55 protein-coding genes and 2 pseudogenes are annotated in these 51,859 nt (G+C 33.6%); 45 read left to right on the top strand and 12 right to left on the bottom strand.

What is annotated here, in order from left to right:
* From CJF42_RS05835 to CJF42_RS29245, 9 genes and pseudogenes are all read left to right on the top strand, one after another.
* The coding region (locus CJF42_RS05835; RefSeq protein ID WP_170940491.1) for a transposase at nt 1–344 on the top strand (344 nt) is incomplete at its 5' end.
* Between the two features lie 604 nt (nt 345–948).
* A pseudogene (locus CJF42_RS05830) lies at nt 949–1,166 on the top strand (P-II family nitrogen regulator).
* Nucleotides 1,167–1,241: 75 nt separating this feature from the next.
* Nucleotides 1,242–1,607: a hypothetical protein gene (locus CJF42_RS05825; protein WP_095365777.1), complete on the top strand. Its 366-nt coding sequence runs from the start codon at nt 1,242–1,244 to the stop codon at nt 1,605–1,607.
* 61 nt (nt 1,608–1,668) lie between these two features.
* Nucleotides 1,669–1,797, top strand: coding sequence for a hypothetical protein (locus CJF42_RS29250; protein WP_095365781.1), 129 nt, complete (start codon nt 1,669–1,671; stop codon nt 1,795–1,797).
* Nucleotides 1,778–1,885, top strand: coding sequence for an AAA-type ATPase lid domain-containing protein (locus tag CJF42_RS29480; protein WP_502694774.1), 108 nt, complete (start codon nt 1,778–1,780; stop codon nt 1,883–1,885). Before CJF42_RS29250 ends, CJF42_RS29480 begins: the two co-directional genes overlap by 20 nt.
* Complete coding sequence (locus CJF42_RS05815) at nt 1,882–2,088, top strand: TyrR/PhhR family helix-turn-helix DNA-binding protein (protein WP_502694773.1); 207 nt, start codon at nt 1,882–1,884, stop codon at nt 2,086–2,088. Before CJF42_RS29480 ends, CJF42_RS05815 begins: the two co-directional genes overlap by 4 nt.
* Before the next feature lie 64 nt (nt 2,089–2,152).
* A complete protein-coding gene (locus CJF42_RS05810; RefSeq protein ID WP_095365775.1) occupies nt 2,153–2,632 on the top strand; it encodes a hypothetical protein in 480 nt (159 codons plus the stop codon).
* A complete protein-coding gene (locus tag CJF42_RS05805) occupies nt 2,616–3,056 on the top strand; it encodes an ISAs1 family transposase (RefSeq protein ID WP_141235488.1) in 441 nt (146 codons plus the stop codon). The genes CJF42_RS05810 and CJF42_RS05805 overlap by 17 nt, the downstream gene beginning before the upstream one ends.
* Nucleotides 3,020–3,274 (top strand): transposase, encoded by a 255-nt coding sequence (locus tag CJF42_RS29245; RefSeq protein ID WP_141235489.1) that lies wholly within the window; start codon nt 3,020–3,022, stop codon nt 3,272–3,274. Before CJF42_RS05805 ends, CJF42_RS29245 begins: the two co-directional genes overlap by 37 nt.
* A 734-nt stretch (nt 3,275–4,008) precedes the next feature.
* Here the strand turns inward: CJF42_RS29245 and CJF42_RS29475 are convergent.
* Nucleotides 4,009–4,375: pseudogene (locus CJF42_RS29475) on the bottom strand (transposase); the annotation flags it as partial.
* Between the two features lie 223 nt (nt 4,376–4,598).
* Between CJF42_RS29475 and CJF42_RS28480 the strand changes: the two are divergent.
* From CJF42_RS28480 to CJF42_RS05770, 6 genes are all read left to right on the top strand, one after another.
* Entirely contained in the window at nt 4,599–4,868 is a 270-nt protein-coding gene (locus CJF42_RS28480) for a hypothetical protein (RefSeq protein WP_252097540.1), read from the top strand.
* 259 nt (nt 4,869–5,127) lie between these two features.
* Nucleotides 5,128–5,574, top strand: a complete 447-nt coding sequence (locus CJF42_RS05790; RefSeq protein WP_095365773.1) for a GNAT family N-acetyltransferase — start codon at nt 5,128–5,130, stop codon at nt 5,572–5,574.
* A 46-nt stretch (nt 5,575–5,620) separates the two neighbouring features.
* A complete protein-coding gene (locus tag CJF42_RS05785; RefSeq protein ID WP_095365772.1) occupies nt 5,621–7,102 on the top strand; it encodes a carboxypeptidase M32 in 1,482 nt (493 codons plus the stop codon).
* Between the two features lie 340 nt (nt 7,103–7,442).
* Complete coding sequence (locus CJF42_RS05780) at nt 7,443–7,811, top strand: hypothetical protein (protein WP_095365771.1); 369 nt, start codon at nt 7,443–7,445, stop codon at nt 7,809–7,811.
* A gap of 46 nt (nt 7,812–7,857) precedes the next feature.
* The gene (locus CJF42_RS05775; protein WP_095365770.1) at nt 7,858–8,403 is read left to right on the top strand and encodes a hypothetical protein; all 546 of its coding nucleotides are present in this window, start codon (nt 7,858–7,860) and stop codon (nt 8,401–8,403) included.
* Between the two features lie 201 nt (nt 8,404–8,604).
* Nucleotides 8,605–9,117, top strand: coding sequence for a hypothetical protein (locus CJF42_RS05770; RefSeq protein ID WP_095365769.1), 513 nt, complete (start codon nt 8,605–8,607; stop codon nt 9,115–9,117).
* Nucleotides 9,118–9,245: 128 nt separating this feature from the next.
* On the opposite strand, the gene CJF42_RS05765 is transcribed toward CJF42_RS05770, so the two are convergent.
* On the bottom strand, nt 9,246–10,328 hold the full coding sequence (locus CJF42_RS05765) for an alpha/beta hydrolase (RefSeq protein WP_095365768.1): 1,083 nt from the start codon (nt 10,326–10,328) through the stop codon (nt 9,246–9,248).
* Nucleotides 10,329–10,460: 132 nt separating this feature from the next.
* Here CJF42_RS05765 and CJF42_RS05760 point away from each other — a divergent pair, with 132 nt between their 5' ends.
* A complete protein-coding gene (locus tag CJF42_RS05760; protein WP_095365767.1) occupies nt 10,461–12,482 on the top strand; it encodes a winged helix-turn-helix domain-containing protein in 2,022 nt (673 codons plus the stop codon).
* 53 nt (nt 12,483–12,535) lie between these two features.
* Here the strand turns inward: CJF42_RS05760 and CJF42_RS28475 are convergent, their stop codons facing one another.
* On the bottom strand, nt 12,536–14,095 hold the full coding sequence (locus CJF42_RS28475) for an FtsX-like permease family protein (RefSeq protein ID WP_095365766.1): 1,560 nt from the start codon (nt 14,093–14,095) through the stop codon (nt 12,536–12,538).
* Between the two features lie 193 nt (nt 14,096–14,288).
* Here CJF42_RS28475 and CJF42_RS05750 point away from each other — a divergent pair, with 193 nt between their 5' ends.
* Nucleotides 14,289–15,704, top strand: coding sequence for a sigma-54-dependent transcriptional regulator (locus CJF42_RS05750; protein ID WP_170940489.1), 1,416 nt, complete (start codon nt 14,289–14,291; stop codon nt 15,702–15,704).
* Nucleotides 15,694–17,046 (top strand): sensor histidine kinase, encoded by a 1,353-nt coding sequence (locus tag CJF42_RS05745; protein ID WP_095365765.1) that lies wholly within the window; start codon nt 15,694–15,696, stop codon nt 17,044–17,046. The genes CJF42_RS05750 and CJF42_RS05745 overlap by 11 nt, the downstream gene beginning before the upstream one ends.
* A 63-nt stretch (nt 17,047–17,109) precedes the next feature.
* Here CJF42_RS05745 and CJF42_RS05740 read toward each other — a convergent pair whose 3' ends face one another.
* On the bottom strand, nt 17,110–17,391 hold the full coding sequence (locus CJF42_RS05740) for a hypothetical protein (protein WP_095365764.1): 282 nt from the start codon (nt 17,389–17,391) through the stop codon (nt 17,110–17,112).
* Nucleotides 17,392–17,545: 154 nt separating this feature from the next.
* Between CJF42_RS05740 and CJF42_RS05735 the strand changes: the two genes are divergently transcribed.
* Nucleotides 17,546–18,016, top strand: a complete 471-nt coding sequence (locus CJF42_RS05735) for a hypothetical protein (RefSeq protein WP_095365763.1) — start codon at nt 17,546–17,548, stop codon at nt 18,014–18,016.
* Nucleotides 18,017–18,104: 88 nt separating this feature from the next.
* Here CJF42_RS05735 and CJF42_RS05730 read toward each other — a convergent pair whose 3' ends face one another.
* Nucleotides 18,105–18,635, bottom strand: a complete 531-nt coding sequence (locus CJF42_RS05730; RefSeq protein ID WP_095365762.1) for a helix-turn-helix domain-containing protein — start codon at nt 18,633–18,635, stop codon at nt 18,105–18,107.
* 317 nt (nt 18,636–18,952) lie between these two features.
* Here CJF42_RS05730 and CJF42_RS05725 point away from each other — a divergent pair, with 317 nt between their 5' ends.
* Nucleotides 18,953–19,336: a helix-turn-helix transcriptional regulator gene (locus CJF42_RS05725; RefSeq protein WP_252097539.1), complete on the top strand. Its 384-nt coding sequence runs from the start codon at nt 18,953–18,955 to the stop codon at nt 19,334–19,336.
* Between the two features lie 49 nt (nt 19,337–19,385).
* Here CJF42_RS05725 and CJF42_RS05720 read toward each other — a convergent pair whose 3' ends face one another.
* Complete coding sequence (locus tag CJF42_RS05720; RefSeq protein ID WP_170940488.1) at nt 19,386–20,492, bottom strand: type 1 glutamine amidotransferase domain-containing protein; 1,107 nt, start codon at nt 20,490–20,492, stop codon at nt 19,386–19,388.
* A gap of 448 nt (nt 20,493–20,940) precedes the next feature.
* Between CJF42_RS05720 and CJF42_RS05715 the strand changes: the two genes are divergently transcribed.
* A complete protein-coding gene (locus CJF42_RS05715; protein ID WP_170940487.1) occupies nt 20,941–21,468 on the top strand; it encodes an alpha/beta hydrolase family protein in 528 nt (175 codons plus the stop codon).
* A gap of 13 nt (nt 21,469–21,481) precedes the next feature.
* Here CJF42_RS05715 and hutU read toward each other — a convergent pair whose 3' ends face one another.
* Together hutU and hutH are read right to left on the bottom strand one after the other, a co-directional pair.
* On the bottom strand, nt 21,482–23,482 hold the full coding sequence (hutU, locus tag CJF42_RS05710; protein WP_252097538.1) for a urocanate hydratase: 2,001 nt from the start codon (nt 23,480–23,482) through the stop codon (nt 21,482–21,484).
* Between the two features lie 27 nt (nt 23,483–23,509).
* Nucleotides 23,510–25,003 (bottom strand): histidine ammonia-lyase, encoded by a 1,494-nt coding sequence (gene hutH, locus CJF42_RS05705; protein WP_095365758.1) that lies wholly within the window; start codon nt 25,001–25,003, stop codon nt 23,510–23,512.
* A gap of 143 nt (nt 25,004–25,146) precedes the next feature.
* Between hutH and CJF42_RS05700 the strand changes: the two genes are divergently transcribed.
* Nucleotides 25,147–26,055, top strand: coding sequence for a LysR family transcriptional regulator (locus tag CJF42_RS05700; RefSeq protein ID WP_095365779.1), 909 nt, complete (start codon nt 25,147–25,149; stop codon nt 26,053–26,055).
* Between the two features lie 206 nt (nt 26,056–26,261).
* Nucleotides 26,262–27,248 (top strand): WD40 repeat domain-containing protein, encoded by a 987-nt coding sequence (locus CJF42_RS05695; RefSeq protein ID WP_095365757.1) that lies wholly within the window; start codon nt 26,262–26,264, stop codon nt 27,246–27,248.
* Nucleotides 27,249–27,326: 78 nt separating this feature from the next.
* On the opposite strand, the gene CJF42_RS05690 is transcribed toward CJF42_RS05695, so the two are convergent.
* Nucleotides 27,327–27,536 (bottom strand): cold-shock protein, encoded by a 210-nt coding sequence (locus tag CJF42_RS05690; RefSeq protein ID WP_095365756.1) that lies wholly within the window; start codon nt 27,534–27,536, stop codon nt 27,327–27,329.
* Between the two features lie 303 nt (nt 27,537–27,839).
* Here CJF42_RS05690 and CJF42_RS05685 point away from each other — a divergent pair, with 303 nt between their 5' ends.
* The 3 genes from CJF42_RS05685 (at nt 27,840) to CJF42_RS05675 (ending at nt 30,136) form a co-directional block, all read left to right on the top strand.
* Nucleotides 27,840–28,154: a cupin domain-containing protein gene (locus CJF42_RS05685; RefSeq protein ID WP_095365755.1), complete on the top strand. Its 315-nt coding sequence runs from the start codon at nt 27,840–27,842 to the stop codon at nt 28,152–28,154.
* A 526-nt stretch (nt 28,155–28,680) separates the two neighbouring features.
* On the top strand, nt 28,681–29,199 hold the full coding sequence (locus CJF42_RS05680; protein WP_095365754.1) for an RNA polymerase sigma factor: 519 nt from the start codon (nt 28,681–28,683) through the stop codon (nt 29,197–29,199).
* Nucleotides 29,189–30,136: a FecR family protein gene (locus CJF42_RS05675; protein WP_095365753.1), complete on the top strand. Its 948-nt coding sequence runs from the start codon at nt 29,189–29,191 to the stop codon at nt 30,134–30,136. The genes CJF42_RS05680 and CJF42_RS05675 overlap by 11 nt, the downstream gene beginning before the upstream one ends.
* A gap of 25 nt (nt 30,137–30,161) precedes the next feature.
* On the opposite strand, the gene CJF42_RS27230 is transcribed toward CJF42_RS05675, so the two are convergent.
* Nucleotides 30,162–30,311, bottom strand: a complete 150-nt coding sequence (locus tag CJF42_RS27230; protein ID WP_170940486.1) for a hypothetical protein — start codon at nt 30,309–30,311, stop codon at nt 30,162–30,164.
* Between the two features lie 281 nt (nt 30,312–30,592).
* Here CJF42_RS27230 and CJF42_RS05665 point away from each other — a divergent pair, with 281 nt between their 5' ends.
* The 6 genes from CJF42_RS05665 to CJF42_RS05640 all read left to right on the top strand — a co-directional run bounded on the left by CJF42_RS05665 (nt 30,593) and on the right by CJF42_RS05640 (nt 36,604).
* Complete coding sequence (locus tag CJF42_RS05665; protein WP_095365752.1) at nt 30,593–33,268, top strand: TonB-dependent receptor; 2,676 nt, start codon at nt 30,593–30,595, stop codon at nt 33,266–33,268.
* A gap of 106 nt (nt 33,269–33,374) precedes the next feature.
* The gene (locus CJF42_RS05660) at nt 33,375–33,644 is read left to right on the top strand and encodes a hypothetical protein (protein WP_141235487.1); all 270 of its coding nucleotides are present in this window, start codon (nt 33,375–33,377) and stop codon (nt 33,642–33,644) included.
* On the top strand, nt 33,641–35,203 hold the full coding sequence (locus tag CJF42_RS05655) for a PepSY-associated TM helix domain-containing protein (protein WP_095365750.1): 1,563 nt from the start codon (nt 33,641–33,643) through the stop codon (nt 35,201–35,203). Before CJF42_RS05660 ends, CJF42_RS05655 begins: the two co-directional genes overlap by 4 nt.
* Nucleotides 35,197–35,469 (top strand): DUF3325 domain-containing protein, encoded by a 273-nt coding sequence (locus CJF42_RS05650; RefSeq protein WP_095365749.1) that lies wholly within the window; start codon nt 35,197–35,199, stop codon nt 35,467–35,469. Before CJF42_RS05655 ends, CJF42_RS05650 begins: the two co-directional genes overlap by 7 nt.
* 102 nt (nt 35,470–35,571) lie before the next feature.
* Nucleotides 35,572–36,048 (top strand): hypothetical protein, encoded by a 477-nt coding sequence (locus CJF42_RS05645; protein WP_141235486.1) that lies wholly within the window; start codon nt 35,572–35,574, stop codon nt 36,046–36,048.
* A gap of 34 nt (nt 36,049–36,082) precedes the next feature.
* Nucleotides 36,083–36,604, top strand: a complete 522-nt coding sequence (locus CJF42_RS05640; RefSeq protein WP_170940485.1) for a GNAT family N-acetyltransferase — start codon at nt 36,083–36,085, stop codon at nt 36,602–36,604.
* Between the two features lie 311 nt (nt 36,605–36,915).
* Here CJF42_RS05640 and CJF42_RS05635 read toward each other — a convergent pair whose 3' ends face one another.
* Both CJF42_RS05635 and CJF42_RS05630 read right to left on the bottom strand, forming a co-directional pair.
* Nucleotides 36,916–37,353, bottom strand: a complete 438-nt coding sequence (locus CJF42_RS05635) for a CBS domain-containing protein (protein WP_095365746.1) — start codon at nt 37,351–37,353, stop codon at nt 36,916–36,918.
* 268 nt (nt 37,354–37,621) lie between these two features.
* Nucleotides 37,622–39,193, bottom strand: a complete 1,572-nt coding sequence (locus tag CJF42_RS05630) for a BCCT family transporter (RefSeq protein ID WP_095365745.1) — start codon at nt 39,191–39,193, stop codon at nt 37,622–37,624.
* Between the two features lie 800 nt (nt 39,194–39,993).
* On the opposite strand from CJF42_RS05630, the gene CJF42_RS05625 reads away from it, so the two are divergent.
* The 13 genes from CJF42_RS05625 to CJF42_RS05570 all read left to right on the top strand — a co-directional run.
* Nucleotides 39,994–41,556, top strand: a complete 1,563-nt coding sequence (locus CJF42_RS05625) for a sodium/sugar symporter (protein ID WP_095365744.1) — start codon at nt 39,994–39,996, stop codon at nt 41,554–41,556.
* 126 nt (nt 41,557–41,682) lie between these two features.
* A complete protein-coding gene (locus tag CJF42_RS05620) occupies nt 41,683–42,567 on the top strand; it encodes an aldose 1-epimerase (RefSeq protein WP_095365743.1) in 885 nt (294 codons plus the stop codon).
* Nucleotides 42,568–42,680: 113 nt separating this feature from the next.
* On the top strand, nt 42,681–43,721 hold the full coding sequence (locus CJF42_RS05615; RefSeq protein ID WP_095365742.1) for a UDP-glucose--hexose-1-phosphate uridylyltransferase: 1,041 nt from the start codon (nt 42,681–42,683) through the stop codon (nt 43,719–43,721).
* A 1-nt stretch (nt 43,722) separates the two neighbouring features.
* The gene (gene galK, locus CJF42_RS05610; RefSeq protein ID WP_095365741.1) at nt 43,723–44,868 is read left to right on the top strand and encodes a galactokinase; all 1,146 of its coding nucleotides are present in this window, start codon (nt 43,723–43,725) and stop codon (nt 44,866–44,868) included.
* Nucleotides 44,869–45,045: 177 nt separating this feature from the next.
* A complete protein-coding gene (locus tag CJF42_RS05605) occupies nt 45,046–45,840 on the top strand; it encodes a hypothetical protein (RefSeq protein ID WP_095365740.1) in 795 nt (264 codons plus the stop codon).
* A 475-nt stretch (nt 45,841–46,315) separates the two neighbouring features.
* Nucleotides 46,316–47,914: an ATP-binding protein gene (locus tag CJF42_RS05600; protein WP_170940484.1), complete on the top strand. Its 1,599-nt coding sequence runs from the start codon at nt 46,316–46,318 to the stop codon at nt 47,912–47,914.
* Nucleotides 47,905–48,324, top strand: a complete 420-nt coding sequence (locus CJF42_RS05595) for a hypothetical protein (protein WP_095365738.1) — start codon at nt 47,905–47,907, stop codon at nt 48,322–48,324. The genes CJF42_RS05600 and CJF42_RS05595 overlap by 10 nt, the downstream gene beginning before the upstream one ends.
* Entirely contained in the window at nt 48,308–49,741 is a 1,434-nt protein-coding gene (locus tag CJF42_RS05590) for a tetratricopeptide repeat protein (protein ID WP_095365737.1), read from the top strand. Before CJF42_RS05595 ends, CJF42_RS05590 begins: the two co-directional genes overlap by 17 nt.
* A 58-nt stretch (nt 49,742–49,799) precedes the next feature.
* Nucleotides 49,800–50,207 carry a GNAT family N-acetyltransferase gene (locus tag CJF42_RS05585; protein ID WP_095365736.1) on the top strand — a complete coding sequence of 136 codons (408 nt, stop codon included), beginning with the start codon at nt 49,800–49,802 and terminating at the stop codon, nt 50,205–50,207.
* A 10-nt stretch (nt 50,208–50,217) separates the two neighbouring features.
* Nucleotides 50,218–50,367, top strand: coding sequence for a VOC family protein (locus CJF42_RS28470; RefSeq protein WP_252097537.1), 150 nt, complete (start codon nt 50,218–50,220; stop codon nt 50,365–50,367).
* Between the two features lie 57 nt (nt 50,368–50,424).
* Nucleotides 50,425–50,580: a VOC family protein gene (locus CJF42_RS28465; RefSeq protein ID WP_252097536.1), complete on the top strand. Its 156-nt coding sequence runs from the start codon at nt 50,425–50,427 to the stop codon at nt 50,578–50,580.
* Between the two features lie 137 nt (nt 50,581–50,717).
* Nucleotides 50,718–51,440, top strand: a complete 723-nt coding sequence (locus tag CJF42_RS05575; RefSeq protein WP_095365735.1) for an SIMPL domain-containing protein — start codon at nt 50,718–50,720, stop codon at nt 51,438–51,440.
* Nucleotides 51,441–51,477: 37 nt separating this feature from the next.
* Nucleotides 51,478–51,859, top strand: a 382-nt coding sequence (locus CJF42_RS05570; RefSeq protein WP_141235484.1) for a LysE family translocator, incomplete at its 3' end; no start/stop codon positions are given.

The raw sequence follows: 51,859 nt of genomic DNA, 5'->3' as shown, positions 1-51,859 counted from the left end.
CCGTAATGAAGCAACATTTAGCCTTAATTTCTCAAAAAACTGAATACGGGCGACATGCAGTGATCATTTTAGATGGTGCAGCATGGCATCAAACCTATCTCGCCGATAAATTGACTAATTTAACCACCATAAAGTTACCACCATATTCACCTGAATTAAATCCAATAGAACAAGTATGGAGTTGGTTGCGTCAACATCATTTAGCGAACAGATGTTTCCAAGGAGATGATGATATTCACAACGCTTGCTCAGATGCATGGAACGCATTTATCAGTGACGTTAAAAGGGTTATGAAACTCTGTAGTAGAGATTGGATTAAGGTGGCAAAACTTAATGCGGAATGATATAAGGCACACTTTAAACTAATCATTGATGCTGAACATCCTTGTTTATCATCCTTCGGGCAAGGTTGACTTGCCTTAATTAATTCCCGATGAATTGATCATGGCGTATTTGCGCCTAACAGTCAGCACCGAGCGCAAGTAACAACCAAGCTCGCTAGCGCTTAAATCCTGCATCAGTTAAACAAACCGGGACCAAACATAAAGGCATGACATGGGCACAATGATTAAAGCGGGTATTTGGTATTGAGATTCAAACATGTCACCTGTGTGGTGGTGAGGTTAAGATTATTGCGAGTATTGAAGATCCTGTGGTAATAAAAAAAATACTCGATCATCTTGACAAGCAAGTAGGCAAAATTGACCAAAAGCTGCCACCAAGTCGCGCATCACCACAATTTACCTTGTTCTAAGAAGCACAAATCACTCACCAAAGCGGGTTAACTGTCATTTCATAGACAAAACATCGTCAATAAATAGCCATACAAGTGGCATAAACAAACTAAAACCTAAAATGCATACTTTAGATTTTAGCTAAAGGACGTTTATTCTACTTATACTCTTTGTTATGAAGTAAATTTAGCTAAAATATTACCAATTAAAAAGGATTGACTTTGAAAAAATAGAAGCTGTTATAAAACTGTTTAAATTAGAATATGTAAAAGATGCTTTAACAGAAGCTGGAATTACTGGAATGATAGTACCATTGCAATTATTACTGAAGCTGCAAAAACAGGAAAAATTGGTGATGGAAACATTTTTGTAAGTAATATTGAAAAAGTTGTAAGAATCAGAGCCGGTGAAGAAGACGAAGAAGCAATGTGATCTTCCGGCAGCATAGCTCAACTTTGAATTTATAATTTGATTTAATGATCGCGACTCAATAATCAAGACGATATCATGCAAAAATCAGATCAACTATCCACCACCATTACGGCCTTTGAATTGTGGCGCACTAATAAAAAAGGCCGTAGTACACCAATTCCCACTTGTTTACGCGAACAAGCTGTTTCACTATTAAATAGCTATTCAACTGGCAAAATAATGTCGGCATTAAAGATTAGTGGCAGCCAGTTTAACCAATGGCGCAATGCACTTGAACTGACAGAGCAACCCCGCCAATTTATTGAACTTCCTTTAACCAATGCTGTGTCACATCAACCATTCAATATCGAACTTTATTTTGCCAGTGGTGAGAAAGTACGCCTGTCTGGAGTTGTCGATAGTAATTTGTTCACAGCATTAATTAAGGCGGTTAAAGCATGATTCATTTAACTGCTGACAGTAAAATTTTAATTGCACTCAACCCGCTGATTTTCGTCAGAGCATTGATGGGCTGGCGGCATCGTGTCGATTACGGCTATCGAGTGATCCCCGCTCCGGCACATTATTTATCTTTATTAACCGCAAAAAAATAATGAACCGTGCTTTATCTTATGATGGCAGATGCAATTAACTGTTTAAAGCAAGTAGTATGGCCGGGCAACGTAAGAGAGTTACAGACACTATTTTTAGAACTTTTGCAATACAAGATAAATATGTGATTACTAGAAAAGATTTGTGCTCTATAGCAAATAGTTTTTCTAAACCTAGTTCAACAATACCTTTCGATGAAATTAATTCTCTTCAAGAAGCTCTTGATAGTTTTGAAAAAAATATATTGAAAGATCTGTATATCGAGTTTTCTTCAACTAGGAAATTGGCTAATAGACTTGGTGTATGTAATGCTACCATTTCCATAAAATGAAACAGGTATGATATAAATTAATGTAAATAGAGAAAGTTTGCAGAATATAAGGGGAAATATTTTTATGAAAAAACTTTTTATTATTTTTGTATTCATACAAGTGATATGCCTTCTTGATATACATTTGTTACCGACCAAAGAATCATCTTATCAAATTGTGGAAATGAAAAATAAGTATTTATACTTTGACGAAGATAATGGTTGTATTTTTCATACGGTAAATTCTTATGGTCAGGTATATGAATTTAAAACATCAGGGATGTGTGCTATGTACAGTCAAGGAATGAGTGATGGTGATGAGATTGAGATAAGTAAAAGTTCATTATTTGGTATTATTTTAGGATTAAAAAATTATAACTCTGGAGCTGTGTATTTAGGTGGTAGTGCTACAGATGCTATATTTTTTAGGTATTTAATAATAATTACTATGTTTGTGCAATATTTAGTTTGGTACTTTAATCTAACTGAGAAACAACTGAAAACAAGAGATTTTGTTGGGTTATATATTATAATGGAAATAATATTTTATCTATTATTGCATTAACCTAGCCCTCATCAAACTGTTGGATATCGAAGGTACAACCATTACCACAAATGCTATGGGGTGTCAGTTTGCCATAGGAAATCAAATAATTGCGGCTAAGACTGATTATGTTTTAGTGCTAAGGGGAAATCAGGGAAAATTTCATGATGATATTAAATTGTTTTTGGATACGCAATTAAAGAGCTGTTTTACTAGTTTAGCTCATATGATGTTCAAATCTGTTGATGGTGAACATGGTCGTATTGAGCAACGAACAGTTTGGCTTACGACGAATATAGACTGGTTAATTGAAAGCCATTCGAGATGGATATCGGTTAAAGCAATTACAGTTGTTGATTCTACTCGACAGGAAAAGGTAAACATGAAACCAAAGAAAAACGATATTACATCAGCAGTCATGAAGATAAAACAGCTGAATTCATAGCCGATGCAATACGGAGTAATTGGCATGTAGAAAATAAACTCCATTGGCAACGTGATGTTAACTTTAACGAAGATCAAAACCGTCTTCGCAGTGGATATGGCGCTGAGAACTTCGCGATGATGAATAAAATAGCACTCAATTTGTTAGAGAATGAAAATAGTGTCAAAGTTGGCGTCAAGAATAAACGATTGAAAGCAGGCTGGGATAATATTATTTGATGAAAGTGCTAACCTTAGGGTTTAAATCAGCATGATTTAAACCCGTTTACCTTGAAAGGGCTTGTGAAGCTTGAGGTTATTTAGTATTTAAAAAATGTACTTTAAACTAACTCCCCAGATTATTAATTCATTCCAGTTGGACTGTACTGAATTAAGGGGGTTGACATCTCTTATTTGAGAATGAACCACTGCGCGGGTTAATACTTCTTCATTCGTTAGATTTTTAACAAACACTTCATTTGCATATTTTCATTGATTATCCACGTAACAGGCGCATCAAAAAAGGCGTGTTCATCGAATTTTGTTTCAGGGATATTCAAATCAAAAGCATAATAATCACCACTGTAACTCATATCAAACAAGATATTAATATTTCAATCATTCTTTGCTTACATCCATTTTTCTGTGCAATTGAATTTCTACTTTGTTTAGGTTTTTAGATACCAGCCAGTGGAACTAATCTAGCTGCAACTCATAGCTTGGGAGCTGGTGTCGAAAAAGCCTACATTGAGCAAACTGCGGGGAGTTGGCTCTGAATTATAGGGATTGTTCCATCGGTTTATACCGCTGTTGTGTTATTGTCTCGCTGTTCAGTAAAATTGCTTGCTGTAATGTGTTTTTTAATATGTTCTTCCTCATTAAACCTCCTATTTCATTACCTCTTATTGCTCATTTTTGGTGTTTTGACCAGCATTAATCCTTACCAATATTTGTTAATAATCTCATTATTATGTTTACCGTATCAGATATTGCCAATCTAATAATGGCGGTGTCTTGAGTAAATATTGATGCACTAATATTTCTATCACCATCATAGGTGAGCCACAATTGGGGCAAACAAAGCTTGATGATGGCTCACATGCTTTTACTTTGTCACATGTATTTTAGCCTATCATCACTTCGGGTTGAGGTACGTGTAATAATTGACGAACTTTATTTAGTTTATTTTTTCGACCATTATTGGCAAGCAAGCCATAATGGCGAATACGATAAAAGCCAGTTGGTAATACATGAAGTGAAAATCGCCACTCGATGTGTGTAGTGAGATAAATATGACAATACAGCTTCAGGCCCCGCAAATGGTTGCTTGGCATACACAATCTACTCAATTTTTTTCTGGGTGATAGGTTTACTACAACCGTCAGTTTTAATAAATACCAAATGCTTGCCATCTTTAGCAAAACTATTTGTTAGTTGAAACTCTCGCTGTGTTTTGGTATTTTTTATCCAGATATTATTGGTATAGTCATTTATCTACTAGGGGATATTGATCTTTTAGGATTAAATTTTGTTCGAGATAAAAGCATTTTAGTCGCGGCGAGTAGTGTGTAGCATCATTCTAAGTAAATACGACTCAACAAAGAATAAAATGCTTTTAGCCGAATCCTTCGGACAGCGTTTGTTGGGCATTTTTACTGCGTTATCGCCTTTTTATGTGGAACAATCACATGACAAAGCCTCTGCCTTGTATAAATGCCCAACAATTCGCTGCAAAAGTAATCTCGAAAGATCAACAGCCCCTATAGGTTTTGAAGATATTTTAGCCATTCATTTAATTTGTGAGAACATATACCCAAACCACTTCAAGATATAGGATTCAGTTGGAGTTATAAACGCTTTAGGCAAGAAGAGAATAATATTCCCTTTTCAAGTTCAATAACGCACATAAAGCGTTTCTAAACCAACCCAGTGAGGACTACTGAGCAATACAGGAGCATATTGACGGTCTATCTTCTTTTAAGGGATCAAGCATTAATACAAAGATGCGGCTAGATCATGAGTTGCTCAGCAGTCCCGAAAACCACATCTTGAAGTGGCTTGGGTATAGTTGAAAAAATTGAAAAGGATTTAATATGAAAATAATAAGAATAAACGAACATTATTTACCACAATTAGTCACTGTATTTGAAGAGTACCGTGCTTTTTGTGACTTTGAGGCTAGTCCTAAAGAAACCCATGAGTTTTTAGCTAAATTGATGCGAAATGAAGCGTCCGTCATGTTTATTGCTGTGGATCCTGATTCGGATAATGTAATGGGATTCGTAAATTTATACCCGAGTTATTCTAGTTTAGCGTTAAAGCGTCTTTGGATCTTAAATGATTTAGGAGTATCAAGTCATTTTAGAGGTAGGAATGTATCAAAAGCACTCATTCAAAGAGTACTTAGCTTTGCAAAAGAAACGCAAGCAATTCGCGTTGAGTTAAAAACAGGCAAAGATAACCAAAGAGCGATGCAATTATATTGCGCAATGGAGTTTGAGATAGATAACGATAATGTTTATTATCGAGTGCCATGTTAGCATCTCGTTATCATTAATATATTTTTCAGATAATTAAGGGCTATTTATGCAGGATTATCAAAAGCTCGTATCACATTTTGAAAAGATTTCTCGTTTTAAGCATTTGGCATCTATATGTGGTTGGGATCAGGCTGCTGTGATGCCAAGTGGTGGTAATCAAGCACGATCAGAATCTATGGCTGAGCTGTCAGTTCATATTCATCAGTTATTAACGCTGCCCCAATTGGGTGACTGGTTTTCAAATGTAAATCATAGCGAATTATCAACAACTGAAGCTGCAAGTTTTACTGAAATGAAACGTCATTGGCAGCATGCAACTGTTTTACCTGAAAAACTAGTTGAAGCTAAATCATTGGCTGGTTCACGGTGTGAGCATGCATGGCGAACGCAAAGAGAAAATAATAATTGGCAAGGGTTTGAAAGTAACTTTGCACAAGTCGTCGCTTTATCTCAAGAAGAAGCTCAAATAAGGGCACAAGAAGCAAGTTTAACCCCTTATGATGCCATGCTAGATTTATATGAGCCTGGCACAACAACACGATCTTTAGATGTGTTATTTAGTGACGTAAAAACTTGGTTACCAAGTTTAATCAAGCAAGTTACGGAAAAACAGGGAAAAGAGTCATTTATTTTACCGCAGGGTCAATACCCTCAAGCACATCAAAAACAGCTGGGTTTAGATGTAATGAAGATGCTTGGTTTTGATTTTAATCATGGCCGATTAGATGTCAGTGCTCATCCTTTTTGTGGCGGAGTGCCTTCTGATGTCAGAATTACAACCCGATATGATGAGAATGATTTTATACAATCATTAATGGGTATCGTTCATGAAACAGGCCATGCACGTTATGAGCAAGGTTTACCTAAAGCGCTAAACTCATTACCTGTAGGTAGCGCGCGCTCTATGGGCATACATGAGTCTCAAAGTTTATTTTTTGAAATGCAACTAGGGCGTAGCGAAGCTTTTATAAATAAGCTGGCGCCTATGACCGCTTCTGCATTTAAATACACCGATTCACCTGTATTTGGAAGAGATAATTTTTTAAAGCTTTATACCCGTGTAACTCCTGGATTAATTCGTGTTGATGCAGATGAAGTGACCTATCCGGCGCATGTCATTTTACGTTATGAAATTGAGCGTGATTTAATGAATTGCAAAATAAGTCATAAAGACATCCCCGAATTATGGGATTTTAAAATGCAAAAGTACTTGGGTTTATCTACAAAAAATAATTATAAAAATGGCTGCATGCAAGATATACATTGGACTGATGGTTCTTTCGGTTATTTTCCATCATATACATTAGGTGCGATGTACGCTGCACAGTTTATGTCGGCAATGAAAAAAGAAAAAGATGTAGATAACTTAGTTGGTCAGCAAAACTTTGAACCTATTTTTGACTGGTTAAGTAAAAATATATGGTCAAAAGCATCTTTACTTTCAACAGATGAATTAGTAAAAAAAGCCACAGGTGAAATCTTAAATGCACAATATTTCAAAACGCATTTAGAAAACAGGTACTTGTAAAAGTGATAGTACTTTATTGTAAGTGCTATCACTTTTTTAACTTTGAAGCTTTACCATTTAAAGTTGTTTTAAAAACCCCTAATCCGTAATAATCACCATCATCTGTATTGATTTTATTGTTTAGGTTCAATAGATATCGTAACCAAGCATAGCAGAAAGTAATGCCGTTAATTAATTTCAGATAACGATAATGAAAATCTAATTTTAAAAGTGTAGCAAAATCCTTGAAATTATATTAAAATTTCGTTACTCAATACAGTTACAAACAATTTAATATAGCTTTAAACCCTTACACTAAGCAGTATTGGTATTAAAATCATAATAATTAAGAGAGTTGGTTTTGAGTATTGAAGAACAAGATATAAAAACTGTGTTAACAAACCTAGAGTGTAGAACTAACTTCTCAATGAAAAAAATCACTGAGTATATGCTACCAAAAGTGAAAGAGGCTTTTTATCTGCATATTGAAGGTAATACCCCGCATATAATTATACGGCCAGTATTTGAAGTCTTTACAGTTGATTTAATTGGTATTGAAGGTGTAACTAAAAGAAGTGATTTTTTTCATAATGCTGAAATGACACGCTTCCCAAAAAGAGTGCATAAGGGCATAAACGAAATATATTATGGCATATCATTTAAGTTTGATGATAAAAAAGCAGTGAAATTATTCATTAAAAAGCTAATTAATATTATAAATCCTGAGTAAGCTGGCTTAATAATTCCAAGATAATTTACTCAGTTAAGGGGGAAATATGTCGATTATTAGCAATCAATTATTCACAACTACGGGCTTTAAACTATTTGAAGAGATATTTAAAGAGTCAAATTTAATCGATAAATTCACTAGGAATAGCATTTCGGAGAGAGTACAGTCAGTTTATAGTGAACTTAGCATTGATGTGAAAAGTAAAGAATTAGACTTTTATAATAAAATAATACAAGAAATCATTGATATTCCAATTGAAGTTGAGATTGAACAAGATGAAATGAAATTGGCGATTTTGTTCTCAAGATTAAGCTTAGGTATAGGTTTTTTAAAGGTTAAAGAGATTGAAGTAAAAATAGATATGTTGACTTTAACTGGTCAACATATTAAAAGTTCAACGGCTTTAACACAATCAGATAAATATACTTTATTACAACGTATCAAGGACCTGAAAGCACAATTAGAAGAGCAAAAAACAGGGTTAATGAAAGAGAACACGCCTGAAGAATTAGAGCCATTTAAAGAAGTTGATTTCAAACAAATAAACCCATTATACAATAAAATACAAGAGTCCAATATATACTTATTGTGACATCTTTGCTGGCTCGACTGAATAAAGCAGATAGTATATATTTCTACATTTTATTTTAACAAGGTGAAGTATAGAGGTTTAACCGGCCACAATTGTACACTTAAAATCATATAGAGATCTTTTAATCGCATATTAACCTAGCTATTATTAATAATAATAGTTATCATTATTTTTTATATTTAGTGATCAGGCTAGGTTATTATGAAAAAATTATTATGTATTTCAGCAGTTATAGCATTATCAGCATGTTCTATGACAAAAAACGAAGTTGCACAAAATCCAGATGCTCTATTTGCAACTTATAAAGACAATGCACAACAACTTGTTTCATTGATTTCAAATCAAGGTAATAATGCAAAAGTTGAGAAGTACTCAGCTACTTTAGTTAAAGTATCTCAACCTATCTTAAAAGCATTTATCGCCAAATTCCCTCAGTGTGATGAATACTTAACAGCAGTAAGCAAAGCGGCTGATATTATTCCAACATTACCTTTAAGTGAAATTGAATCGGGATATCATGCTGACGGAAAATTACCACAATTTACAGATGCAAATTGTTACCATGCAAAAGATTTATTAGTTCATCCAGCTACAGTACAAGCGATGGCCGTTATAGGTATTAAAACTGATAAACAACGTGAAAAAGCAAAACATGAAGTTGAAGAAGTATTAGCACATTTTGCACAAGTAGAAACTGCTTTTAAAGGCCTTTAGTACCTCCCGCTAAAATTAAGTCAATATAACAAGAGTCGTATTAGCGACTCTTGTTATTTCTAAAGGAAATAACCATGAATTCACTGACATTCCTATAATTGTAAACCTCATAAGATCTGAGTGGTCTCTCAATTATCGGATTTAATGGTATAACAATGATTAAAGTCAGGTTGAAGAGTACAAATTTTTTCTTCAATTTTTTTTGCAGATGCGAGGTCATCAATTTCTTTTAAATAATGAGTCATCTGCCAGAAAGCATCAGCGTTGTTTCTATTTAAATTTAAACCATAGTTAATTACATGATTAATATTGAGAGCATCTTCTGGCTTAGTAGACATTGCAAAATATACACTTAACCTTTGTAGTAACTCTAAGTCAATTTGAGCATCAAATCCAAAACGAGTACCAAAATCATCATAGTGACGTTTCAGATTTTCAAAGTTACCTATTTTAGTTTCATATGAAGGTTGCCAACCAGTGAATGTATTTCTTAAAGAATGCATGAGTGACTTGTGGCGAGTTGAACTGTGAGTTTCATCAGTAAAATGAGTAGTTAATGACGTTTTGCTTTTGTACTGTTTAAGTATTGTTTGTATTTCTTTAAAGGGTTTGAGCATATGCTCACCCTCATTGGCTAAAGTGAGAGTAAGGTACGATTTTTTCTTTGTTTCTTCCATGGTTAGCTTTTCAAGTCTGATATTTATTTGATTATCATCTAAGGAAGGGCTAAAGGCGTAATAATGTGAAAACACAAGTCCATCTCTTATCCACTCATTCATAACAAATCTACCTGCATTTGAATGGCCTGAAAGTATTTTAAACTGTGCAACGCGATAGTGAAAATTAATATGAGGAATAAGCTCATTACTTAGAAATTGTGATAGTTTTGTTTGTTGTTTAACATCTCCCTTTATAGGGTGTAGTTCTTGTCCTTGACTCTGAACTCCCACGATAATAATTTCAGGTATTTCATTACTCAAAAGTTCTATACTTGCTACTGCAGATAACATATCCCATTGTCCATGTAGTAAATATAAGATAGGGTACTTTCTTTGTGATGTGTTATAGCTATCAGGTAGGTGCACATAATAATCTCTTTTTTGATTTAACGTCTTAGAAAAAATGGTATGTTTTTGTCCATAAGAAAGTTTTTCAAAACAATCTGATGCAAAAGAAATGATAAATAAGGGTATGAGTAAGCAAAGTTTCATTGATATTCCTTGTAATATTTTTAGAACAACTTACATTATGGAACTCAACCAATTATGCAATAATAAGGGGCTTATGTTTTTATTATGTTTTCCTTAGTAACTGTTTTATATGTAAATAATAAGAATTAATAAATGGAATATTTTAGATTAGGTGACTCACTCGTTGATGTAAAACGTTGTAAAATCACAAGAAATGAGAAAGTCATCAGTGTAGAGCCTAAAGTCATGGATATGTTGCGACTCCTGTGTGAACATTTAGGGGAAGTTGTGAGTCAACAGCGACTTCATGAGACACTTTGGCCTGGAACGACATTTAATAATTCATCAATTTTACGTTGCATTTCTTTGTTAAGAAAAGCATTAGGCGAAAAAGCATCAAATTCTTCGATTATAATCACTCATCCTAAACGAGGGTATAGTATTGATATTCCAATTGAAGCTATTAATGATAAGTCGAAAAAAGAAAACAATAGATATAAAAAAATATCAGTGATTGCACCTCTATTAATTACTTTATGTTTGCTTGGTTTGTATTTTATTCAGATAATGGATGTGTCTAACAAACCTCAAAGTTATTCACTGACACCGCTTACTTCAAATAGCAATAATGAATATTTACCAAGCTATTCGTCTAATGGATCATACATTGCGTTTGTAAGAGAAAGTGATTCTGGGCAACAACATATTATAGTTAAAAATCTTATCACTGAAAGTGAGATTTTGATTAATGGCATATTTTCAAATATAAAATCGCTCTCTTGGGCCTATCAAGATAATGGCTTAACACTGGTTTATAAAAGAGGAAAAATGAACCATATCGCATTATATGCCTTTAATCCTATTTCTAAGAAAATGACACAAGAATCTCAATTATTATTTACTTCCGTTGATGATATTATAAGCCGTGTAGAATGGATTTCTGATAATGAATTTGTAATTGCCGTAAAGTCAAAAGGTAAAGATTTCTCAATAATAAAACGAAACCTATCGAAAAATAGCACTGAAATACTTTACCAATATACAGCACCATTATTAGAGATTATTGATATTGCTTTGTCTGAAGATAAGCAAAATTTAGCCATTGCTGTCAGTGAAAAAGCAAACCTGTATAGAATAGATTTGTATGATCTTATTTCATCAAATCGAAGAAAATTGATACATATAGACAATGGTATACATAGTCTGTCTTGGCAACCTAGTAATGAATCGTTACTGATCTCTAGTAGAGAAAAGTTATTTAATATTTCTTTAGATGGAAAAATAGCACAAATACCTTTTTCAAATTATAAAATTGTTACAAATGCTTTTTACGCAAAAAATTCAAATAAAATACTCATGGAATTAGCTAATTATGATATTGATATTTTGGAGTTTAAACCTGAGGAACAGCAAAAGCTTACAAAAGTGATAGATACCGAAGCGTTAGATGTACTGCCGTTATATTCGCCTTCAGCAAAGCGGTTTGTATACCAAACAAGCAGACGAGGGTTTCCACAATTAATTATTAATGAAGCAGGTCGCGAACAGGTATTATTTATTAATCCTGAACATGAAGAATTATTTGGTTTTACATGGTCACCTGATGGGAATAAAGTCGCTTTAGCAACTACGAGTCAATTATATATATTTGATGCTAATACAGCGTTAGAATTAACAAAAGAAGCATTAGAATATAAAATCTATATTAGAGATTGGTTTAATAAAGATCATGCTTTACTTGTTAACCTAATAAAAGATGGAATGCCAAAACCTGCAAAGTTGTATCTAGAATCAAGAAAAATAGAGACTTTAGCGGATATGATTGCAAGTTGTTCAGCTTTAGATTTAAACGATAATATTTATTTTAATAACAATAATCAGATATTTAAAATCGACAATAATAAACTGATTTCAAAACTTTGGTATGCGGAAAATGGTCATGTTGAAAATATACTCATTACTGATAAAAATGCACTAATTGAAGTGAATCTCGGTGATAATAATAAACTTTGGGTAGTGGACTTAAAATCTTCGCTAAGTAAGCAGGTTTATCAAGATTTAGACTCCAAATTGATGATTTCTGATATTACACAGAATGAAGAAGTAATTATGTTTCATTCCCCTCTAAGCGCTAAAAAAGAAATTGCATTGTTAACTATGGAATATAAGTACTAAGAGAAAAGCTCGGTTCATTTTTAAATTACCGAGCTTTATGCTTTTACTTAATATTATTCATACCTCAAAGATTTCACTGGATTTTTTCTTGCCACAGTTGCTGTATTGCCCCCCACTGTACTCCAAGCAATAATTAAAGAAAATAAGCCAACAATAAGACAAATTGGAACTAACCAAAATGTATCAATGCGGTATGGAAAGCGTTCTAGCCAAGTTATCATTATATAAGTTGCAATAGGCCAAGCGATTAAGTTTGCAAGCAAAACGGGCTTAGAAAATTGCCAAATAAGCAGGGTAACTATGTCTTTTATGCTAGCACCCATTACTTTACGAATGCCAATTTCTCGGGTTCTACGCTGAACTGTGAATGCCGATAATCCATATAAACCTAAGCACGCAATAACAATCGCTAACAATGAGAAAACTAAAAATAACTGTGCTGTTGTTTTCTCGTCATTATATTGCGCTGCCATCATTTCACTTAAAAACTCTAAGTTAATGGGTTGCATTGGTACGCTGTTCTTCCATACGCCTTCAATACTGCTCACTAAGCTAGATATATTATTCGTAGTAAAAGAAATATTAGCGACGTTGAAACGTTCTGGATTTTGCGTATATACCGAGGCTCTAATACCAAATTTAATCGATCTAAAGTAAATATCGGGGATAACACCAATAATGGTTAAATGCTGTTTTCCGCGTATATGAGTTGCCAATGTTTTTCCAATAGCGTCTTGTGCACTGCCAAAACCAAATTTTTTCAAAGCTGATTTATTAAGTATCGCACTGGCTTGACCCACTTCACCGTCAGCGACTGTTTTGATGTTATCAGTGCCAAAGTTTTCATCAAAAAGTCTCCCCGCAAGTGGTTTTATTTTATAAGCTTCAAAGAAACCATAGCCCATATTGTACTGATTCATGCTTAATGCTTTGTTACTTATACTACCTTCATGAGGCTCTAATAGCTTAAAACCACGATTATTTTCATTATCTTGGGAGGGCGCTTCAGAAGAAAAGGTGACACTGTTTACTTCAGGTAAACGCAATAACTCTTTTTCTCGCTTTAAAGTGCGCGTTAAGAGTTTTATTTGATGCTTAATGTCGATAATATTGCTTTTATGTTTTAAACGATTTTGTTCTAAATTGAGTTCTATGCTACGCATATTATTCAGTTGCTCAGCCACTCTAGCTTCATTTCCTAATACATTGAGTTGCAAAGAGGTATTTGACAGTTCAACAATTAAGTCGCCAGCTTTTAAACTGCTACCATCTTCAACTAATATTTTTTCAACTCGGCCGCCTTCTATGGCATCAAGAAATACGGTTTTTGCAGGCGTTACCCGTGCTCGTACAGGAATAAAGTCTTCAAAGATACCCGATGTAACAGGTGAAATCACAATTTTATTACTATCAACCGATAAAGCTTTTCCACTTGATTTAGACATTACATTATATGCAATAACGATCACACATAGTGTTATAAATAAACTGACAAGCCATTTTTTTATTGGGTTGAATGAAGCGGTAACTTTGCGATCCATTCCAGAGAGATTGCGAGTTGATAGCACTTCAGGTGTGTCGGGCGTTATATTAATATGTGATTCGTGTTTCATATTTATTTCTCAGTAATAAATACAATCATTAAGTCGATATTGTATTTTTATAATTCAAAGACACATAGCTATTACAAAAACAGTGCCAATTTATAATCTATTGTTTTTAAATAGATATTAGATATTTATTATAATTTAACTTAAAAAAACTGTACGTTAATGAACATTAAAATAGACCTAATAATGTGTTTAAATGGATAAAAATGTGAAAGTGCCAGGCCGAATTTTGATAGTAGATGATGATGAAGATATCTTGTCTGCGGGAAAATTATTATTAAAAAGGAAGTTTACGCAAGTAAGTATTTGTAATGTGCCTGAACATATTCCGACCTTTTTATCAGGGCAAGTATTTGATGCGATATTATTAGATATGAACTTTGAACCTGGTGAAAGTTCGGGAGAACAAGGCTTCTATTGGTTAAAAAAAATATTAGAAATAAACCCACAAAGTGTGATCATTATGATCACAGCCCATGGCGGTGTTGATGTTGCAGTTGATGCGATGAAACTAGGCGCAACAGATTTTATAGCCAAACCTTGGGATAACGAAAAAGTAATTGCAACCATCTCTAGCGCAGTGCTTTTAGGCAAATCACGTTCTGAAGCACAAACCTTACGTGAAACAAACAAGGTATTAGTAGAAGCTGCAAATTCAGTGGGAAAACAGACCATTATTGGACATTCACCTTCAATGCAGCAAATTCATTCTTTGATACAACGATCTGCGCCCACAGACGCAAATGTGCTGATACTAGGGGAAAATGGCACAGGAAAGGAACTGGTTGCCCGTGAAATTCACAATCAAAGCTTACGAAGTCGTCATGTATTTATGTCTGTTGATTTAGGTGCCATTTCTGAAACTGTATTTGAAAGTGAATTATTTGGTCATAAAAAAGGATCATTTACCGGGGCACAACAAGATAGAGTAGGTCGATTAAAAGCCGCTGATGGCGGTACGCTATTCTTGGATGAAATTGGAAACTTACCACTTCATCTGCAAGCAAAATTATTAACCGTACTTGAGCAGAGAAAAGTCACTCCTCTTGGTGCAAACGAAGCAATACCGTTTAATGTGCGAATTGTTAGCGCCACAAATATTGACAAACAGATGCTTAAAAAGGAAACACAATTTAGACAAAACTTATTATTTCGTTTAAATACCGTTGAAATAGATTTGCCCCCATTGAGGCAAAGGACCAGTGATATTGCATCTATCGCGCATTATTACATTGAATTGTATTGTAAAAAATACAATAAACAACCAAAGTTAATGACTGCAGAAGCATTAAAAGCCATAGAGTCTTACGCTTGGCCTGGGAATATCCGGGAGCTACGTCATACGATTGAGCGCGCGATTATTCTAAGTCAATCTGAACAATTAGAAAATACAGATTTTCAGCTAGAAATGAGTCTTGCAGCTATTGGTAGTCAAAATTTAGAAAACAGTGATCCGCTGCATTTACCTGATGATTTAAATTTAGAGAAAATAGAAAGAAATGCAATTGCACAGGCACTTAAAAGGCATGGTTTTAATATCAGTCATACAGCTAAAGAACTTGGATTAACACGCGCAGCTTTATATCGAAGGATGGAAAAATATGGGCTTTAAAAAGTTTTCATATCTGATTATAGCGCGCACGATATGTGTTATTGTATCTGTAGTGATTTTAACTCAAATTATTATGAGTCCAGGGTATCATGCAGTAAGTGTATTAATGAGTTTAGTGCTGGGCTTCCAGTTTTATGAAATGATTCGTTTTGTATCAAAAACCAATGAAGAATTAACACGGTTTTTTGATGCCGCGCGTTATGCTGATTTTTCACAACGATTTGATGCAAAACAAATGGGTTCGGGATTTGACGGGTTATCTAACACATTTCAAGATATTTTAAATCGTTTACAACAACTAAGATCTTCTCAAGAGCAAGAACTTAAACATATCAAAGCAGTCATAGAACATGTACCTGTACCTTTATTAAGCATTCATATTGATGGCAAAGTGACTGTTTGGAATAACAGCGCCAGACGATTATTTGGCACTCATGATATTAACCATATCAGAGACTTTGCTCAATTTGCTCACAGCTTTCCAGCAAAAATAAAAACATTTACATTAGGTAAGCGTCAGTTGCTTAATTTAGAAATTGATGGTGTAGAGCATAGATTAAGTATTGCAGTCACACAGATCATTACTTCGGGACAAAAAGAAATATTGTTAAGCATGCAAGATATTCAAACAGAGCTAGATACAGCGCAATTAAATGCTTGGCAAGATTTAGTCAGTGTATTAACTCATGAAATTATGAATAGTGTTACACCTGTTGCGTCATTAGCTAAAACCGCTGTTGATATTGTAGATGATATGCAACATAAAATACAAAACCAACCTCAACTCAGTGAAGACTTAGCAGATGTGCATAGTGCTGTTGAAACGGTTGCGAGAAGAAGTAACGGTTTAATGAAATTTGTAACGAGTTACAGACAATTAACGAGATTACCTCCGCCAAATAAAAGTCAGATTAAGATATCTCAATTGTTTAAACAAGTCGAAACGGTTGCAACGCAAAGCTGGCAAAATAGAAATATAAAACTCGTTAGTAAAGTTTTGCCAAATGAGTTAGATGTTTTTATTGATCGAGAAATGATAGAGCAAGTTTTGATTAATTTATTAAAAAATGCAGAGCAAGCATTTCAAAATAACATTGACGCATACGTAGAGTTAACAGCGAGTTTAAACTTACGTGGTCGAGTGGTTATTGAGGTGTCTGATAATGGTTGTGGCATTCCTGAAAAACTCACTTCTCAGATATTTGTGCCATATTTCACAACAAAGAAAGATGGTTCAGGAATTGGTTTGGCTCTAACAAGACAGGTAATGATTGCCCATGGCGGCAATATTGTACTTAAAAAGTCAGACAAACAAGGTGCCACATTTAGCTTAACTTTTTAAGCAAAAAAAGAGCATACACTAAAAAGGTATACTCTGATTCAATAAAGTGGAATGAAATACACTTTAACACCCGCCGCCGCCGCCACCAGAACCTGAAGAGCTGTTACTAGATGATGTATTAGATGCTACCCCAGAAGCGACAATTATTGGGGTAATATCACCATTTTTAGATGCTTGGCTTGTTGTACTTATATTCGTTTTTCCTGTCTTTTTTAAAGTACCCAGAAAACATAAAAAACACAGTGCCATGATCCCTATTGGATATGACCATATTTGAGTTGTAAAACCGCCATATAAAGCAAACATAACGATAATTAGCAGTAATATTCTGAATCCGTTTTTCATATTAAACCTTCTTTAAAGACCTGAATATATTAAATGAGTATTTGTATTCTAGCGTCACCCACAATAAGATAGGCGAAGTATCTAGTTAATACATTATCTATTTATATTTAATTGTCAAATTAGCGATATTTTAATTTTTAAAGGTTAAATCACCATGTTTAGTCGTAAAGTCCCATTAGTTATTGCTGGAATATTGTGTGCGATAGGTGCTTTGCTTCACCTTGTTACCATAATAGGTGGGCCAGATTTTTATCGTTTTATGGGGGCGGGCGAGGGAATGGCCCAAATGGCTGAAGATGGCTTGGCTTATCCCACGATTGTTATTTTAGTTATCACATTAATTCTATTTATTTGGTCAGCGTACGCTTTTTCAGGTGCAGGTGTAATAAAGCGTTTACCATTATTAAAAATTGGTTTGGTTTTGATTTCTTCAATTCTAATGATAAGAGCAATATTTGGTATTATTTTGATGTTTATAAATATTAATCATCCATACCTTAATGAGCTTCAAGCAAGACCTATTTTTATGATGGTAACATCATTGATTTGTTTGATATTTAGCTTACTTTTTATTACTGGCACATATAAACAATGGTTATCAATATCTGAAAATGATATTAAGTAATGACTAACATCCTATGAAGCAAAACTGACACTACCTCAATATGTTAAATGTAGAAAGGCGTTTTTTATATGACGGGCAGTTTATTTAATCAAAGTTTTAAATATAGGTGGTTACTATGTAATACTGTATAAAGTAACCACTGTTTTAAATCGCGTTTACATATGCGCTTCTTCCTAAAGTAGTCTACAGTCACATTTATACTTAGCCATATAAAACCAATAACAAAACTCATCGTGGCAAAATCAAGATATCTAAAATTTCCATGGATCTCATACTGATTATTAAAATTTGCACCTTTTAGGGTAGGGATCACAATATCTATCACCCAGGCACCCAATAAAATGATGGCAAATGATAAAAATAATATCCAGCCAAACTTGCTAATAAAGCTAAAAGTTACATTCTGAATAGGTGCTTGATTATTGAGTGATAATGGGTCTACTTTAAATACAGATGCTAAGGCTTTCATTGTTTCAAGCGAGCTATTTCCTGTTTTTTCAACTCTTTGAATTGTTCTTATACTCAGCCCTGAAATAGATGCTAGTTCGTCTTGGCTCCAATAATGTTTTTCTCTGAGGCTTTTTATTTTTTTATAATTTAGTTTCATTATGTTACTCATAAGGTTTACCTTGTTTTATATTAATTCGAAAACAGATAATAAACATAGTGGGTTAAAATGATGCAGACATTAAGGTGACACCAACATGACATCAATGAGTCAACGCTCTGACATTATACCCATTCCAATAAATATATGGTCAATTTAAATGGTCTAAATATAAAATACAATTGTTATAAATAGCAATTTTGTTCAATATTCTATAATCCATTTTGAGTATATTCAAAGTATAAAAATGAATAGGAACTCAATCATGACAATCATACCAGCAATTTTCCTGCTTATTTAATCAGTTATTACTTGAAAAAAATCCGCTAGTGTTGGAAAGCCAACTTATAGAGTATTTACAACAATATTTCTTAATTAAAAAACAACAAAAGATCGACTCAGTGAATGTACGCAAAGTGAAAGAACTTATATCCGATGAAATAAACATAAACCATTCATTAGATGAATTAATGCAAGAGTCAGGATTAAGTCGATTTCATTTGATCCGAAGCTTTAAGCAAACTTATGGTTTATCACCACATGCCTATCAGTTAGATGAGCGTATAAAGCAAGCTAAAAACTTATTAAAATCAGGTTACTCAATCTTAGATACTTCTCATTTGTTAGGCTTTGCAGATCAAAGTCACTTGCAGCGTAACTTTAAAAAAAGATTAGCCGTTACGCCAAAGCAATACCAAGCATTTTTTCTTTAAAGAGAAGTATCAGAGTGACTGATACTTTCTTCATTAAAATAGTCTACAGTTAGAAAGTTTTTAACATTTCTTGTGCTTCTTGGTGCTCAGGATGGCTTTTTATTAAAGCCTGCAATGTACTTTTTGCTTTGTGAATCTGACCTAAACTAGTAAATCCTTTAGCCATAATTAAGCTCAACTTTGGGTGGTCAAAATAGAGTGCGCCTAGCTCCATTAAAGAGAGTGACTTTAACTTTTCTGTATCATTTTTTGCTGACTTTAAGCTGTAAAACCCATACATTGCAAGCAACTGAGGCTGAAAACCCGCAGATGACTTTTTGTATTTATCAGTTGCATTGTTTTTACCATCAAGTACTTGAGCAATCAGCCCATAAGTTCTTTCATCATCCCAAGGAATACGTTTAACTAAAGTAATCCCTAGAGACTTAACTAATGCTTCTGCTACTTTAGCTGTTGAAGCTGGATTCTGACCGGTAAATAAACGCTCATCACTGGCTAAGTGGGCTAACATCATTGGACTGCTTTGGTACTTTGCACCACGTTCCTTTAGCTTGGTTTCTAATAAAAAATCAAATTCTTTAGACCACTTTTTACCAAACACAGCTTCCTCCTGATTGGTAAATCCATTGACTTTTTTATTAGTAACTAAATAATTGCCATTAGATAATTTAACATTCACTAAAGCTGCAGGGCCATGACATACAGCGCCAATAGAGCCATTATTTTGATAAACATCAGCAATCAAAGTTTGTAAAAATTCATCTTTCGGTAAATCAAACATAGCACCTTTACCACCCACAACAAATATGGCTGAATAATCGGAAGAATTAATATTGGATAATTTCAATGAATTGTCTAATTTATTAACAGCTTGCTGATCGGTTAAAAAAACTTGATTATAAGGCTTTGTAGCATCATATTTATCAGCTTCAACTTTACCTCCTTTTGGCGATGCAATATCAATTGCTAAACCATTTTTTTTGAAAATTGAATATGATTGTGAAAACTCATCAAATTCAAATCCTGGTTTTGTTTCTCCTGCATTTTGGCCATAACTACTGACTACGATAAGTACTTTAGGAGCTGCATGGGTTATAAAACTACAAAAGCACATAATGAGGGGCAGTATGAGCGTAAAAACATATTTTAAATTCATATTAAATTCCTTATTTATTTTAGATGTTTGGTGACTACAACCATAAAATAAACGTTTCATTGTGAAAATAATGTGAAAAGATCATTCACTTCTGGATAATTAACTGGTAGTAACGACTTGACTCAGATCAACAATCTAGTTCAAATTTGCTATGTAGAATGAATTTAAATAGGATTGATGCTGCGTTATTGATTTTGATAAGGGAACAACTAGTCTCTTCAATCTATGTCTTACCTAAATCCTGTTTAATTCTCACTGAAATCCCGAATTTTGAGGTATCATGGGTATAAAACTAATTTGGCTAAATCACTACTAACAACTTTAATTCAAAACAAACGGACTCTGTATTAATTGATTTTTCACACTATCAATATGGCAAAATACCTATTGGATGGGGAGTTCACATTATGCGTTATGCCGACTATCCATGTATGGAGAACTTAATAAGATGATTGGAAAGAATCTGAGTTTAAAAACGATCTGGAAATATTTAGTCTGTGTTATATTACTAATCACTCAAGCGTATGCTACCGCTGAAGAGTTAGATATTCGATACGAAACAATTGAATTTAATCAACTTTTAGGGCGGTTATGGTTACCCGATACAGACAAACTAAGCCCCGCTGTTTTACTTATCGGTGGCTCAGGCGGAGGATATCAAAACCAAGATGCTAAGTGGCTTTCATTATCAGGTTTTGTTGTTCTTGATATTCGCTATTTTGGCTCTAAAGAGTTACCAAAAAATTTAGTGAATATACCAATTGAGTATTTTAATACCGCAGTAAGTTGGTTAGACAGTCATAGATTAGTTAAGAAAGGCGCTATTGGCATATTTGGTCATTCTAAAGGAACCGAAGCTGCTATTTTAACGTCCTATTATAATCCATTAGTAAAAGCTGTCGACTTGCTGAAATCGCGAATTTCTATGTGGAATGGACATAAAAAAAGCTATTCCACTGATAGTGAAATAGCTTGAATGTTTTATATCGCTACAGTGATAAATTATTTAAAATATCATCATCAACAAGGTTCGCTAGTGTTACTTTAAGCTTAGGTGTTCTTGCCATTTCACGTTTTATCGCAAAATTAGCTTCTTCATTTCGTGCCCAGCTACGACGCGCAATACCATTGTTAACATCAAACAACAGCATAGATTTTAGTCTGCGTTCGGCATCAACCGTGCCATCAAGTAGCATACCGAATCCACCGTTGGTTACTTCACCCCAGCCAACACCGCCGCCATTGTGGATTGATACCCAAGTTGCACCGCGAAAGCTATCACCAATCACATTGTGAATTGCCATATCTGCGGTAAAACGACTACCATCATAAATATTAGATGTTTCGCGGTATGGCGAATCTGTACCACTCACATCGTGGTGATCACGACCTAAAACTACTGGACCAATTTCACCACTATTAATCGCATCATTAAAGGCAGTAGCTATTTCCATTCTGCCTTGCGCGTCAGCATAAAGAATTCGTGCTTGTGAGCCAACAACTAACTTGTTTTGCTTAGCGTCTTTAATCCAGGTAATGTTGTCTTGCATTTGTTGCTGAATTTCTTCAGGTGATTCTTGCATTATTTTTTCAAGAACGTTTGCTGCAATAGCATCGGTTTTATCTAAATCTTCAGGCTTACCTGAGGCACATACCCAGCGGAATGGGCCAAAACCATAATCAAAACACATAGGACCAAGAATATCCTGAACATAAGATGGATATTTAAAGTCTATGCCATTTTCAGCCATCACATCGCCGCCGGCGCGTGAAGCTTCTAGTAAGAAAGCGTTGCCGTAATCGAAGAAATAAGTACCTTTAGCAGTATGTTTATTGACGGCATCGGCATGGCGCTTAAGTGTTTCTTGTACTTTTACTTTAAATAATTCAGGCTCTTCACGAATTAATCGATTAGATTCTTGATAGCTAATGTCTACTGGGTAGTAACCACCTGACCATGGGTTATGCAATGATGTTTGATCAGAACCTAGGTGTATGAAAATTTCTTTTTCATAGAATTTCTCCCATACATCTACTATGTTTCCTATGTATGCAATCGATACAACTTCTTTATTTGCTTGTGCTTTTTTCACACGTGCAACAAGTTCATCCATGTTATCAATTAACTCATCAACCCAACCTTGTTGATGACGTTTAGTTGCAGCATTTGGATTTACTTCAGCACAAACAGTAATACAATTAGCAATATTTCCCGCTTTAGGTTGGGCACCACTCATGCCTCCTAAGCCAGCTGTTAGGAATATTTTTCCTTTAGAAGATTCGCCTTTGTTTAATACTTTGCGGAACGCATTCATCACGGTAATAGTTGTACCATGAACAATACCTTGTGGGCCGATATACATGAAAGAACCCGCAGTCATTTGTCCGTATTGTGTTACACCTAATGCATTGAATTTTTCCCAGTCATCAGGTTTTGAGTAATTTGGTATCATCATACCATTGGTTACAACAACACGCGGTGCGTCTTTTGAAGATGGGAATAATCCCATTGGGTGACCAGAATAAATGTGGAGTGTTTGGTCACTTTCCATTTCACTCAAATATTTCATCGCTAATATATATTGCGCCCAGTTTTGGAATACTGCACCATTACCACCATAGGTAATTAACTCTTCGGGGTGTTGCGCAACGGCAGGATCTAGGTTGTTATCAACCATCAACATAATTGCCGCAGCTTGCTCGCACTTTGCAGGGTAATCAGAAACAGAACGTGCTTTTAAATCATAGCTCGGTTTGAAACGGTACATATAAATACGACCGAAATCTTTTAGCTCTTGAGCAAACTCACCTGCTAATTCTTGATGCCACTCTTTAGGGAAGTAACGCAGCGCATTTCTTAGCGCCAGCTGTTTTTCATCAGCTGATAAGATATCTTTGCGCTTTGGGGCACGATTCGCATCTGCAGGATAAGCCTTTGCTTGTGGTAATTCGCTAGGGATCCCTTGTTTAATTTTTTCTTGAAAATTCATTGCTGTCTCCATAGTAAAAGGCTCCCTTTATTTAACTGTAAACGCTTGTGATTTCACCAATGCGATCATGGCATCGATATCAGGCTTTAAAAGCCTATCTTCTTCAAGCTTAGCTACTTTTGCTCTGATCACTTGGAAGTTTTCTTCTATAATGTCTGAGCACTTATTAGGGCGTCTAAATTCGATAGCTTGTGCAGCATACATTAACTCGATAGCAAGTATCTTTTCAAGATTACCTAAGATCTGATTTAGTTTTCTACCAGAAATACTCCCCATAGATACGTGATCTTCCTGACCCATAGATGTAGGTACACTATCAGCTGATGGCGGAAAACAAAGAGATTTGTTTTCTGTTACAAGTGCTGCTGTTGCATATTGCGGGATCATCATGCCTGAGTTTAAGCCTCCTGCAGAAGTTAATAACCTCGGTAAACCGTGTAAACCTTCTAATAAGAGGTAACAACGACGATCTGAAATATTACCTAACTCTGCAGCTGCTATTGATGTATAATCAAGCACCATAGCAAGAGGTTGTCCATGGAAACTACCGCCAGAAATTGCTTCCTCGCTACTGATAACAATTGGGTTATCTGTTACTGAATTCATTTCAATTTCAGCTAATTCTTCTAGGTGATAATACGCATTACGTGATGCGCCATGCACTTGTGGAATACATCTTAATGAATAAGGGTCTTGAACACGATCACATTCTTCATGATCTGCCATATTTTGTGAATCTTTAAAGAAACTTCTCATACGAGTGGCAACTTCAAGATTACCTTTAAATGCACGTGTTTGGTGTAGCTCATCTCTAAATGGCTGTTCGCTGCCTTGCATACCTTCAATACTCATAGCACCCGTCATATCTGCAAGGTTTAATAAGTAACGCATTTTAGTTAACGCTGTGATGCCATGAGATAATATAAATTGCGTGCCGTTAATTAATGCTAAACCTTCTTTAGCATGAAGTTCCATAATTTCTAAACCATGTTCGCTAAGTAATTTAGCGGCAGGTACTATTTTACCATCTTGCCAAAACTCACCTTCACCTAGAAGCGGTAAAAATAAATGAGAAAGTGGCGCTAAATCACCCGACGCACCTACAGAGCCTTGCTCAGGTACTACAGGGATAAGATCAAGTTCGATAAACGCTAACATTCTTTCAACAGTTTCTAAGCGAATACCAGAAAAACCTTGACTTAAAGCATGTACCTTAGTGATCAGCATCAGTTTTGAAATCGCTTTAGCAATTGGTTCTCCAACACCAACAGCATGAGTAATAAGCAAGTTTTTTTGTAATAAATTAGTATCTTCAGGTGAAATTTGTGTATCGCATAACGGGCCAAAACCTGTATTGATACCGTAAACTGCTTTATCTGAAGCTGCCATTTTTTCGACTCTTTGGCGGCTTGTGTTGATTTTATCTAACGCTTCTTGGCAAAGCTCTGCTTCGATACTGCCATCAGCAATACCATTTACAATATCAAGGTTCAGACGATCAACACCATATTTAAAAGTCATCTTACTCTCCTAAGTCGTATTTATTTTTCTGTGCGCAAAGTGCTTTAATGGATTTATTTTAACTTGAACATTATGTTTTGCAAATGCATAATAATCGTAATTCATTCCGATTTTATCAAACTAATAAAAAAGAGAACAAAGACGTGCAAGTTCATGATGTTGATTTACGTTTACTTAGGATATTCGTAGCCATAGTTGAGTGTGGCGGATTATCGGCCGCAGAGTCTCGTTTAAATATTGGGCGCTCAACCATAAGTTCTCATTTATCTGATTTAGAAGTTCGCTTAGGTATTAAACTTTGTAAACGCGGCAGGAGTGGTTTTGAATTAACAGAGCCTGGAAGAGTTACTTATCAAGCTTCTTTAGAGCTACTCCAACAATGTGAAGCATTTACGACTACTGTAGCGAGTTCTAAAAATGAGCTATCAGGACGAGTAACCATAGCAACGATTGATACTATGGTTAGTGATCCCAGATGTGGCGTTGCGCGTACTATTCGTGCCTTAAAAGCAAAAAGTGACAATATTCAGTTTGATATTAACGTATGTGAAGCCAGAGAAGTGGAAACATCAGTTGTTAATGGTCGTTCTTTAGTGGGAATAGGCGTAAGTAGGCACCACCTTCGTGGGTTAGATTATTACCCTTTACGTAATGAAAATAACTATTTGTACTGTGGTGTTGAACATCCTTTGTTTGATTGCCAACCTTTAGAAATTAATAAGCTGTTACAAGGTGCAGAAGTTATTAGCAGTAATTATATGCGTGACAAAGAAACCAGAAATGACGGTTTAAACTATCAAAATAGTGCTATTGCTTATCATGATGAGGGCATCGCGCATTTAATACTATCTGGCGAATTTATAGGTTATTTACCTGATCACTATGCGAATTATTGGGTCGATAAAGGGCTATTCAAGGCCATTTTACCTGAGAAATACGCTTATCAAATACCCGTTGTTTTAATTTCTTCGAAAAACAATTTGGCATCTCCACTGGCGAATGCGTTAATTGAAGAAATTAAGCGCTGCCATACGTTCGAAGCCTCTAGTTAAGAGGTTATCACTTATTGTATAGAGCTTTTACTTAGCTCCTTCTAAAGCAATGGTTACTGTGCACGTATCTATCAAAGTCGTAATGTGGAGTTTAAAATCATAATATAATAATTATTCGCACTGTAAGCAGAAGTCTAATTTGTTTTGATCTAAATTGTTTTGATGTTTAATATCAAACTCTGTTCTGACTTTAAACCTTTAATATTATGAATCAATTATTACGCTTAAATATTTTAATATCATTAATTTTTATTTTGGGCTGTAATGATGAATTAAAGGAGATAAAGGCTTCATCATTCCATAAATTTATAGAGGTTGCTGTCGTTGATGCTGATTTATCAGATGACGCTAAGATATCTGCATTATTAGATATTAATCAAAAAATAACTATTTGGGAAAATACTAGCCATCAAAAAATTGTTGATTATCAAAGTTCAAATTTTAAAGAGTTACAGTACCATATTGTTTTATCGGGTGATAAAAAAGTAATCGCTAGTGCAGGTAAAAAATATATAACTATTTTTTCAATTGAAACTGGAAAAGTAATTACCTCATGGCCAGTAAAAGGATTTAGTGAAGATATTCAAATTACGCAAGTTTTACTTAATTATTCAGGAGATAATATATACATAGGTTTAAATGAGGGTAGTATTGTAAATGTAGATTTAAAATATAACAAAAGGTCGTTACATAAAATTCATAACTCTTCTGTTACTAAGTTAACACTACATAAAAATGGACAAAGTATTTTTTCAGTAGGAAATGATGGCAATGTCGTGCAATGGCACTCCTATACTGGAGAAATAATCTGGTTAACTGTATTTAGTCAAAGGATCACTAGTTTTACGCATGATAGTTTAAATGAAAAAGTGTTTGTATCCGATGCACTTAAATCACAAAAAATAATAAATTTAGGTTCAACTCAATCGGATATCTCACTTGAATATATAGAAAGGTTTAGGTTTTTTAGACAGGCTATTTTTTTATCAAGCGGCAGTAAACTGTTAACAGCATCATCAAAATTTCAACTATCTCTTTGGGATACTCAATCTGGTGAAGAAATCGGATTTGGAAACATTAAATCTTACAATTTTGGCAGTATGATTTTGGATTTTGCAGTATCTTGGAACAAGGACATATATTCTATTTCTTCAGATGGGGTATTAGAAATTTGGAGCAAAAACGACTTGTAATAAACAATAAAGGTAAGAATGTATTCTTACCTTTTGACCATTTAAAGCGAAACTAAATAGTGGTATTAACGCTAATAATTATAGCGCTACGATGTTTTCAGCTTGTGGACCTTTTTGACCTTGAGTAACAACAAACTCTACTTTTTGGCCTTCAGCTAAGGTTTTAAAACCCTCACCTTGGATTGCACTAAAGTGAGCAAAAACGTCTGGACCTGAAGCTTGTTCGATAAAACCAAAACCTTTCGCCTCGTTAAACCATTTTACTGTACCAGTAGTTGTATTAGACATAATATTATCCTATTTCTTAAAAGTATTTGAGCCCTAAGGCAATGTTGCTGGAAGTCTTACTAGTACTTATAAAAAAACAGAACGAGGAACACGAAATGTTTCTTCGAAATGATATAACATAAATGTACTGCGCGCTTTCAAACTGGCTAAATTATATACAATTTAATTTTAAAGTAAAATGTTTTGTGTGTTTTTTGTACAGAACTTTAATGTGTAACATTAGTGACTAATTTATTTGTTATTTAACTGTATGAATTTAATAGTATTTTATATTATTATGTGATTAATCTATAAAAGGTAAGTATGAATAATATCTTTAAAGAAATTCCTGATGATCTAAGCTCGGAAGTTTTCGAGAATTTAGCATCAGGTATGAATGTAAAAATAGAAAGAATCTTATCAAAAGGGCACAGTTCACCAGTAACAGGTTGGTATGATCAAACACAAAATGAATGGGTGATTGTATTAAAGGGTGAAGCAATTTTAACGTTTAATAATAAACCAGATGTACAACTTAAACAGGGAGATTACTTAAATATAAAAGCCCATCAAAAACATAAAGTGAGTTGGACGACTCCTGAAGAAGAAACTGTTTGGTTAGCTATTCATTACGATTAATACCATTTCCGTTAATAAAGCGCTTTGAAACCCGCCTAAAAGGAGCTTTTGAGAATTTACACTTCGTTGTTATGTCAGTTCTAAAGGGAATAATGAATTCACTGACATGCCTAGAATTGTAAAACCTCATAAGCTTTAAGTGGTCACTTAATTATCGAAATTGGTATAATAGCAGCTATACCCATGATGCCTCAAAATGCGAGATTTCACAGAGAATTAAACAGGATTTAGGTAAGGCATTATTTATTAGTATTGGTATAATATCGCAGCATAATCCCTGTTTAAACTCGCCGAGACGGAGCCTCTGAGCAAACCCACTTCACTGTTGTGTTGGTTTGAAAATACCTACTTCCTGCACCAACACGCCTTGAATTGGATTCGCTCAAATAGCTTTGAAACATGCATTTTGAAGTAACATGGGTATCTAATATCAATTGTAAAAGTGACATGAATCATTAATAGATACTTGCTATCTAAGTGATAATCATTATCATAAACGATTGTCGCTGTTTTTATTATTTTTTATATGTCTATTAGCAAACTCCATGTATTACAGGTATTCCAAAAAGAGTACCAAAACCTTTTCAAATTTATTAAGTATAAAGTTAAATGCCCAGATCTGACGTCGGATTTACTTCAAGATCTTTATCTGAAATTACACAGTGTTCCTGAAAAAAAGAAAATCAATAATCCTAAAGGTTATTTAAATACAGCTGCAAGAAATTTGATTATTGATAATAGTCGCAAGTCTTATCAAATTTTAGAAACAGGGCAAGAAGAGCAAATTAATTTGGCAATTTGTAATCAGGTATCTCCAGAGCAAAGAGTAATAGATCAAAATATGGTTGAACAACTTGGCCTAGCACTTAGTCAGTTACCAAAAGAAAAACGAGATTTGCTTACTTTGAGTCGGGTATATGGATGGACAAACCAACAAATTGCAAAACATAAAAATAAATCATTAAGCTGGGTTGAAAAAAACTTAGCGCTTAGTCTTATTATGTGTAGTGATATCGCTCAGGAGAAAAATACACATGGAAAATAATATAGCTAAAATCAAACTGGAAGCTGCAATGTGGATTGTTAAGTGCGAGCATAAGTCCTTGCAAGTAGATCCTGAATTTATCAATTGGTTTAATACTTCAGACGAGCATAAGCAGGTATTTGAGTCATTGAGTCAAAATTGGCAAACACTTGAAAGCTTACCAGATGCGTCAAGATCATGTGAAGCAATTGTTAAAGTGACGCCATTATCTTCTAAACCAGAGTCACCAAAAATACAAAAAACGCCAATCAAACTGGTTTCATATATGGCATTGGTTGCGAGTATTTTCTTTTTTTCAATTATTTATTTCAATATAGATACGAAATATTACTCCCAAAATTATAAAACGGAGGTTGCGCAACAAGCGCATTTTGACTTACCTGATGGCAGTAGCCTTTGGTTAAATGCAAAAAGTGAAGTGCTTGTCTATTTCGATGATGATAGGCGTCAAATAACCATTTTAAAAGGTGATGCACATTTTGACGTTGCTAAAGATAAACAAAGACCATTTATAGTGAGTTATGAACAACATCAATTTATTGCTCTAGGTACGGCGTTTACAATTAATACTAGGCCATTTCTTCAATTAGCAGTAACTGAACATACAGTAAAAGTTAACTATAAACATATAAACCGTGTGATTCAAGAAGGTTACATCACTGAATTCAATGAGTATTGGCAAACAGCTACAGTGATTCAGTCTCAACCGAATTGGCGAGAAGTTAAACTTAATTTTAAAGCAAGGCATTTAAAAGATGTGCTTACTCAAATACAACCTTATATCTCTGAGCGTATTAAGTTACTTAATCAAGATATGGCTTATGAATTGATTTCAGGCACTGTTAATCTTGAAAAACCTGAGCAAGCATTAAAATTAATAACGAGTGGGTTAGGGTTGGAAGTAACCAATGAAAACAATCTAATAATACTAAATTAAACCAATATTATGTTTTATACCCAAGTCACTTCAAGATGTGAGGTTCAGGACTGCTGAGCAATTCATGATCTAGGCGCATCTTTGCATTAATGGTTACTCCCTTAAAAAAAGATGGACCGGCAATATGCTCCTGCATTGCTCTAGTACCTACATCCATGCAGGCAACAACGAGCATGATTTGCTCAGAAGTCCCTGTAAGGTTGGTTTATAAATACTTTATGCAGCGTTATTGATTTTGAAAAGGGAATAACCATGTTCTTCAATCAATGCCTTGCCTAAAGCATTTCTAATTCCAACTGAATCCTGCATCTTGAAGTGGTTTGGGTATATAAAAAGGTGAACTGGAATTAAATTGACCTTTTTAAATTTAATTTTACGGTTCTTGAATATGAGTAACGTCTTTATTAGTAATGAATATAGTTATCACTTACATTGTTATCGGGGAGTTGTTAATCCATGTCAGGTAAATCAACATTTAAAATAAGTAGTTTGGCATTTATTGTTGTAATGTCTAGTTCAGTTATTGCACTTGAATCAAATCAATCCATCACAATCAAGCAACAATCTTTAGCGGATGCACTTACTAGCCTCGCAAAGCAAAGTGATATACAAATCTTTGCCAGAGACGAAGTAATTAATGGCTTTAATGTGAATGGTGTATATCAAGCAAAATCAGTGAAACACGCTTTAATACAGTTGTTAAATAATACTCAGCTAGAAGCACAGTGGGTGTCTGAAACAGATGTTGTAATAAAACATAATAAACGTGAAGTTAAAGCTAAAAGTTTAGTTAATCCGCAAAATAACTTAGTAAAAAATATCCAAAAGTTAGAACATATTAGTATTTATGGTAGACATAATAAGCTCATTTTAGAATCAGGTACTGCAACTAAATCTAAGATGAGTTTAATGGAAACACCAGCGGCTATCGTTGTGGTTGATAAGTTTTTATTAGATGAGCAATCAACGTCTACTTTACAAGATAGTTTAAGAAATATTAGTGGCTTAACCCATTCTGGTAATAATTATGGCATAGGTGACAATTTAATTATTCGCGGTTTAGGCGCAAATTATATTTATGATGGCATGTATGGTGGAGCTGGTTTAGGCAATAGTTACAACCCAACTAGAACAACAACAAATGTTGAAAGCATTGAGGTATTAAAAGGGCCTGCAACCGGATTATATGGCACAGGCTCTGCCGGTGGAGTTATTAATTTAGTAGAAAAAAAACCATTAGATAAACCTTTTTATCAAGTAAAAGCGACAGTTGGCCAATGGGATAATCATAGTATGATGCTAGATGTGACATCAGCTATCAATGATTCCATGGCTTATCGGTTTGTTGCAAATTTTGAAGAAACAGACGGTTACCGTGGTTTAAGCTCTGCAAGAAGTGAAGTATATGCATCTTTACGTTTGAACTTATCACAAGATCAAGAATTAATATTCTCAACAGCATATATAGATGATGAAAACCAAGTTGACTCGATAGGTCATCCTGTTCGTATATTGAACTTAGACAGTATTAATGCCAATCCAGGAGATATTACTTGGCAAGATTTAGTGAATGATACTAATGCTGATTCAGATGAATTCAGGGGGATACAGCTTACTGATACACAAAGACAAGAATTAGCAGCTTCTTTAGCTAAAAATGATGGATTAAAACCATTTGATTTGGGCAGCCAAGGCTTGATTTCACCCATGTCAAAGCCTAATGAAGGTGAAGAACTTAGATTTAAGGTGAGCCATCAAATTGACTTATCTAATAATGCTTCATTTCATCAGCAAATTCAGTTTAGAGATTATGAAACAGATTTTATTCGTCAAACAGGCGCGTTCAACTATGTTTATTGGAATCGTGATGGAGAAATAAACGCTGACCCTCGTGCCCCTTTAATAATTGGTGACGCTATTTACCCTTTTGCAGCAAGACGTCAGCAATATAGAAGAAGTGATGCAAGCGAAACTAGCTGGCAATATTTTGCTGACTTTAATACAAGTTGGTCACTAGGTCAGTTTGAAGGTGAACATTTACTGAGTGCGAACTATGAAAACCGTTCTATGTCAGTAAAAAGTTGGAGTTTAAGTGATGCTGATGGCAATTCAGCATCAGAACCTTTACCTTATATTCTAGATATTCGTAATCCAAATTGGCCAACAAAAAGCTTTATGGAATATGATGCAATTTTAACTTCAAACTATGACTCGTCTGTGACTTCATATGGCTTAAGTTTTCAGGAAGTCCTTTATTTTAATGATATCTTAACAGGTCGATTTGGTTTTGCACATTCTAAAATTAAGCAGGCATATCAGCATAAAGGCACACCAAGAAAACCCGAAAGTTCAAAAGAAGCAGATTATACAGATTCAGGAAATACATATAATTTAGGATTAAATTACCGATTAACAGATGAGTTTGCATCGTTCGTAAACTTCTCAAAAGGGCGTACTGCTTCAAGTATTTTAGGTTTTAGTGATATTCCAGATTCAGAATCTAAATCACTTGATTTAGGCATTCGCTTTACGGCTATGGATGAAGCGTTATTAGCCTCTTTAGTGTATTTTGAAACTAAGAAAACTAATATAAACCGTGCAAATCTAATATATAACGACAACCCAAAAGACCCTCTTTTTAATATAACTGTTCCTAAATATTTGTTTGATAATGAAGACAATACGCAAGGTTATGAGTTTGATATGAATATGGCCTTAAATGACGTTTGGTCCATGAACTTTAATGCCACATATCAAGATGCAATTGAAATTAGAAATCAAAATGAACAACCTGAATCAGGGCAAAGAAAAGGCATTCCTAAAAAGTTTGCCAGTATTTGGACGAGCTACGCTTCATCATTTAGTGCTTTAGCTAATCCTATAAAGCTCAGTCTAGGTATGACTTATACCGGTGAACGTAGTATTAATTCAAATTCATTTGGTTTACCTGATTCGACAATAGATGCTTATACAGTGTTGGATGCTGCGATGAGTTATGACGTAGATAATTGGAATGTTCAATTGAATTTAAGAAATTTAACTGATGAAACCTATTATGTTAAAGCGCTTTATATTGGTGGCTTACCAGGAGATAGTCGCAATGCAAAATTAACAGTGAAATATACATTTTAGAATTTAAAAAATCACTTAACGATTAAAACTAATCTGGCATTTGTTAGATTGGTTTTGGTGTTTATATATCTTAGTCAGAAGTTATAAATTAATAATGAATTATAGATTGAATATCACTTTTCGTTCTTTAGCTGCCATTTTAGGTGGTTATGCTTTAGCTGTTGCTAGCAGTTTTGCGTTAGTGCCAATATTTATGTATGTGTTTGGTTGTTTCAAAGCTGATGCTGTATATTTAGGAACAATTTTTAGTTACGTATTTTATTTTTCATGTGTGATTTTTAGTTTTAATCGCGCAAGTGTGTTGCTAGTCTGGCGTGATATTACCTTGATTTGTTTAGTATTTTATTTAATACATTACATAGGAACTATTTTATGAAACCAGATTTTAGAAGATCCATGATTTGGTTACATACCTATAGCGGTTTATTAATTGGTTGGTTAATATTTGCAATATTTGTTACTGGAACTTTAAGTTATTTTAACCATGAGATTAGCCAATGGATGAAGCCTGAACTTGGCAGTAATAAATCATCAGATAAATTACTTAATAAATCTTTATCACTTTTAAATGAACAATCAGATAAATCTGAACGTTGGCAAATTCGCTTACCTACAGAGCGAAACAATCACTTTGTTATTTCTTGGTCTATACCGGATATAAAAAGAGCAAAACGATTTTCAATGACTTTAGACAGCCAAACATTTAATGAAATTGAAGTTAGGGATACAAATGGTGGTAATTTTTTTAGAACCTTTCACTATACATTAGAGCTTCGTCAGTATGGTGGTCGGTATATAGCTGGTATTGCGGCTATGGTGATGCTTATAGGTATTTTCACTGGCGTTTACACACATAGGCGGTTTTTTAAAGATTTTTTTACTATTCGTCTTAATAAATTAATGAAAACACTAACAGATACACATGCTGTAATGGGTGTGATCACTTTGCCATTTTGTTTTGTGATTAGTTTTAGTGCGTTACTTATTTATATCGGTATCTATATGCCTTTTAGTGCCCAGTATCATTTTGATAATGGCTATAGAGACTTAAATTCCAAAGTATCAACTTCTTTACCTAAAGTCATTACTTCAAATATTGCTGTTGAGCCAATTACAGATTTAACGCCTATTGTTAATATCGTAAAATCACATTGGGCTGAAAATTCGGCAATTAAAAGAGTTGTGTATGATCAACCATATGATTTTAATGGCCGTATCATTGTTTATCGCAAACCATTTATCTCACTAACAAATAAATTAGAAGTATTAGCATTTCATGCAAAAAGCGGTGAGCTATTAGCGCCTATTGAACCTGAACGTACGGCGAGAAAGATACGTAGAATATTTTATGGACTACATGAAGCACATTTTGCTCAGCCTGTTTTACGTTGGTTATTATTTTTTATGGGTGTCGCTAGCTGTATTTTGATAGGAAGTGGACTCATTATTTGGTTGAAAAAACGTTTGGATAAAGTTAAAAAACGGCATTTTGGTCATACTTTAGTTGAAAAATTAAATATAGCGGGAATAGCAGGATTATTGTTAGCTATAACAAGCTATTTTTATGCAAACAGAATAATACCTTTGAGTATAACGTCACGTGCAGAATTAGAGGTGAATACTTTTTTATGCGTTTGGCTTATTTGTTTAATTTATAGTTTTTTTCGTTCTACTTCAAAAGCATGGTCTGAGATTTTATTTTTTACAGGACTTGCATTATTACTATTACCTTTGATTGACTTTTTGATTGAATCAAACTGGCTGATACAAGCAATAGAATATAAAAATATGGCCTATATTGGCTTTGACTTAGCAATAATAGTGTCGGGAGGCGTTTGTTTAAGTATATATAAATGGCTTAAAGGTATTAGAGCAAAATCTGAAGTTAAAAATATAAAACCTGAAATAAAAACTAAAGTGGGGGCATTATGTTAGTCAGTTTTTTCATGCAACTAATTGCTTTATGGTTTTTATCTATGGCAATGAGTAAACACTTTCGTTCAGTTTTTAAAAGACCTCTTGAAGATAATAAAGCAAAAGCATTTAAAGTATTAGGCTGGATCCTATTGCTATTGTCGTATGTCATTATCGTCAATAAAAACACAGCTATGTCAAGTGTTTATTGGTGTTCATATTTGGCTTTAAATATTTTTATTATTGCACTGTTTAATACGTTTTCCACTTTAAAACAAAAAAATTAAGTCTAATGACTTTATATAAATGAATTAGATATTGATTGTATATGATACTAAATTTAGTTACTGTTCCTTTACTAGAAAAACTTGCTTAACCCTAATATTTATATGTTAGTTAAGCAATACGATAGTTTGGAAGTTATGATAAAAAATGAAAATATATTATCTAAGTTATTAATAATAACTGCGGTTATTCTATTGCTTGTTTTTGGGTATTTATATTCTTTATTGGATGAAATAGAAGTTCAATATACTATTATGGCTATTTTTACTTTGATAAATATTATTACGCTTGCGTATAAACAATCGAGTATTTATAAAAAGAAAAATAATATCAAGAACTTAATAAAGCGAGAAGGTGAGTGGCTGGTCTGTCAAAGCTCAGGTATTAATTCTCCTTCAATTATTGTGATTGATAAAATAGGTGAAATTAGGATTTCTATGAATTACTTATCTTTTATAGAAATAGGTCATGGACAAGGTTATGGTTTTGAAGTTAAAGCGCATGCTAATGTTATAATGACGCATTTATCTGGATTGTTAAAGCCAGAAGAAATAAAAGAAATGAAACTTGATATAGTTTAGTAATGATAATTAAATAACTGAAAGGCATCATGCATTGAATTTTGAAGTAACGGATAAAATTAAATTAATTCCGCTAAAAGGAGCTGATGCTCACTGCATTTTTACTTTAGTAGAACAAAGTCGTGTTGAGTTAGGTCAATATTTATATTGGGTTAAAGATGTTATTAATATTAAAACAGCTGAAGAATATATATTAAAGCGTATTAATAGTGGACTAGTCGGTTCTGTTTGGTTCAAAATTCAATTTAATAATGAAGACTGTGGTATTTTTGCCATTAAATCTGTTTGTAAACAAACTGGTATAGCAGAGTTAGGTTATTGGTTATCTCATTACTTTTATAAAAAGGGTATAATAAGTGATATAGTAAATAAGCTACCGCAATATTTAATCAAATATTCAGATGCAAAAATAATAGAATTTCGATGTTTAGAAGACAACTTGGCAAGTATTAGCATCGCAAAGAAATCGGGAGCGAAATTTATTAAATCACTTCCAGAATATATGGAAATTGCTAATTCAAATCAAAATTTGAATATATATCAAGTGATGATTTAAAGGGGCATTTTAAAGTATATTTAGTTATTTGCGTTCAGACAAATTATCTTAAAAAATCAGGGATCTTTTTAGGCATAAAACTATACTTTAAATTGGATATTGCCAGTCATAAATTCTATCTAATGCCTATGTTGTGGATGAGAAATCGCAATTTCGCTTGTGACATGTCAGAAAGCCTATCTGTAAACCCATAATACTTGAAATGACAGCATGGAGTAACAAGTATGACTCAAAAGTTATTTTATTTATGCATGAGCAAAGGATAAGACAGGGTTATCATCGCACATTTTAAATAAACTGAAATAAGATCATTATTCAGGCTCTTGTGCGGCTAATACTTCAATTAAATTAATCGCAACATTAACAAAGTCACTTGCTGTTACTATGCCTACAAGCTTACCATTAGCTAAGATTGGTAAACAGCCTATTTTGTATTTTTGAATTGTTAAAGCGGCTTGATGCACAGAAGCTTTGGCGTTAATAGTGACTATCTCATTGCGGTAAAACTCAACAATTTTTACTCTTTTTTCATGATTAAATCTTTGAAATTCATCTGTCACTAATAAACTGGATTCTTCAGCTGCAAGTACATCACGTTGGCTAATTAAACCTAAAAGGGTTCTTGCATCGTCTACTATGGGAATATGTCGAATGCGGTTTTCAACCATCATGATACGGGCATCTGATAATGTATTTTTTATACCTAAAGTGAATAAATCATCAGCCATAATTGAAGTTACGGTTGTCATAACTATCCTTAAAGTTAGGAATAGAGGATGATAACTTAAGATTAGAGTGAGAATAGCTATAAATCAAAGTTAATTGATATTTATAAATCGTCTTGCCTTAGGGGAGTTTGGGGGAGAAAATGATTACGCCATGATGATTTATAATCAAGGAGTAACCATGAATTCTAAATCATGCTTTGTACTCGACTCCTACCCAAGCTCTGAAATCTGCACTTTCAAGTAGCATGGGTAGGTCGGGAGATAGTGTACCCATATCATTAAGACAGATTTATCTAGGTTCAGTTTTTAAGCCTTTTAATAAACATACACACATTAATAGTAAGAGTATAGTAAATGGTAACCCTGTAGAGATAGCGCCAGCTTGTAATGCCTCAATTGCTTTTGTGCCACCAACCCATAATAATGTTGCAGCGATTAAACCTTCAATAACAGCCCAAAAAATGCGTTGCGGTGCTGGTGCGTCAATTTTACCGCCTGCGGTGATGCTATCGATAACTAGTGAACCAGAGTCAGATGAAGTTATAAAAAAGACGATCACTAGCACAATCGCGATAACTGAAAGTAGTGAACTCATAGGCAAAGAATCAAACATTTGGAACATAGCTAATGGCACTTCAGTTAACCCTTCGGTGCCCAAAATCCCCACTTTATTCATTACCTGATCTATTGCAATACCGCCATAAACAGACATCCAAACAATGGTAACAAGTGTTGGGATGACTAATACCGCGGTGACAAATTCACGAATGGTACGGCCTTTAGATATTCGAGCGATAAACATGCCAACGAATGGTGACCATGATACCCACCAAGCCCAATAAAACACAGTCCAGCCCTGTAGCCAAGCTTCATCTTCACGGCCATGAGGGTTACTCAGTGGGATAATATTTTCTACATAAGAAAATAGGGTCGTTGGGATTGTACCTAAAATAACAGAAAAACCTGAAAATATCACAAATATCAATAAGAAAAAGGCGAGAATCATATTGATTTTACTTAGTTTTTTTACACCGCTTTCGAGCCCTCTTGTAACAGAGAAAACAGCTAATGCAGTGACAACAACGATAACTGAAATTTGCATTCCAATACCGCCATTGGTGCCAAATACATGGTTAATACCACTAGTTGCTTGCTGCGCGCCAAGTCCTAAAGAGGTAGCTAAACCAAATAATGTAGCCAGAACAGCAAATATATCAATAATATGACCAGGCCATCCCCAAGTTTTATCACCTAATAAAGGATAAAAAATTGAACGAATAGAAAGTGGTAGTCCTTTATTATAAGTGAAAAACGCGAGTGAAAGTGACACAACACAATAGATGGCCCAAGGATGTAATCCCCAATGATACATAGTTGCACCTAATGCTAAGCGTGCAGCTTCAGCTGTATTAGGTTCAACTCCTAAAGGCGTTTTATACCAAGAGGTTAAATAAGCGACGGGCTCTGCAACTCCCCAAAACATCAATCCTATGCCCATACCTGCAGCAAATAACATGGCAAACCAAGATAAACGAGAATGGTCAGTTTTGGCATCTTCACCGCCTATGCGGATCTTTCCATAGGGGGAGATTATTAATGCACAACAAAATAAGACAAAAATATTACCAGACCACATGAATAACGCATCAAAAGTGCCAATAATATGCCACTTTATACCGTCTAATGCAGCTTTCGCAGTTTCAGAATCTGTTACTAAAATCGAAATTAAAAAAATTAAAATTAATCCCGTACTGACTCCAAAAACAGGGTTATGAACGTCAAATCCCCATTTTTGTATGTTATCTTGTCCGATTTCATAGTCAGTATTATCAATACTATAAATATCTGTATTATTTTTCATAAATTAATTAACCGTGTTTTAATACCAGTAAAAATAGCAGTTATCAAAAGTAATAATTAAAGCTGCTCTTTAACTTGTTCTCAATACTGTTATCTTTAATCACAGTCCATCGTTGGAAAGTTTAGTAAAATCGAGATAAGTATGAATATAGTTCGCCGAGTATAGGCAAGCAAAGATTTGTTCATAAATGTTAACACAGAAGCCTAGTTAAGTCGAAATGAAGCCTTGATTTCGACTTAACTTTATTAACTAAATTGAAGCTTATTTTTATTTTCCTTATCAATTGTGATTTGAGTTAAAGTCGTATTATCGTCAAATGCATCATTTACTCTGCTGTGTAATTATATGGATATCCCGTAATGAATAATTTCAACAAATATGAATTTTATTTACGCCTTTAAAAGTTGAGTATGAATAGTGCTGTTTTACGGGGGTCTTAATAAAGCGATGGAGCGATCTGTTAATCTAGACCTAAATTTGGATAATGATTAGCATTCAAATGGCATTTTATCTTTTAACCTTCTGTACTCAGAATAATACATAATCTTATCTATCAATTTTTGGCTTTAAAATGAATAAAAAATACTGCGTATGATGCCACATAGTAATTTTATTAGCTTTTCGGCTTTAGGTTCACATTAAATAAAACTGCATATTGTATAAAATATTGGTTTTATTTAATGTGATAAAATAATAGTATATATCATATAAATAAGCCTGTAGAGATGAATATAAAGCTTTAAAACACATTAAAACTTTATAAAATCTAAAAATAATACTAAATCAACATGGAGTAAGTTATGACTTTATCGACACTAGACATGTCAGTTTTTGTGTTTTACGTCATCGCCTTAATCAGCATTGCATATTATGTATCACGAGAGAAATCAGGACATGAAAAAAATGCTAATGATTATTTTTTAGCAGGAAATAACCTACCTTGGTGGGCGATTGGTGCATCTTTAATTGCAGCTAATATTTCAGCAGAGCAAATAATCGGTATGTCAGGTTCAGGCTATAAAATAGGATTGGCAATTGCATCTTATGAATGGATGGCTGCTATTACCTTGATGATAGTGGGTAAATACTTTTTACCTATTTTCTTAGAGCGAAAAATTTATACTATGCCGCAATTTTTGGAGCAAAGGTTTGATCGTCGTGTACGAACTATTATGGCGATATTTTGGTTAGGTGTTTATGTGTTTGTAAACTTAACTGCAATTTTATGGTTGGGAGCATTAGCACTTAATACCATCACGGGCATAGATATGTTGTATGGCATGATATTTTTAGGTGTATTTTCACTTGCTTATTCTTTATACGGTGGTTTAAAAGCGGTAGCATTTACCGATATCATTCAAGTTGTGTTATTAGTATTTGGCGGTTTATTTTTATCCTATATGGCCCTTGATTTAATTGGTCAAGGGCAAGGCCTTACTCAGGGTTTTAACGTTTTAATGGCGCAAGCTCCTGAAAAGTTCGATATGATTTTATCACCTGAAAGTGAGCATTATGCTGATTTACCTGGTATTTCTGTATTAGTGGGTGGTATGTGGATCATGAACTTATCTTATTGGGGTTTTAATCAATATATCATTCAACGTACTTTAGCGGCAAAAAATTTGCGTGAAGGCCAAAAAGGCATCGCGTTTGCTGCATTTTTAAAGTTATTAATGCCAATTATTGTTGTATTACCAGGTATTGCAGCTGTGTTATTGCTCCCTGATTTAGGCAAACCTGATCAGGCTTATCCTGAACTTATGAATTTAATGCCATCAGGTCTTAAAGGGTTAGTATTTGCAGCATTGATTGCAGCAATCGTCTCTTCTTTGGCTTCTATGACAAACAGTGTTGCCACAATTTTCACTATGGATTTATATAAAAATGATAAAAAACAGCGAAGTGAGGAGCATTATGTCACAGTAGGTAGAATCGTTAGCTTTACTGCTTTGATTATTGCGATGTTAGTAGCTAAGCCGCTTTTAGGTCAGTTTGATCAAGCATTCCAGTATATTCAAGAGTTTACTGGGTTCTTTACGCCTGGCATTGTTGTTTTATTTTTATTAGGTATGTTTTGGAAAAAAACAACTGCAAATGGTGGTCTTGCAGCAGCATTAGGATCAGTTATTTTATCATTCACATTCAAAATATTGTGGCCTGAACTACCGTTTATGGATCGTGTGGGTTTTGTATTTATACTATGTATGATGCTTGCTATTGTGGTATCAAATGTCGAAAACAAAGACAGTCATAAAAATGCGATAGACTTAAAAGGTATAAGCTTTGCTACTTCAACAAGCTTTAGTCTTTCAACAGTTGCAGTGTGTTTCATACTTGTCGGTTTTTATACTACTTGGTGGTAATCGTATACATTAAAAAAGAGTTGTATAAGTCTGAATAGATTTACAATTTAAGAAGTGTGGCTCAGTATTCAGTCCACCAAAAGTTGTAAATATATATGTTCTAAATAATAAAATATAGGTTAGTAAATGTGCCTTGTCGTATTAAAAAATGATGTAGCAAAAGTAGTGGTCGATGCAAAAATGGGGGCAAGTATTTTAAAGTACTCGGCTATGCTCAATGGTAAATACCGAGATATTTTCCGCAATGCGAATGAAGCTGATTCAATACACGATACTGCTAGCTTCCCTTTAGTGCCTTTTTCTAATCGTATTCGAAATGGTCAATTTAATTGGCAAAATAAACAAATATATTTACCTTTAAATCACTTACCCCAAAAGCATGTGATTCACGGTCATGGTTGGCAAACTCACTGGCAAGTGATATCACAAAATGACTCTGAAGTGACTTTAGAATATAAATACACCGCAGATCTATGGCCATTTAGTTATCTGGTAAGGAAAACATTAAAAATAACAGGTACAAAATTAACAATGTCGATGGTATTAACTAACTTATCTAATGAAAATATGCCAGCAGGTTTAGGTTTTCACCCTTATTTTACACGCACATCAAAATGTTCATTACAGACCAATATATCACAAATGTGGGCGATTGATGATGAGTGTATGCCGACTGAAATTACAAGTGCACCAACGGACTTTAAATATAAAAAAGGCCTTAAAATTAATGATACTGTACTTGACAATACATTAATTAATTTCCCCCATAAGGCGCAGATCCATTGGCCTGAATGGCAAGCTAAAGCGAATATTACAAGTTCAAAAAATTGTGATTTTTTAGTTGTATATAGCCCCGAGAATGCTGATTTTGTATGTATTGAGCCTGTAACCCATATGACTGACGCGATAAATATGGCTGCAAGAAATTATAAAAATACAGGTATAAAATCGCTACCTCCTAAAGGAAAAATGTGTATTCATATGCAGATCTCTCCTAAATCACTTATTTAAAAATGACCCCTCACACTCTTATTTGTACATAAAAATAAAGTATTATTTATAATATAAATATTATTTATTAGATAAAACCAAATTATTTAGGCTCACTAATTTAGAGAAATAATATGAACGATTTTGAATTTACCCATAGACGGCAAAACCCCCTTACGGGAGACTGGGTTTTAGTTTCTCCACATCGAAATAATCGACCTTGGCTAGGTGCAACAGAAGAGTCCTCAGTTGATGACTTAGCTGAACATGAGGCAACATGTCCGTTATGTCCAGGTAATGCTAGAGTAAATAATGAATATAACCCTGACTATCAAAATACATTTGTTTTTGTAAATGATTTTGGTGCCTTACTTACTGAATCAGCGAAGGGGCAAGATTTTGAACCAAATGATCCATTATTTAAAGCTAATTTTGCTAATGGTGAGTGTCGTGTAGTATGTTTTTCACCTAAACATAATAAATCTTTACCTGAGTTATCTATAACAGAAATAAATGCAGTCGTTGATACATGGCAAAGCAATTATGTCGCACTTGCGAGTAAATACAGTTGTGTACACGTTTTTGAAAATAAAGGTGCTGTAATGGGATGCTCTCAGCCTCATCCTCATGGTCAGATTTGGGCGCATGATCATTTATCTACTGAGATTTTATTAGAAAATACAAATCAACTTTCTTATCAAAAACAATATGGTTCTAACTTATTAAATGATTATGTAAATCGTGAAATTGATGAACAGTCTCGTGTGGTTATAGAAAATGCCCATTGGTTAGTTGTAGTGCCCTTTTGGGCTGCTTGGCCATTTGAAACTATGCTAGTAGCTAAAGATGATATTCGTCACTTTGGACAATTAAATCAAGAACAAAAATCATCTTTGTCATTTGCTTTACAAGCGCTAACAATCTGTTATGACAATATTTTTAACTGTAGTTTTCCTTATTCAATGGGTTGGCATAGTGCACCTTCAAATTTAGATGATGATAGTCACTGGCGTTTACATGCCCATTTTTATCCGCCACTTTTACGTTCTGAATCGGTAAAGAAACATATGGTAGGTTATGAAATGCTGGCTGAAAGCCAAAGAGATCTTAGTGCAGAAACAGCAGCTAAAATATTACGTTCTACAGCACCTACACATTATAAACACGGAAAATAATATGAATCTAGAATCATTAAATAAAAAATTTGAAGCGATATTCAGCTGTAAACCACAAGGTATTGCAAGTTCACCTGGCAGAGTAAATATTATAGGTGAATTTACCGATTATAATGATGGCTTTGTATTGCCTTGCGCATTGGAATTTAATACCAAAGTTGCTTTTTCACCCAGAGCTGACAATCAAGTTGTTGTGCATTCATTACAATATCCAAATGAGAAAGATAACTTTAGTTTATCCACAGATATAACTCAAGGTAATTCTCAATGGGGTAACTATATTAGAGCCGTTGCTTTTGTATTAAAGCGCAGTGGCGCACAATTAACAGGAATTAATTTATTAATTGAAAGTAATGTACCTCAAGGTGCAGGGCTATCATCTTCGGCAGCATTAGAAGTAGCTGTTGGTGGCGCATTTAATCATGTCAATAAATTAGGATTGAATGAGCAGGCATTAGCATTATTTGGTCAACAAGCTGAAAATGATTTTATGGATTGCCAGTGTGGTATTATGGATCAATTAATATCAGCTAAAGGGCAAGTAAATAATGCACTATTAATTGACTGTGAATCATTAGAGACAAGCTCTGTATTTCTACCTGATGACTTGAGCTTAGTTATTATCAATTCAAATTACCCAAGAAAACTAGTAGAGAGTGAATATAATCAACGTCGTATTGATTGTGAACAAGCAGCTAAAAAAATGAGCGTGAATACTTTACGTCATAGCACAATTAAAATGTTAGATGCAGTAAAGAAAGACTTAACAATCAATGAGTACAAACGAGCCCATCATGTCATAACTGAAAACATCCGTGTTATAAAAGCAACTGATGCATTAAAAAATAATGATATAGGCAGCTTACGAGAGCAAATGAATGAATCTCATCAATCACTAAAAAATGATTTTGAAGTGACTGTACCTGCTACAGATGGATTAGTTGAAATATGTAAAGAGGCTTTACAAGAACGAGGTGCAGTGCGTATGACAGGCGGTGGTTTTGGTGGTGCAATCATATGTTTATGTCGTGCTGAAGATATTGCTGTGATAAGAAAAGCAGTAAAAAATAATTATGCTCAAAACTTTAATTTAGAAGCTTCAATTTTTGTTTGTCAGGCGGGTGAAGGTTTAACCATAATAGAATAAAAATAATCTGTATAAATGATACTGAATAGATCAAAAAATATTTAAAGATAACAGTTAAAACCTTAAGCATTTTTTAGTTTTTTGGATATTTGACTATTGTACATAACCTAAAATATAAGTATAGTATGGTGGATATGTAAAGGATTGCATATGTAATTAATTTTAAAGGAATATTTAATGTATATTAAACGGATTTTTTTTATCAGCCTACTTGCCCTTTCTACAGGATGTACCGAAAGCTATACTGATTATTATCAAAGTCACCTTAATGAAGCTAAACTCAAATCTCATAGCTGCTGGCTTTCTCTTAAAGATGCTTTAGCAACTAAAAATGCAGCTGAAGTTAAAATTATTTCTGAAAATCCTGAATGCATTGCTGCAAAAAATGTACTTGAAGCAAGTATAGACAACATCGAATTTGAACATAAAATTCGAGAAAAACAAGAAATTATGAGACTAGAAAGAATAAAATTATATAACTTTAACAACGAGTATGCTGAACAATTATTGAAAATGAAGCAGTTAGCATATTTAGATTATGTGGCTATTAGAAGAAGTTGTAAAAATAATTATTCCGTTTTAATGAAAACTAAAGCTCGGTGTAGAGCATATGAAGACGCATTTGAAGCAAAAAAAGCAATAGAAATTTCAAAGCTTCAAGATCGATATAGTGGGGGGGAGTTGCAGAAATTTCGAGATAAATCTTGTACTGGTAAAAACTTTGATAACATTTACTGTGGCTTGGCCATGGAAGCGGTTAAAAATAAAAATAATAGTGTTAAGCAAAGCTACCTCTCAAATAGAAATAAGTTAAAAAAAGACTTTAATAAATGTCAAAAATCGTATTCTGAGTTGTTAGCATCTGGAAAGTATGATGAAGCACAAAAAATATTACAAAGCTATCAATGTGAAATTGTCGGGGACTCTGCTCGAAAACTAAAAATTTATAATTTTAAAAAAGCGATCATCTAGTTCAACTCTAGCGAATTTTAGAGGTGCTATTTTCTATGTAAATATCTGTAGTGTTTAGCATTAATGTCACTTGCACTATCACCAAGTCAATCAAGTGGTAATTGAATATCAGAAAGCTTAGATTTAGCATCCTTTAAATGCACACCATCTAACATAAGTTGTGGTAATAAAGCTTCAACTTCAGTTTTTTATTATCAGCTGTGGCTGATGTTAAGGCTGCTTTATAATTATTAAGGGGTTAACTGACACATAATTAATTTCATTTAATGGTTGAACTAAGACACCGATAGAGATTAGCAAATTAATAAGAGTGAAAAATTTGGCTTTGGTATGGGTTTATGTTTAGTTGAAAAAATTTGTAATCTAAATAAATGGTTGATACAAACTGATACATAAAATTCAATTTTTAGTGTTAAAATTCAACTTATAAATAAACTATCATTTAATTATTTTACATCACAGAGAGAAACCATTTTTGAAACGCCTATTTTGGGAAATTTATAGCGTTATATTATTGAGTATTTTTGCTGTTTTACTGCTTTCATATACGGCTTTTAGTTACCTTAATCAATATAGATATCAAACTCACCTACAAGAGGTGATGTCAGGTACTGCTTATTTATTAAAAGCAGGTGTAAATAGGCAAGAAGGTGAAAATCAACAACGTTGGTTAACATTATCTGCTTCTTTATTAAATGCCGGTTTATCCATAAGAAATTTAAAAAAACCATTTCAAAATCCCGATGAAAAAAACGCTTTTATTTATAAAGAAGAGCTTAATTCTGAATTATTTGTACTCCAACAAAAACTAAATAAAGCTAATAAAATATTAGAGTTTAAGTTTGAAGGTTTTACAGAGCAAATAGCAACTGCGACAGCTTTTTTATTGCTAAATGAAATTGGCCGGTATGATGTGAGTAAACGCCAGAGTGCTTTTGATGACATCAGTCAGATTTTTTCATACCCAATATACCGTAGGTCCCGTCAAGATTTAGTATTGGATAGTAGACAACTTGAGCGCTTGGATCGTGGAGAAACGATTATCGAATGGGATAAGCATTATGGTCGCGGTTTATCAATAAATGTGTATGCCCCATGGGGCAGTACATCAGATTTATTACATATGGGTTCTATTGATTTCTTTGAACCTTATCCATTTCATATTGTTGTTTCCGTTTTTATATTTGCTTTGATTTTAATTGCATTGAGTGTCTTTGTTATCATTAAGCATCTAACAGGAAAATTATATCAATTACATGACAAAGTAGATGCAATTAGTCCAAATAACACACTAGAAATAGAGCAGTCAGCAGATACTAGTGCATTAGATCTACTAACACTGAAAGTACATAATATGGCTGAACGTATTAAAAGTTTATTAGATGAAAAAGCTTATATGATCAGAGCTGTATCACACGATTTAAGAACCCCTATTGCAAAAATGCAATTTCGTTTAGAAATGTTATTAGCGGATTTGGATGAAAAGCACCCGGCTCTTTTAGGTTGTAACAAAGATCTAGATCAGTTGAGTACTTTGATTGATGAATTACTTACTTATGAAAAACTCACATTGCAACTTCGTATAAATATATATGCCATTGATATAATGGAATTGGTGACTGAACAATTACAAAACTATAAATTACTCTATCCAAAATTAACAATAGCTGTCATTTCAAAGTTGCCAAAAAATTTCATATTAGAAGGAAACGAACCGTTACTAAATAGACTTTTGGATAATTTAGTAAACAATGGAGCGAGATATGCTGATTCAAAATTGACACTCACACTTATTATTGAAGATAAACATTTAAAACTGCAAATTGATGATGATGGTAACGGTCTTGATAATAAAACCATCTCCAAATTATTTAGTCCTTTTTATAGAGCTGAAGGAAGTCGAAATAGTAAAAATGGTGGTTATGGTTTAGGCCTCGCAATTGTAAAGCAAGTCGCGATGCAGCATAAAGCAAGTATTACAGCATGTAATAATGAGTTAGGGGGAGCACGTTTTACATTATTATTTCCCTTAAAATTAACAGCTTTAATTGAAAGTGAAAAGTCATGCCTGTAATCAATATTTTTACCATTAAATATTTAACTCATATTACTTTATTTATACTATTATCGTATTCATCTTGGGTAAATTCTAACCCGCAAATAAAAGAACAAAAAAGTAAACAGCAAATTGAAACATCTAAAAAGAAGAAAGACAGTGTTGATCAGTGGAGTGATTGGAACAACTCCCCCTTAGTTTACCCTAAATATGGAGTAGGTATACAAGGATATATAGAAAATAAGCTTAATCAATTAGATAAAAGTAACCTATTAGACAATACCAATGGTGTACTTGCTAAAAAAAACAATAAGAAAAAAGTGATCGATAAAATGAAAAAACCTAAAAATATTAAAAAAATGATGGCTGAATTAAAAGCGATGGAAGCTGATTTGAAACAGGAGCTTAGTCATGAGTCTGAATTTTAAAGTTGTTAACCAACTCACTTACGGCTTGTTATTATTGCTAACATCACAAACGTTTGCTAATAATCCCAGTGAAGTCGATAAATTGTTTACAAAAGGCATGACAGAGTCTAAAAAAAACAATTGGATTGAGGCCAAATATGCTTTTGAATCTTTGCTTAAATTAAACGATAAACTACATCGAGTTAGGGTAGAGCTTGCAATTGTTTATATGCATTTAAATGAGCTTAATTTGGCAATTGTTGAATTAAATAAAGTCTTAGATATCAGTGAACTCCCAGATAATGTACGTGCAAATATTTCAAACCTAAAAATAGAAGCTCTTATAGAGCTAAATAAGAAATTGGTTGAAAAAATAGAAAGTAACTCTGTAAATAATAGGAACACCTTTAAAGGTAATGCTGAAGTGGCTTTCGGATATGATGATAATGTACGTTTTTCTTTTGGTGATTATTTTTTAGAAGATGACCCATATTATGATAGTTATTTTATTCAATTAAATGATGGAACTATTTTAGAAGTAGCAAATAATGGCAATGTTTATGATATTTTAGGTAACTTTTTATTGAAAAATGAAGGGCAATATGAAATACGTAAACTTAAAAAAAACAGTCAATTTAATGATTTAAGATTGAATCTGCAACATCAATATCAATTTAATACATCTGATAAAGTAACATGGACTAGTTCACTTAATTTAAAGAAAACTAATAATGTAGATTTGCAAAGTTATAGTAAATTTCAAATAACGTTGGACTCTGAAATTAATTGGCGACTTAATAAAGAAATTGAAATAAGCTATTTTGCGTATTATAGATTGCTACAAAGAGATAGTAAAACGCAAGTACAAGCTTATGCTCTAGAAGCAAATTTGGCTTATTTTAATGACTTTGGAAAATGGCAGTTTGGTTTTAACTGGAGGGATAGAGTTTACGAAGAAGCTCTTTTTAAAAGAGACACATATACGTTTTCTTTTGATGAAATAAAAAGTAATACAGGCACTTTTACGTTTACATGGTCTAAATTGTTTTTTAATAATGATTTATTACTATTAACAAAGTTTGATTATCTAGATACTGATGATCAAATTCAACATCCAGATCCGAGTTTTTATGAGTTATTTGGTAATTCAGATCATACTGGCCTCAAGTACACGGGGGCAATAATATATTCAATAACACCTGCTCTTAAATTTTCATTTACGATGATTGATTTGACATTAGATTACTCTAAAGATAATACCTATGATGGTGATAAACAAGATAAAAGTCAGTCTATTAGAGGTAAACTGAATTATCGTATTAATGATGATTTGGATCTATTTATTACGGGTGAGAAAATGGATCGAAATTCAGACCAATATGAAGGTATTAAAAGTAATAAATCTTTGATTAAGTCGGGTGTTAGGTTAAAGTTTTAAATATTTTACATGCCAGTACAACACTTTTCGCTATTTAATTAATCAATAAAGGTAAGTAATGCGTAATAAATATCAAATAACGACGGATAAAAACCGCTTAAATATAGTTAAAATTCATGATTACTTAGCAAATAGATCCTATTGGGCAAAAGGTAGATCCTTAGACGAAGTAACAGCCAGCATAGAAAATTCTCTGTGTTTTGGTGTGTATTACAAGAATGAACAAGTTGCTTTTGCACGTGTGGTAACTGATACTGTTTCTTTTGCTTATTTACTAGATGTATTTGTTTTTGAAAATTATCAAGGTAAAGGAATTGGTCAGCTTTTACTTGATGCTATATTCTCTCACCATGACTTACAATGCGTTAATTGGTTATTAAGAACAAGTGATGCACATGGCCTTTATGCAAAATATGGTTTTGACACCATAGATAATCCAATTAGTTATATGAAAAAATCAAGCTAAGTCACTCATTATGATAACTGGTATTTCTACTTTACTTGTCGTGCATGATCTTAAAATATCGCAAGATTTCTATATTAATATTTTAGGCTTTGAGTTTATCTCAGAGCATGAAAACTGTGTTCGGTTAAAGTTTGGTGATCATCAAGTATCTATTTTTTAAGGTAATACTATCGCACTGAACTATCAGCATGGTTATGAGTCAAATTCGACATTAGTTATGACAATAAATAATTTAGATGAAAAAATCAAACAGCTTAAGCGCAAAGGCGTCGAGTTTGTTCATCAAGCACCAAATGAAAATCAGTGGGGTCGTTATACGGCATTTAAAGATCCCTCAGGTATAGTCCATGAGATTTTTGAATCAAAAGTTTAATATTAAGTGAAGGTTCAGCTTTTATGAAGTATTTTGCATATGGATCAAATCAGTGAATAGTTTTGAAGATTTAGATAAAAACAGAGATGCATTACAACGTGCAATACATCATTAAATGATTGTTAATAGGAAACTCTATGAAATTAATAACTTCTATCGCTTTAATTGCGATGTCTTTTACAAGTCTCGCAAATACCCAGTTACCAAATAATCGTCATATTTCAGTGACAGGTACAGCAGAGTTAAGTGCTAAACCTGATATTGCTGTAATACACCTTTATGTTGAAAGTAATAATAAAACGAGTTTAGCAGCAAAAACCGAAGTGGATCTACGTGTAAATAATTTACTTGATGGTTTAGAAAAATTTAAAGTAGATGAAAGCAATGTATCAGCTTCTAGTATTTCAACTGAGCCTAGATATTCATATCGAAATAATGAAAACCCAACCATTACAGGCTATGTTGCTAGACGTACTTTAAAAGTGACATTAAATAATATTAAAAAGTTGAATGATTTTATAGATCATGCTTTGAGTGTGAAAATTAATTCTGTGCGAAATATTGAATTAAAATCATCAAAAGAAGCGGCGTTTAAAGATGAAGTAAATGCATTAGCTGTTAAAAATGCCAAAGAAAAAGGACGTTCGTTAGCAAATGCTTTTGATGCAGATTTAGGTCGAATTTATAGTATAAATGCAAACTCAAACAGTAGTGTGTATCGCTATGGCGCAAACCAAGATGCTGAAATGGTACAAATGAGTGCAATGAAAGGTGCTGCACCTAAGCCTGGTCGATATTTACAAGAAAACATTAAATTTTCAGCATCAATCAGTGTTGTTTTTGATTTAGAAGTAAAGTAATCGGTTCTGTTTTTTATACTAAACATCGGGGCGTTTAATGATAGATATATCTGTTTTACCTTTATTTTTTACAGCTGTTTTCTTTTTAGTGATATCGCCAGGCCCTGATTTAGTGCTTATTTCCTCTTATTCTTCTACTAAAGGGTTTAAGTCTGGTTTGATGATATCTCTAGGTGTATTTTTAGCGGGTATTTTGCAAACTTTATTAGTGGCTTTTGGCTTAGGTCAGTTAATGCAAGCTATGCCGTTATTTGCCTATGCAGTAAAAATAGTCGGCGTTTTATACTTGGTATATTTAGGTATCAATATGTTACGTGCTTGGTATAAAAACCATAAAGGTGATAATAGTTCATCCAATGTAAAGCAAGCATCTAATGCACAGTTAATAAATAAAGGATTTTGTAACTTCTCAAAAAGCA

The sequence above is a fragment of the Pseudoalteromonas sp. NBT06-2 genome (genome assembly GCF_002276045.1).
In the GTDB taxonomy this organism is placed as follows: Bacteria; Pseudomonadota; Gammaproteobacteria; order Enterobacterales; family Alteromonadaceae; genus Pseudoalteromonas.
This window is presented reverse-complemented; position numbering and strand designations above follow the sequence as displayed.

Bases quoted from the DNA above. Each gene is read 5' to 3' on its own strand.
- CJF42_RS05825 (WP_095365777.1), top strand. From the start codon at position 1,242: ATGCAAAAATCAGATCAACTATCCACCACCATTACGGCCTTTGAATTG.
- CJF42_RS29480 (WP_502694774.1), top strand. From the start codon at position 1,778: ATGATGGCAGATGCAATTAACTGTTTAAAGCAAGTAGTATGGCCGGGC.
- CJF42_RS05810 (WP_095365775.1), top strand. From the start codon at position 2,153: ATGAAAAAACTTTTTATTATTTTTGTATTCATACAAGTGATATGCCTT.
- CJF42_RS05790 (WP_095365773.1), top strand. From the start codon at position 5,128: ATGAAAATAATAAGAATAAACGAACATTATTTACCACAATTAGTCACT.
- CJF42_RS05785 (WP_095365772.1), top strand. From the start codon at position 5,621: ATGCAGGATTATCAAAAGCTCGTATCACATTTTGAAAAGATTTCTCGT.
- CJF42_RS05775 (WP_095365770.1), top strand. From the start codon at position 7,858: ATGTCGATTATTAGCAATCAATTATTCACAACTACGGGCTTTAAACTA.
- CJF42_RS05770 (WP_095365769.1), top strand. From the start codon at position 8,605: ATGAAAAAATTATTATGTATTTCAGCAGTTATAGCATTATCAGCATGT.
- CJF42_RS05765 (WP_095365768.1), bottom strand. From the start codon at position 10,328: ATGAAACTTTGCTTACTCATACCCTTATTTATCATTTCTTTTGCATCA.
- CJF42_RS05760 (WP_095365767.1), top strand. From the start codon at position 10,461: ATGGAATATTTTAGATTAGGTGACTCACTCGTTGATGTAAAACGTTGT.
- CJF42_RS28475 (WP_095365766.1), bottom strand. From the start codon at position 14,095: ATGAAACACGAATCACATATTAATATAACGCCCGACACACCTGAAGTG.
- CJF42_RS05750 (WP_170940489.1), top strand. From the start codon at position 14,289: ATGGATAAAAATGTGAAAGTGCCAGGCCGAATTTTGATAGTAGATGAT.
- CJF42_RS05745 (WP_095365765.1), top strand. From the start codon at position 15,694: ATGGGCTTTAAAAAGTTTTCATATCTGATTATAGCGCGCACGATATGT.
- CJF42_RS05740 (WP_095365764.1), bottom strand. From the start codon at position 17,391: ATGAAAAACGGATTCAGAATATTACTGCTAATTATCGTTATGTTTGCT.
- CJF42_RS05735 (WP_095365763.1), top strand. From the start codon at position 17,546: ATGTTTAGTCGTAAAGTCCCATTAGTTATTGCTGGAATATTGTGTGCG.
- CJF42_RS05730 (WP_095365762.1), bottom strand. From the start codon at position 18,635: ATGAGTAACATAATGAAACTAAATTATAAAAAAATAAAAAGCCTCAGA.
- CJF42_RS05720 (WP_170940488.1), bottom strand. From the start codon at position 20,492: ATGAATTTAAAATATGTTTTTACGCTCATACTGCCCCTCATTATGTGC.
- CJF42_RS05715 (WP_170940487.1), top strand. From the start codon at position 20,941: ATGATTGGAAAGAATCTGAGTTTAAAAACGATCTGGAAATATTTAGTC.
- hutU (WP_252097538.1), bottom strand. From the start codon at position 23,482: ATGAATTTTCAAGAAAAAATTAAACAAGGGATCCCTAGCGAATTACCA.
- hutH (WP_095365758.1), bottom strand. From the start codon at position 25,003: ATGACTTTTAAATATGGTGTTGATCGTCTGAACCTTGATATTGTAAAT.
- CJF42_RS05695 (WP_095365757.1), top strand. From the start codon at position 26,262: ATGAATCAATTATTACGCTTAAATATTTTAATATCATTAATTTTTATT.
- CJF42_RS05690 (WP_095365756.1), bottom strand. From the start codon at position 27,536: ATGTCTAATACAACTACTGGTACAGTAAAATGGTTTAACGAGGCGAAA.
- CJF42_RS05685 (WP_095365755.1), top strand. From the start codon at position 27,840: ATGAATAATATCTTTAAAGAAATTCCTGATGATCTAAGCTCGGAAGTT.
- CJF42_RS05680 (WP_095365754.1), top strand. From the start codon at position 28,681: ATGTCTATTAGCAAACTCCATGTATTACAGGTATTCCAAAAAGAGTAC.
- CJF42_RS05675 (WP_095365753.1), top strand. From the start codon at position 29,189: ATGGAAAATAATATAGCTAAAATCAAACTGGAAGCTGCAATGTGGATT.
- CJF42_RS27230 (WP_170940486.1), bottom strand. From the start codon at position 30,311: ATGCTCGTTGTTGCCTGCATGGATGTAGGTACTAGAGCAATGCAGGAG.
- CJF42_RS05665 (WP_095365752.1), top strand. From the start codon at position 30,593: ATGTCAGGTAAATCAACATTTAAAATAAGTAGTTTGGCATTTATTGTT.
- CJF42_RS05655 (WP_095365750.1), top strand. From the start codon at position 33,641: ATGAAACCAGATTTTAGAAGATCCATGATTTGGTTACATACCTATAGC.
- CJF42_RS05650 (WP_095365749.1), top strand. From the start codon at position 35,197: ATGTTAGTCAGTTTTTTCATGCAACTAATTGCTTTATGGTTTTTATCT.
- CJF42_RS05645 (WP_141235486.1), top strand. From the start codon at position 35,572: ATGTTAGTTAAGCAATACGATAGTTTGGAAGTTATGATAAAAAATGAA.
- CJF42_RS05635 (WP_095365746.1), bottom strand. From the start codon at position 37,353: ATGACAACCGTAACTTCAATTATGGCTGATGATTTATTCACTTTAGGT.
- CJF42_RS05630 (WP_095365745.1), bottom strand. From the start codon at position 39,193: ATGAAAAATAATACAGATATTTATAGTATTGATAATACTGACTATGAA.
- CJF42_RS05625 (WP_095365744.1), top strand. From the start codon at position 39,994: ATGACTTTATCGACACTAGACATGTCAGTTTTTGTGTTTTACGTCATC.
- CJF42_RS05620 (WP_095365743.1), top strand. From the start codon at position 41,683: ATGTGCCTTGTCGTATTAAAAAATGATGTAGCAAAAGTAGTGGTCGAT.
- CJF42_RS05615 (WP_095365742.1), top strand. From the start codon at position 42,681: ATGAACGATTTTGAATTTACCCATAGACGGCAAAACCCCCTTACGGGA.
- galK (WP_095365741.1), top strand. From the start codon at position 43,723: ATGAATCTAGAATCATTAAATAAAAAATTTGAAGCGATATTCAGCTGT.
- CJF42_RS05605 (WP_095365740.1), top strand. From the start codon at position 45,046: ATGTATATTAAACGGATTTTTTTTATCAGCCTACTTGCCCTTTCTACA.
- CJF42_RS05595 (WP_095365738.1), top strand. From the start codon at position 47,905: ATGCCTGTAATCAATATTTTTACCATTAAATATTTAACTCATATTACT.
- CJF42_RS05590 (WP_095365737.1), top strand. From the start codon at position 48,308: ATGAGTCTGAATTTTAAAGTTGTTAACCAACTCACTTACGGCTTGTTA.
- CJF42_RS05585 (WP_095365736.1), top strand. From the start codon at position 49,800: ATGCGTAATAAATATCAAATAACGACGGATAAAAACCGCTTAAATATA.
- CJF42_RS28470 (WP_252097537.1), top strand. From the start codon at position 50,218: ATGATAACTGGTATTTCTACTTTACTTGTCGTGCATGATCTTAAAATA.
- CJF42_RS28465 (WP_252097536.1), top strand. From the start codon at position 50,425: ATGACAATAAATAATTTAGATGAAAAAATCAAACAGCTTAAGCGCAAA.
- CJF42_RS05575 (WP_095365735.1), top strand. From the start codon at position 50,718: ATGAAATTAATAACTTCTATCGCTTTAATTGCGATGTCTTTTACAAGT.